This is a genomic window from Caballeronia sp. NCF2 (assembly GCF_023631205.1).
Classification (GTDB): Bacteria; Pseudomonadota; Gammaproteobacteria; order Burkholderiales; family Burkholderiaceae; genus Caballeronia; species Caballeronia zhejiangensis.
In genome coordinates this window covers 1-57671 of the sequence record NZ_JALQDN010000050.1, presented here as the reverse complement: position 1 = coordinate 57671, position 57671 = coordinate 1, and the positions used below count along the sequence as shown (strand labels likewise).

Sequence of the window (57671 nt, the reverse complement as noted above, 5' to 3'; positions counted from 1 at the left end):
CGACGACGCCGCGCGCGCATCGTCGTCGAGGCGGCTGGCGAGCAGCGCGCGCTGATCGGGCGTAAGCCAGCGGGCTTTCGCGGGATCGTCGTCGAGATACCAGAACGCCCACACGCCGACGATCGACGCGAGCAGTCCTTCGACCAGAAAGAGCCATTGCCACCCTTTCAGGCCGAACGCGCCGTGCAGATCGAGCAGCAGACCGGACAGCGGCGCGCCGAAGATGAACGCGAGCGGCGCGCCGAAATAGAACACGCCGAGCGCACGCGCGCGCGACGATTGCGGAAACCAGCGCGTGAGGTAATAGACGATGCCGGGAAAGAAGCCCGCCTCCGCCACGCCGAGCAGGAAGCGCAGGGTATAGAACGTCGTGGCGTTATGCGCGAAGGCCATCGCCGCGGAGACGAGGCCCCACGTCACCATGATCCGGCACATCCACAGCTTTGCGCCAACGCGATGCAACAGCAGATTGCTCGGCACTTCGAAAATCGCATAGCCGACGAAAAACACGCCCGCGCCGAAGGCGAACGCGGCGTTCGTGAGGCCGGTGTCCTGCTGCAGCGCCTTTTGAGCAAAGCCGATATTCGCGCGGTCCAGAAACGCGAGCACGTACATGAGCAGCAGAAACGGCAGCAGCCGGCGCATGACACGCGACGTGACCGCGCCTTCCGCCTGTGCGGAATGGTTCATGTGAGTCTCCCGATGATGCGTTTCAGTACGTCGCGCGTCCGCCCGACAGATCGAACACCGCGCCGGTGCTGAACGCGCAGTCCTCGGACGCGAGCCACAGAATCAGCGACGCAGCTTCTTCCGGCATCAGGAAGCGGTTCATCGGAATTTTGGAGAGCATGTAGTCGATGTGCTGCTGCGACATCGAATCGAAGATTTCGGTCTTGGCAGCGGCGGGCGTGACGGCGTTCACGAGGATGTTCTTGCCCGCGAGTTCCTTGCCGAGCGATTTCGTGAGCCCGATCAACCCGGCCTTCGACGCGCTGTAGTGCGACGCGTTCGGATTGCCCTCCTTGCCCGCGATCGACGCGACATTGACGATGCGCCCGTAGCCCGACTTCAGCATGTGAGGCACGACGGCGCGGCACGTCAGGTACGGCCCGATCAGATTGACATCGATCACGCGCCGCCATACGTCGGGCGCGAGTTCCCAGGTCGTGCCGTTGCCACCGGTGATGCCCGCGTTGTTGACGAGCACGTCGATCTTGCCGTGCGCCGCCAGCGCCTTGTTCACGGCTGCATCGACGGAGGATTCTTCGGTCAGTTCGACGACCGCGTCGCTGACTTTGCGCTCCCTGTACTTTGCCGCGAGCTCGGCGCTCGTGCGGGCGAGGCGCTCGCCGTCGACATCCCAGAGCGATACCTCGGCGCCGGACTGCAGCGCGCGTTCCGCCACAGCGAGGCCGATGCCACGCGCGCCGCCCGTGACGATCACGACGCGGTTCGCCAGGTCGATACGGTTCATGGATGTGTCTCCTTTCGTTGTTCGTTGCTTTGGATGGTCATGCCGTGAGAGGCACTATAGTCCGGCGGCAATAGCGCAACAATTCGAAAGGGCGATCGTTCGATAGCAAAAGCGGATCGGTGGCGGAGTCGAAGCGGGCGGGGGTTAAGATTTCTCGATACGAATCGCGGAAACGCGCCTAAAGTTATAATTTCTCGATAAACGTTAAGAAATCTCGATGACACCGATCGGTTATTCCCGACTCATCGCCATTGGCGAACTGCGCGTAACGCCGCCGCGGAGGCTGGCGTACGCCAGTTCGTCGGTAAACCGGCGCGTCGACAGCGAGAGCCATATCCTGTTTCCAAACAGCGTGGCGTTCGACGATACGCCCGTCGGTCATCTGGAGTTCGCGCTACGCCACGAAGGCGTGAATCTCGAGATTATCGATGCCGCGTTCGAGCATATCGAGCCGGAAGAACTCATCGCCCGTCTGCGCGCGACGCCTTCCGGCGAGCAGATTCGCCGCGCCTGTTTCCTGTGGGAATGGCTGACCGGCAAGGCACTGGATGCGGGCGTGAGCGTCCGCGGCGGTTACGTCGACCTCTTTGCGCCCGATGTCTATTACACGGCGCCGCAGCCCGTGAATTCGCCTCGCTACCGCGTGCGCAATAACGCGCCGGGCACGCCGTGGTTTTGTCCGGTCGTGCACCGCGCCGCGATTCCGGACGATCCGCCCTTGAGAGACCTGCTTCAGGAAGCGCAAAGCGCGCTCGACGCGATGCAGGACCCCGATCTGTACAAGCGCGCGCTCGCTTTTCTGTATTTATCGGAGACGCGCGGCAGCTACGCGATCGAATCCGAAACCCCCAGCTCCGACAAGCAAGAGCGTTTTGTGCAGCTTCTGAAGCGCGCGGGCGAGCCTGCGAAGATCGACGAAGAATGGCTGGTGCAGTTGCAAAACGTGATCGTGCGGGACGTGTATAGCCAGGAAGCGTCGTATCGGACGAGACAAAACTGGCTGGAGGACGCTGCGGGCCGGATCGACTTCTTTCCCGCGCCGGTTGACGATCTTCGACGCGTGATGACCGATTGGGAAGCCTTCGTCAACGATCGGAAACGGTGCCCCGATGTGCTCGTGAAGGCCGCCTGCGCGGCCTTCGGCTTCGTTTATCTGCATCCGTTCTTCGATGGCAACGGCCGGCTGCATCGATTTCTCATCCAGCACGTGCTTGCGCGCTCGGGCGTGCTAGGCGCGGATACCGTGATTCCGGTGTCGGCTGTGATGGAGCGAAACATTCCGGCTTACCACGCCGTGCTGACGGCGTTCTCGCGCCCGGTCACGCGACTATGGAATTACCGTCGCGTCGATACGGAGCCGCTCGTACTGAGTGCGCCTTCGAGCCGCGCGTACCGGTTCTTCAACGCCGATCGTGAAGTCGCGTTTTTGCACGCGATGATCAAGGAGGCCGTGCGCGAGGAAATTCCGCGCGAGATCGCGTGGCTTCAGGGCTACGACGCCGCTTTTGCGCAACTGAACGACGAGTTCGACTTGCCGCGAAAGGATCTTTCAGCGCTCATTCGGATGGTTCAGTCGAACAAGGGGGTCCTGTCGGCGCATCGCAGGAAGCAGTATCAGCACCTTCCTCGCCCCGTACTCGACCGAATCGAGGAAGTGGTGCACGGTGCGTTCGCAAGCAGGGCGGCAGACCCGGAAAGTTAAGATTTCTCGAGTCAAACGCCAAAAATCCATCGAAAATCAAAATATCTCGTTGGGCGTGTAGAAATCTCGATTCCCTCGCCCCTCAGTGCGTTTGCCGGCGCTCGGGCCTTTCCATCCCGGAAACGTGGCCGCGCGGCATGGCGACCGAATCCTTGAAATGCTTATCGGCAAAAAGCGCGAATCCGAAAAGCGCGGCCACGCCGAGCGGGCAAATGACGAAAGCAGCAACGAGCACGGCAACCTCCATTCGATGATGCTCGCAGTGTATCCCGCGTAAAGCCGCCAATTGTCGTGAAAATCGACAATACTCCGTTCAATGTTCGCGAACTTTCACCCTGTTTGATTTGATGAGCGTGCGTATTCGCACCGGATCGTGGTGCCAGGCACGGCCGTTGCTATATGCACCAGCCGTCGATCCCGACACCGAATCAACCTGGAAAAGCATGTTCACACCGAAAGCCTGCACCGCTACCTGCGTACTGGACGGAATGCCCGTCACGCTGACCTACTTCCCCGACACCACGCTGCTGCGGATCACCGACGCGAATGGCCGCTGCGTGCGCGAAACCCGCTGGCCCGCGCCGTGGCGGACGTTGCTCGCGACCTTGCGCGAATTCAGCGGACGCGATGCCGAAAGCCAGCTTTCGACCTTGCTCGACGAGATTCCCGCCATGTCGAAGCCGACGCGCGAGCTAGCATCGGCGCTCGCGTAGCGGAATGTTTCATCACTAGAATCAATGAGTTCCATCGAGACAATTTTGAGCGCGCGGACCTGCGCCATTTACAATGTCGGATCGGCCGCGCATGGGCTGCCCGGCCCGCGCCGATTCACGCCCCTCGCGGTCCCACTCTCACGCATCCGACTGGCTGTATGGTCACTGAAACGTCTTCATCGGAATCCCTCGCCGTCGCTGAACGCGTGCGCGAACTCATGGGCCGTCACGGCATCGGAAAGCGACAGCAGACAGCGGAGCTGTGCCGCATTCTCGACCTGAGCTTTTCGCAGGGCCACCGGAAGCTGCGCGGGAACAGTCCGTGGACGCTCGCGCAGATTCGCCGCGTCGCCGATGCCTTCGACGAACCCGCGCTCAAGCTCTTCGATTCGATCAACACGCGCCCCGACGAAACCGAAGGCACCGCGCACGACGCCGTGCTCAAGCTCGGTTCGGTGGAAATTCCCTGCATGGCGTGGGTCGGCAACGCGCTCGATGCGGGCAGCCGTCCGGATTTCATCGCGCAGAAACTCAACAATCGCTGGATCGTCACCAAGCACGAAGGCGTGCTGCTGCACGAAGCCAGCGACGTCCACAAGATCGAAATCCAGCCGCGCCGGCCGGATACCGACAAACCCATCATCGCCGTGGTCGACGACGATCACGCCTCGGCCGACAATCTGCACGACTATCTCGAAGCCACCGGATTCGCGGCGATGGCCTTCTACGGCCTCGACGCGTTCCTCGAAGCGCTGCAGACGCAAGTGTTCGATGCCGTCGTGATCGACTGGCTGTTCGGCGTGCATACGTCGGCGGATGCGATCCGCGCGGTGCGCGAGTCGGACAATCCGGACGCGCCGGTTTTCGTGCTGACGGGCGAGCTCACCACGGGCAAGGCGAGCGAATCGGAAATCAGCCAGGTCATCCGCGACTACAACGCGACGTGTTTCGAGAAGCCCGCGAGGCTCGGCATTCTCGTCGCCGATCTCTCCAAGCGGCTGATGCGCAATTAGCTGACGCGCCGGCGCACCGTCACCGCGCGATGCACCGCGCCCTTCAGCACCTCGTAGCGCACCGGCTTCAGCAGATAGTCGAAGAACAGCACGGCCGCGCTCGGATCCACCAGTTCGGGCGCGTACGCGCTCACCGCGATGATCGGCACGCTCGCGCCGGGCGCACTGCGCGCACGATACTCGTTCGCGAACGAATAGCCGTCCTTGCCCGGCATATGCAGGTCCGCGAGGATCACGTCGGCGTCGTTCGCGCGCAGCCACGCGAGCGCGCTGTCGACATCCGGCAGCGCGACCGCGTAATAGCCGAGATGCGTGAGCATTTCGATCAGAGAATCGCGGATCGACTCGTGGTCGTCGATCACGAGCACGCGCGACTTGCGCAACTCGGGCGCATCGGCTTCCGGCTCACGCCGGGGCACATGACGCGCCGCGACCGCCGGCAGGCTCACGCGAAACGCCGCGCCCTGCCCGACTTCGCTCGAAACCTCGATCTTCCCGCCAAGCAGCTCGACCAGCCCGCGCACGACCGCGAGGCCCATTCCCGCGCCGTCGAAACGCCGCGTGCTCGATGAATCGAGCTGCGTGAATTCCTGGAAGATGAGCGGCAACTGCTCGCGGGAAATGCCCGGCCCCGTATCGATCACGGAGATGTCGAGGCGCTTCTCCGTGCGCGCGAAATGCACGTCGATGGAACCCGCTTCGGTGTACTTGATCGCGTTGGTCACGAGATTCGTCACGATCTGCCGCACCCGATGCGGATCGGATTCGATCGGGCCGCGCTCGCCCGCATAATCGCCGCGCAACGCCAGGCCCTTCGCGCTCGCGGCGGGTGTGTTCGCATCGACGATGGATTCGAGCAATTCGACCGGATCGAAAACGGCCATGCGCAGTTCGAGCTTGCCCGCGCCGAGACGCGCGTAATCGGTCAGATCGCGCATCTGCGCTTCGAGATGACGCGCGCCCGCTTCCAGACGCTGCATGATCTTGCGGTCGGCGTCGCCGCGCGCGTTCAGCCCGAGCAATTCGACCGACGAGACGATCGCATGCAGCGGCGTGCGCAGCTCGTGGCTGATCATGCCGAGGAACGTGTCTTTCGCGACGCCCGCCTCGCGCGCCGCGCGCGTCGCCTGATGCTCCGCCGCCAGCGCCGCGCGCTGCTGTTCGATAAGGCGCGTGCGCCGATAGCCGTTCAAGAGCAGCAGGATCGTCGCCGCCGCCGAGAGCAGGCCGAGCAGCACGCCGCCGTAAATCAGATAGCGGCGCTTCGCCTCGAAATCGCGCACGATCGCCTCGCGCTCCGCGACATCCATCAGCCGACGCCCGCCCGCCAGTTCCGCGACGACGGGCGCGTTCTGCCGCAATACGCCGATCACACGCAGGGTGCGCTGGTGCTCGCTCTGCAATCCGTCGATATCGCCTTGAATGGAATCGAGCGCCGTTTGCAACTGACGCAGAATCTCGCGCTGCCGGTTCAGCAGCGCCTGATGATCGTCCGACACACCCGCCGATTCCGACACCTGCCTGAGCCGCGCCCGCAGCAGCCGATAGCTCGCGCGCACGCCCCCCGCGTCCTCGTCGATGCCATTGCGATACAGCAGAACGTGATTTTCGAAGCGCGCGTACGCGATCTGAAACTGCGCCGCGTCCCAGTACACGTCGTAAGGCAGAACGAGCCGATGCGTCTCGCGCGCGACCAGACCCGAATACAGCATGTAGCCGACCGCGCCGATCGGCGGCGCGACCGCGAGCGCGATCAGCGCCGCATACCAGAGCCGGCGAAACCAGGGTCGCGCGGCGTGTGCGCGCAACGGGGATTCGGTGCGGATGACGGCCATCCGCTATTGCAAGGCTTCGATCGCCCGGGCCGCGCGCTCGGACGCGACGACGATCAGCTTCATCGTCGCCCGCGTCGCGCCGACGAAGATCTTGCGCGCGGCCTGCTCGTCGAGCGCGTCGAAATCGACTTCGGTGAGAATCACGCAGGGCGCCGATTGCCCCTTGAAGCGATAGATCGATTCGAGCAGTACGTCTCCCTCGCGATACTCCGGGTTGCCGAACAGATCGTACGTTCCGGTGAAGGCGCGCAGCCGATGCGGGCCGAGGTGATCGACGGCAGTGAGCGCCGAACCCTCGCGGCCCCGGAACGACAGCACCGCGATGTCCTGCTTGCGAAAGCCGAGCGACAACGCGTGGGTGATCGCGCGCTTGGTCGCCTCGATGATTTCCTCGGGATGCCCGTCGGCGTAGGTCGAAACGCTCACGTCGGAGCCGTCGAAGGGACTGCCCGCATCGAGCCGCACATCTGGCCCGACGACCTTGCGGATGAAACCGAGCAGATCGCGCGGGCTGCGATAGTTCGTCGTTTCGCGCAGGATCGTCCAGCCCGGCAGCGGCACCGGCTCGCGCAAATACAGGTTCTGCATCGGATCTTCGAGCCACCACCACGCGCCTTCAGGATTCAGCAGACGTTCGAGCGCCTCGACCCACGCCGCCTGAAAATCCTGGCCTTCATCGACGATGAGCACATCGGTCTTCCATTGCTCGGGCACGGGCACGGCGGCGAAGCGATCTTCGAGCGTCGCGAAGACATTCGGCTGACTGAAGTCGGGCGGACTGCCCGCATCGCGCGCGACGGCCGCGCTCAACTGATGGTAATTCGCGATCTTCGCCTCTTTCGGTGCGATCGCACGGATATGGTCGGCGAGCGGCCGGTTGAAGCACACGTAGAGCACGCTCTTGCCCTGCGCGAGCGCGTCGCGCATCACGCGCACGGCGAGTTGCGTCTTGCCCGCGCCCGCGGTCGCGATCACGCGAAGACGGAACGGTTCGAATTCGAGCCGCCGCGCCCACGTCGCGAGCCCGCCCGACAGACGCGTGACGAGCGTGTTCGCCGCACCGACGAGCGCGTTGGTATCGGGCGTGAGCGAAAGTTCGTCGGCGAGAAAATGATGGATGCGCGCCGCCGATTCGAAGCGCGGCTCGTCCGGCGGCAGGATTTCGAGCACGACGCGCGCAAGCTGCGACTTGCGGCTCGCATCGACGATGCGCGCCGGCGACACGCCCGCGATGGCCGTGTTCTTGACGGTGTAATCGGGGCAGTAAAGCAGTTCCTCGATCCGGTACGTGCCCGCGCCGAACGCCGCCGTGAACCGCCGATGCAGGTTCTCCAGCGTGCGCGCGAGCTGAATGGCGACGTTGCGCTCTTTCTGCAAATAGACCTTGACGAGACCTTGCCCCGTCTCGCGCAGAAAACCGGCCTTCTGCTCGATCATCAGCACGCGGCCGGACGGCGCGACGACTACGAAATCCGCTTCGCCGAAGACCGAAAATCCTTCGTTGACGCGAGTCCAGTGCACGCCGTGATAGACCGTGTAGTCGTCGGGCAGCTTTTCGAGGCGCGCGAGCGTTTCGAGTTCGCGCGCCGCCGCGCCGGTCGCTTCGAGGTTCTTCCAGTCGTCGGGAACGATTCGGGCCATGCGTCGCCTTTGGGCTGAGTGATTGCGTCCGAGTCATTGTACGCAACGCGCTTACCGTTCCCGCAATAGGCCGGATGGCTAGCTTGCGTAATCGTATCGGCCGCCTTTTTCGAGCGCGCGCTGATATGCCGGACGCGCGTGAATGCGTTCGAGAAAGGCGCGGATATGCGGCATCGACTTCGCGCCCGCGCGGGCGCTGCCGGCTTCGAGGGGAAAGCTCATTTGAACGTCGGCGGCGGTGAACGAATCGCCGGCGAACCACGGCGACTTTGCCAGTTCGGCATCGATATAGCCGAAATGCAGACGCAGTTGCGGATCGATGAAACTGCTCTGCATCGTCTGCGCGATGCGCCTTGCGATCGGCTTAGCGAAGAACGGCATTTTCGCGCTCTCCAGCCGCCGCGCGACGAGCTTGAGCAGGAGCGGCGGCATCGCGGAGCCTTCGGCGTAATGCATCCAGTAGTTGTAGCGCACGCGTTCGGGCGTCGTGCCGGGCGGCGGCGCGAAACGGCCTTCGCCGTACCGTTCGACGAGATATTCGATGACCGCGCCCGACTCGGCGAGCGTGAGGCCATCGACGGTCACGACGGGCGATTTGCCGAGCGGATGCACCGCGCGCAACTCGGCAGGCGCGAGCATCGTGCGCGGGTCGCGCTGATAGCGCTTCAGCTCGTATTCGACGCCGAGTTCTTCGAGCATCCACAGCACGCGCTGCGAGCGGGAATTGTTGAGATGATGAACGGTCAGCATGCCTGGACTCTTCTTCATATTCGACGATGCCGCTCGCGGTACGCCACTTGCATCCAGCGAACTGATGCGCGGCCGGGCGTCGAAAGCATACGGCCCTTCGATGAAGGCCGCGCAACGATTTCTAACACACAACGAAAAAGGAGAAGTCGATGACGCTGATCATTTATCTCGTAGGCTGGCTGATTTTCATTGGCGGCGTGTCGTGGGCGCTCGTGGCGATGCACGTCTCGCAGCACACGATCATGATCGTGGCCGTCATCATGCTGGGCATCGCCGTCATCACGGGCGCGACGCGGGCGCGCAACCGCGACCGGTCCTAGGCGTTCCGGGCCGCCGTCGATGGCGGCCCGCGCGACTCACATCACATCACCACACGGGCCCGAGCCGCGTCCTGGATCAGCGTGACGAGTTCGTCGGGATGCACCGGCTTCGTCATGAAATGCTGAAAGCCTTCGCCGATGCTGCGTAATCGGTATTCCTCGCCGCCGTGCCCCGTCAGCGCGATCGCCACGGACGGCGGCAGATTTCCGCGTATTTCGTGATCCCGCAAACGTTGGACGAGGTAGAAACCGTCCATCTCGGGAAGGTCGAGATCGCAGATCACCGCATCCGGAAGATGCTCGATCGCCGCTTGCGCGCCGTCTTCGGCGTCGGCTACGGCGATGACTTCGGCACCCTCTTCTTCCAGCAACGTCTGCAGCGACGCTCTGCTCTCGGGATCGTCTTCGATGAGGACGATCCGCATATGCCCCAGTCTTGCCACTTCGTTCATGATGTTCTTTTCTACTGCCAAAAACGGAATTCTCGCGTCGGTCTCCAGCTCTTTCCGCCGCGCGCGCGGTAGCGCGCACTGATTGACACGAGAACGCGGCGGGAATTCCGAACGCACCGTTTTTTATGCCGCGCGTACGCCGGTGCGGAACGCCTCGCGGTTTGTGACTGCGCCGACGCGAAAAATCGCCCGGTTGCAGCGTGCCTAAAAGAGCAAAAACCGGACCGGTTTGCATCTTTCGCCGCAAGCGCCGCGTCGCGCGGGCCTCCCGGCCGATCCGCCTCGCCCAAACGCTCGTCACACGCGCACGATCGTGTAATTCCGGCATCGGCCGTGCCCTGTTTTCCCATCAGACGTTTGTCTCGCGGATGGAATCGGGGCGCGAGGCGCTCGACGTGCCCGCCTGCAGCAGCGCGCGATATTCGCTCGGCGTGAGGCCGACCGTCGCCTTGAACTGGCGCGTGAAGGCGCTGTGATCGGTGTACCCGCACAGCGCGGCGACATCGGTGACTTTCTCCTGCGAGACGAGGAGCGCAGTGGCCGCGTCGAGCCGCGTTTTCAACAGCACCTGGCGCGGCGTCAGATGAAAGACCTTGTGAAAGTAGCGCTCCAGTTGCGCGATGGACATGTTCGCCATCTGCGCGAGCTGCCGCATGTTGAGCGGCTGCACGTAATTTTCCTGAATGTGCTGCACGACCGCCGCGAGCCGGCTGTACGCGGGATGCGTGCCTTCGGCCGCTTGCAGATCCCGCGAAATGCCCGCGAGCCCGACGATATGTCCCTGCGTATCGTGCAGCGGCTGCTTGCACGTCATGCACCAGCCGGGCTCGCGCCCCGGATACAGATGCAGTTCGAGCTGATCGATCAGCTGATGTCCCTGCGCGATGATCGCCTGATCCTGCGCCGTGTAGATGCGCCCGAAGCGACGCGGGAATACGTCCTCGGCGGTCTTGCCGAGCAGCGCGGATTTGTCGTCCTTGTGACCGCAGCGGCGCGCGAGCGTGCGATTGACCATCGCATAGCGCGCCTCGCGATCCTTCACGAAGAACACGATGTCGGGCATCGCGTCGAAGACCGGCGCGAGCAGCGCGAAATGCGCGAGCATGTCGGCGAGCGTCGATGCCGGAGGTGGTGCGATCGTCATGCGTGCGGGTGTCGGTTGCGCTCGGTGGATTCTGGCGACCGATTATAGGAGCGCCAATACGCGGACAAAATTGGCGCTGGCCCCACTAGAAATGACGCGTTTCGGTCAGTTCGCCCGCAGCGATCAGCGTGTCGATGCAAACCGGCGCGAACGGCGGACGCGCCACCGCACGCGGCCATCCGAACAGGACCGACGCCGCCTCGCCGCAGATGCGCCCCTGACACGGCCCCATGCCGCAACGCGTCTGCAATTTGGCATCGCGCCAGCTCGCGTGCGCGGCGACTTCGCCGATTGAAACATCCTCGCAGCGGCACAGCAACGTATCCGGCGATGGCATCGCGCGGGCGTCGGCGCCGAGTTCGAACGTACGTGCGACGCGTCGCGCGAAGGCACGCCAGCGATCGCGTTCGCGCACCAAACGCGCATCGATGGCGACGCCGAGCGCCGCCTGCGCCGCGATCGCGCCTTCGACGCGCGCGAGTTCCATCCCGCCGATGCCCGCGCATTCGCCCGCCGCGAATACGTCTCGCTGAGAGGTTCGCTGGGCGCCGTCGACGTGGATCGCGCCGTCGCGTTCATCCGTCAAGCAGCCGAGTGCGAGCGCGAGCGTCGTGTTCGGCACGAGTCCGAAACCGCACGCGATGCGATCCGCTTCGAGCGTTTCATCGCGCCCGCGCGTGCGGATCGTGACCGCCTCCACGCGCGCGCTTCCATGCGCCTTCACGACGACGCTGCCCGTCCGGTAACACGCGACGCCGAGCGCGACGGCCTGCGCCAGCTTTCCCGGCGTCAGCGCCAGCGACGCGACGAATCGTGCGACCCGCGCGAACGGCGCCTGTTCGACGACCGCGACGACGCGCGCACCGTGACGACGCGCGGTATCGGCGGCGGCGAGCAACAGCGGCCCGCTGCCCGCCACGACGATGCGCTCGCCAGGCACCGGCATGCCGCCTTTGACGAGCGCCTGCAAGCCGCCTGCACCGGTCACGCCGGGCAAGGTCCAGCCGTCGAAAGGAAGCAGCCGCTCGCGCGCGCCGGTCGCGAGGATGAGCTTCGAATACGCGAGCACGAGCGGCGCGCCGTCGCGTTCGAGCAGCAGCCGTTTGTCGCCGGGCGCTGCCGCGACCTTCGTCGAGTTCATCACGATCAGCTTCGCGTGCGAGCGCGTTTCGTCGAGCCATTGGCGCAATGGCGCGGCGGGCGCTTGCGTCGGACCTTGCCGCCAGATCTGGCCGCCAGCGCGCGGATTGTCGTCGATGAGCGCGACGCGCCCGCCCGCTCGCGCCGCCATTCGCGCCGCGCTCAAGCCCGCCGGTCCCGCGCCGACGATCGCGATGTCCACTCGTTCGATGTTCATCGCGTCGTCTCGATCGACAGGCCGTCGCGGCAAAGCGTCTGACAGCCGAGCACATGCGCGCGGCCATCGACCGTCACGCGGCATTCGTGACACACGCCCATGCCGCACAGCGCGGCGCGCGGCTCGCCGGTGACAGAGCGCCGCGTGCCACGAATGCCCCGCATCGCGATCGCGGCCGCGACGGTCGCGAACGCGGGCACGTCGAGCGATTCGCCGTCGATGATGACGCGCACGCGCTCAGCCATCGGCGTGCTCCGGCGCGAATCGTTGCGGGCAGAAAGCGTTCATGTCGGGCATATCGAATGCAAGCGGCTCGCCGAGCATCTGCGCGACGAGGAGTTTCGCGGTGCCGAGCGACGTCGTCACGCCGAGCCCTTCGTGACCCGCCGCGAGCCACAGCCGGTCGCCGGGGAAACGCGCCGGTCCGATCAGCGGCAAGCCGTCGGGCGTGGCGGCGCGAAAACCGGTCCACGCCCGAATCGCATCGAGCCCGCCGATTCCCGGCAGATAGCGCGTCGCGCGCGCGAGCATCATCGTGAGCACGTTCATTTCGACGGCGGGATCGAGCGTGCCGAATTGACGCGACGACCCGATCAGCACTTGCCCGGTCGGACGCGGCTGCGCATTGAACGCGACCGACGTGCCGCGCGCGTGATGCGCGCTCTTGATATAGCCGAGCTCCAGCACCTGATGACGAACCGTGCCCGGATAACGATCGGTGATGAGCAGATGCCCCTTCTTCGCTTCGAGCGGCAGGCCCGCGATCAGATCCGGCGCGGCGAGCCCGTTGGCGATGACCACGTGCGCAGCCGTTCGTCGTTCACCATTCGCGAGCGTGACGCGCGCGTGCGCGCCGGCGGCATCGACGGAATGCACCGCGCAGCCGGTCGATACGCGAATGCGCGTCGAGCTCGCCAGCAGCCATTGCGCGGCGGCGGGCGCGTAGACGATCGCGTCGTCGTCGATGAGCAGGCCGCCTTGCATCGCGTGGCTCACCGACGGCTCGGATTCGCGCAGCGCGGCGCGGTCGACCATATGCGCGCGCACGCCCGCCGCGGCGAATGCGTCGCGCATCGCGCGCGCGGCGTCGAGTTCCTCGTCGTCTTCGGCGATCCAGAGCGTGCCGCAGCGCGAGAACGCATCGCGCTCGCGCAGTTGCGGGCCGAGCGCGAGCCACAGTTCGCGCGAAGCCCGCGCCAGCGCGAATTCGGCGGGCGAATCGTTCATCACGACGATATGGCCCATGCCCGCCGCCGTCGCGCCGCCGCCGATGCCGCCCGCGTCGAGCACATCGACCGTCATGCCGCGCGCGGCAAGCTCGGCTGCGCACGCCGCCCCGACAATCCCGCCGCCGACGACGATCACGTCCGCCGTCATATGCCTTTGATGAACGGATCGCGCGCGTCGAACACGAGCCGTCCTTCGCACATGACGTGCGCGTAACCGGTGATCGTCGGGATCAGCGCGTCGCCGTCGAGCGCGTAACTGCCCTCGAACACGCTGCCGATGATGCTCTCCTGGCGCCAGATGTCGCCCGGCGCGAGCGCGTCGTCCGCCGCGAGGCACGCGAGCTTGGCGCTCGTTCCGGTGCCGCACGGCGAACGGTCGTAGGCGCTGCCCGGACACAGCACGAAATTGCGGCTGTCGACGCCGGCGACGGGCGAATTCGCGAACAGTTCGATATGGTCGATGAACGCGCCGTCCGCGCCGGTGATGCCCTGCGCATGCAAGGCATCGCGGATCGCCTCGGTGAACGCGGTCAGCTCGGCGATGCGCGCGGGCACCAGTTCGCGACCGTGATCCGCGACGAGAAAGAACCAGTTGCCGCCCCACGCGACGTCGCCGGTGAGCGTGCCGTGGCCGGGCACATCGACCGATACCGCCCGCCGATGCCGATACGCCGGCACGTTGCGCACGCTGACGCTGCCGTTCTCGTGCAGCGTCGCATCGACGGGCCCGACGGGCGTATCGATCCGATGCCGCCCCGGCGCGATCCTGCCCGCATGGGCGAGCGACGCGACGAGCCCGATCGTGCCGTGCCCGCACATGCCGAGATAGCCGACGTTGTTGAAGAAGATGACGCCCGCCGCGGCAGCGGGATCGTCCGGTTCGCAGAGCAACGCGCCGACCATCACGTCCGAGCCGCGTGGCTCCGTGACGATGGCGCGGCGCCAGTCATCGAAGCGCGTGCGAAACGCGTCGAGCCGTTCCACGAGTGTGCCGTTGCCCAGATCGGGGCCGCCCGCGATCACGAGGCGCGTCGGTTCGCCGCCCGTATGCGAGTCGATGATGTCGATGGTTTTCATGCCGCTATCGTAGAAACGCGTACGCCGGGCGTCTTGACGCGGCTGGACGGTTTGGATGACGAAATCGGCATAATCGAAGATCGTCCGGTGGGGCTTTTCGCGGTGCGAAACGGCTATGCCGAAATCGGCACGCGGCGCGCGCGAATCACGCAAGACGCCTGATTTTTCGGTGCTTACACTGCGTACCGTCCAATCAATTTCGGAGAGCCGCCGTGACGCATATCTGGGAAGGCGTGATGCCCGCCGTGACCACCAAGTTCAACGCCGATTTCAGCATAGACCGTGCGTGGACCGCGAAGAACATCGACGCGCAGATCGAAGCGGGCGTGGACGGCATCATCGTGTGCGGCTCGCTCGGCGAAGCATCGACGTTATCGCTGGACGAAAAGCTCGACGTGCTCGACATCGCCGTGGACGCCGCACGCGGCCGCGTGCCGGTGCTCCTGACGATCGCCGAGAACAGCACGTTCGACGGCTGCCGCCAGGCCGAGCGCGCCGCGCGCCACGGTGCGGCGGGCTATATGGTGCTGCCGGGTTTGCGTTATCTGTCGGACCGGCGCGAGACGCTCAATCATTTCCGCACGGTCGCCGATGCCAGTCCGCTGCCGCTGATGGTCTACAACAATCCGCTCGCTTATGGCGTCGATGTCACGCCGAAGATGTTCGCCGAACTTGCCGAAGACAAGAAGTTCGCGGCGATCAAGGAATCGAGCGGCGACGTGCGCCGCATCACCGATCTCATCAACGAAACAGGCGACCGCTATGCGATTTTTTGCGGCGTCGACAATCTCGCGATGGAAGCGATGCTGATGGGCGCGCACGGCTGGGTCGCGGGTCTCGTGTGCGCGTTCCCGCGCGAAACGGTCGCGATCAGCAAGCTGATTCGCGCGGGGCGTGTCGAGGAAGCGCGCGCGATCTATCGCTGGTTCGCGCCGCTGCTCGCGCTCGACGTGTCGCACAAGCTCGTGCAGAACATCAAGCTCGCCGAGGCGATCGTCGGTCTGGGCACGGAGCCGGTGCGTCCGCCGCGCCTGCCGCTCGCCGGCGATGAGCGCAAGGAAGTCGAAACGCTGATTCGCCGGAGCATCGAGACGCGCCCCGCATTGCCGGCGCTTTAAGACGCGCGCGAAATGAAAAATGCCGCCGGTTTGTCAACCGGCGGCATTTGCTTTTTGATGGGCTTCAGGCCGCGATCTGCGCAGGCGCGGGATCGGTGAGACCGCCATCCGAATCCGCGCCTTCATCGTAGAGATGTAGCAGACGGTAACCGCTCTTGTACACCGGCTGCAGGCGGAAGTTGTTGACCGGCTCGATTTCCAGCGCGAGACGCAGGCGCGAAACGTGGCTGTCGATCGTGCGGGTCGTTTCGCGGAACTCGCGTCCCCAGACCATCGCGAAAATATGATCGCGCGACAGCACGCGGCCGATGTTCGAGAAGAAAAGCTGCGCGAGACGGAATTGCGTGCCGCTCAACTGCACCGGCTTGCCGCGCACGGTGACGGTTTGCTGGCGTGCGTCGAAACGATACGGCCCGACTTCGAGGCATGCGCTCGACGTCGCGGGATACGCGCGGCGCAAGAGCGCTTCGACGCGCGCGCCGAACTCGCCCGGGCGGATCGGATACACGACGAAATCGTCCGCGCCGGCGGTGAGCGCGCAGACAACGTTGTGTTCGGCGCCGTCCGGCGTCGCGAACATGACCGGCACGCGTTCGCCGAAGCTCGAGCGCACGGATTTCAGCAGATCGAGGCCGCAGAGGCCCGTGGAATTCCAGTCGAGAATCAGCAGATCGACCGTGGAGCGGGACAGCGCCTTCGACAGCACGAGGCCATCGCCGAAAGTCACGCAAGTGTGGCCGAGTCGTTTGACGACATCGCTGATGAGATTTCGATAACTGGGGTCGGTTTGCAAAACGGCGACGCGCATAGTGTCTTACCTGATGAGTCCAAGGGACATGAAGCGGAGGCCGTTTTGCGGCGCCCGCCGGGCGTCTCGTCGCGGGATGAGACGGGGATTTACAAGCTGCGAATTCTGGGCAGCGATGCGACCCTTTCCCATCGGACTCATCCGAATTGTCAACGCATGTGACTGCCTAGCGCCCGGAACGGGCGGCGTCTGATGCGCGCAACCATCTCGAAATTAGAACGGGTTTTCGCTTTTGCGAGCGCTTTCATCCTGTAACATGCCGTGTTTGGCTCAAAAGTTCCCGCTTCCGCCGTTTTACCGAGACGTCGCGTAGCAAGCTGCGCCGCGACTGTCCGTCGCATCGCGCAGCGCGGATGACGGGCAGCGGCTTTCGAATCCGCGCCCGCTGGCTTCCGGCCCGGATCGTTCGCGTTCCGCGCCCGGGCCTTCGCTTCGCGTCCACCCGGCGCGTTTAGTCACTCCCGCAGGGCAAAGCCTCGTTCTACCGCGCGTCATGCGTGGCTTTTCCACTTACGGGTTCTTTTCCGATGCAGGCAACACCTCTGTCCGACGCCCCGCGCGCGGCCGGCCGTGCGCTCACGCGCGGCGATTACAAGACGCTCACGCTCGCCGCGCTCGGCGGCGCGCTCGAGTTCTACGACTTCATCATCTTCGTGTTCTTCGCGCCGGTCATCGGCCAATTGTTCTTTCCGCCGTCGATTCCTGACTGGCTGCGTCAATTGCAGACTTTCGGCATCTTCGCGGCGGGTTATCTCGCGCGCCCGCTCGGCGGGATCATCATGGCGCACTTCGGCGATCTGCTCGGACGCAAGCGCATGTTCACGCTTTCCGTGCTGCTGATGTCCGTGCCGACGCTCCTGATGGGCCTCCTGCCCACGTACGCGTCGATCGGCCTGATGGCGCCCGTCCTGCTGCTCGTGTTCCGCGTGATGCAGGGCGCGGCGGTCGGCGGCGAAGTGCCGGGCGCGTGGGTGTTCGTGTCGGAGCATGTGCCGGGGCGTCATATCGGCTATGCGTGCGGCACGCTCACGGCCGGCCTGACGGCGGGCATTCTGCTCGGCTCGCTGATCGCCACGGGCATCAACAAGGCGTTCGCGCCGGCCGAAGTCGCCGATTTCGCGTGGCGCCTGCCGTTCCTGCTCGGCGGCATCTTCGGTCTGTGCTCGGTGTATCTGCGTCGCTGGCTGCATGAAACGCCGGTGTTCGCCGAGTTGCAGAAGCGCAAGTCGCTCGCCGCGGAACTTCCGCTCAAGGCCGTGCTGCGCGATCACGGCCGCGCCGTCATCGTGTCGATGCTGCTGACGTGGATGCTTTCCGCCGCGATCGTCGTCGTGATCCTGATGACGCCGACGCTGCTGCAGAAGCAGTTCCACATCGCGCCGGCGACGGTGCTCGTCGCGAACTGCGCGGCGACGCTGTGTCTCACGATCGGCTGCGTGCTGGCGGGCGCGATCGCGGGCCGCATCGGCGCGGGCAAGACGATCTTCGTCGGCGGCGTGGCGCTCGCCGTCACGTACTGGATGATGTTCCAGCAGGTCGCGGCCGATGCCTCCGCGCTTTTGCCGTGGTACGCGCTCGCGGGCTTTTTCGTCGGCGTGATCGGCGCGATTCCGTTCGTGATGGTCAAGTCGTTCCCCGCGGCCGTGCGTTTCTCCGGCATCTCGTTTTCGTACAACGTCGCGTATGCGGTGTTCGGCGGACTCACGCCGATCGTCGTCTCGCTGATGATGAAATCGAGCCCGATGGCGCCCGCGATCTACGTCGGCGCACTGTGCGCGGTCGGCGCGCTGACGACGTTGTTCATCAAGCAGGCGCGCTGATCCGGCGTTAGCGTTCCACACGCGAAGTGGCGCACCGTTCACGCGGTGCGCCATTTTTCATTGCGCTTTCACGTTTCGGCCCACGCCGAAACATCGGCCGCGCCGCGCGCCTACGATGGCCGGCATGAACTCGAATCTTTCTTCATCCGAAACGCGTCTGTCCGCACGGCAGACGCTCACCGTGACCGCGACCAGCGTCGGCTTCGTCGTCTCGCAACTCGATGTCTCGATCGTGAATGTCGCGCTCGCGCGCATCGGCCACGATCTGGGTGCGAGCGTCGCGAGCCTGCAATGGACCATCGACAGCTACGCGCTCGCCTTCGCCGCGCTCATGCTCTCGGCCGGTTCGCTCGGCGACCGCTTCGGCGCGCGGCGCATGTTCGTCGGCGGACTTGCGCTTTTCGCGCTGGCGTCGCTCGCGTGCGCCTTTTCCGGCGACGCGACGCAACTCATCGCCGCGCGCGCCTTGCAGGGCGTCGGCGCGGCGGCGATGCTGCCGAACTCGCTCGCGCTGCTGAACGCGGCGTGCGGCCACGACCGGCGTCTGCGCGCGCGAGCCGTCGGCTTGTGGACGGCGGCGGGCGCGGTGTCGATCGCGGCGGGGCCGATCGTCGGCGGCGTGCTGATCGCGGCGTTCGGCTGGCGCAGCATTTTCTGGGTCAATCTGCCGATCTGCGCGGCGGGCATCGTCGCGACGCTCGCGTGGATAGAAAACGCGCGACCCAAAGATGCCGGTCATGCGCGCGGCATCGACCTGCCCGGCCAGGCGCTGGCGATCGTCGCGCTCGCCTCGTTCGTCGGCGCGGTGATCGAACTGCGCCCGCTCGGACCGATGCATCCGCTCGTCATCGGCGCTTTGCTGCTCGCGCTGGCGGCGGGCGGCGCGTTCATCGCGATCGAGCGCGAAAGCCGCACGCCGATGCTGCCGCTGTCGCTCTTCGCCGAGCGCACGTTCAGCGCGGCCGTGGCCTTCGGTATCGGCGTGAATCTCACCTACTATGGAATGGTCTTCGTGCTGAGCCTGTATTTGCAGCGCGTGCTCGGTCACACGCCCTTGCAGACCGGCCTCGCGTTCCTGCCGCTGACGGGCGGATTCCTGATCTCGAACCTGGCGAGCGGCCCTGTCGTCGCGCGCTTCGGCTCGCGCGGCCCGATGATCTTCGGCGCGCTGCTCGACGCCGCCGGTTTCGCCGCGCTCGCCTTCGTCGATGCGACGACGCCCACGGCCGCGCTGCTCGTGCCGTTCCTGCTGATTCCATCGGGGATGGGACTCGCGGTCCCGGCGATGACGACCGCGCTGCTCGGCACCGTCGGCCAGCCGCGTGCGGGCACGGCGTCGGCGGTGCTCAACACGGCGCGGCAGGCGGCGGGCGCGATCGGCGTCGCGGCGTTCGGCGCGCTCGCGGCTCATGGCGACGGCGCGGCGAGCGCGCACCAGATCGTCGATGCGGTGCGCTGGTCGGCGGCGATCTCCGTCGCGCTTCTGTTGTGCGCCGCGTTGATCGCGCGTCATGTGAACAATCCGGCGAGCGCGAACGCCGAAGAACGTGTTACTTAGAGACGGACGTCGGGAACGGCCGTTGCAACGCCCAGGTAAAGCCGCGAATCTTTTGAGGACAACACCATGTCGACAATGCCCCGCTCCCCCGAGGAGCCGCTCGAACCGGACCCGGACAAGCTGCTCGATCCCGACGCCGCGCCGAACCCCGAAGATCCGGACATGCCTGACGGCCCGGATTCCGCGACGCCGATGGTGCCCGCCGATCCGAAAAACGGCGAACCGCGCATGTAGAACGCCGGGCGGCCATCGCGCGCATAAAGCAATGCCCGCGCGGCCTTGAAAGCGGCGCGGGCATTCTTACTGATGCTCGTGGACGAAGAGCGTTACAGGCTAGTGGTCTGCACCGCGCCGGTTTCCAGCGCACGCTCGATGAGCGCTTCCTGCTGCGCCTTGCGAACGGCATCGGCGACGAGCGTATCGGGCGCTTCCACTTCGGCCTTGATCGCGCCGATGATGCCGTCCGCTTCGACGATCACGAGCGATTCCGCCGAATCCGCACGGCTGATGATGACGCGCAGCGGCCCGCCGCCCTCCGCGATGCTGGCGCAAAACTGCATCGTTTGCCCGCCGATCACTTGTTCGAATGTTTGAATCATCGCTGCCTTCCGCGTTGGTTGGACAAAAGCTGACACAGGCTGCGCGCCAAGCGGCGCGCAGCCTGCTTTCTCATTGATCCGCGCATGTCGACTAGGTTCAATTCTGTAAGCATGCGCGGCGCGACGCAAGCTCAACGTCTTGCGTCGGCGAGTTCGCGAAGGATGGCGGCGGTCGAATCGTCGGCGGGAAAGAAGGCTTCGATCGCAAGCTCCGACAACGTGATGTCGACGGGCGTGCCGAAAACCGTCGTCGTGCTCAAGAACGACAGCACGCCGTGCTGCGTGCGCAAACGCAAGGGCACGACGACGGGATCGGTCTCGCCGCGCGGCTCGTGGGTCGCGTGACGCGGCGCGGGATACGCCTCCAGTTCGGCCAAGAGCGCGACGAGCGTCGCATCGCCGGACACGTCGATTTGCCGGCGCAGGCGCGCGAGCAGATGCGCGCGCCACTCGTGCCAGTTGTCGATGGCATCGGCGAGACCTTGCGGATGCATCGACAGCCGCAGCACGTTGACGGGCGGCACGAGCAATTGCGCATCCGCCGATGCGACGAGCGGCGCGAAAGCCGCGTTGGCCGCGATCATCGTCCAGTGACGATCGACCGCGAGCGCGGGATACGGCTCATGCCCTTTGAGCACGAGATCGACAGCACGCCTGGCAGCGGAAAGTTGCGGATCGGCCAGCGCGCGCTCGCGATAAAGCGGCGCATAACCGGCCGCGACGAGCAGCGTGTTGCGCTCGCGCAGCGGCACGTCCAGTTGCTCGGCGAGGCGCATCAGCATGTCCCGGCTCGGCAGCGAGCGGCCCGATTCGACGAAGCTCAGGTGACGCGTGGACACGTCCGCAACGCCTGCGAGATCGAGCTGGCTCATGCGCCTGCGCTGACGCCATTCGCGCAATAGCGCGCCGACGTCCGATCGAACGGCTGGATGTACGAGGGTCGAGTTCATGCAACCGATGTTAGACGAAACATGATCACGCGATCCATTACCTGCGAAGTAAGCGGCGCCACGAACGTAACATTTACGCCGCAAACATTTGCGAAGAAAAACTTGCGCGCGACACCCTAAATCTCCGGCACTTTCGCGCCGATAAGTCCAACAACAAGCGAACAATGCGTCGCGAGCCGTGCGCGTCTCAATCCCGAGCACGCACGGCCCGCGGCGCCCGGACTTTTGCGGAGAAATCATGTTTGTCATCATCGGATGGTTGTTGGTCATCGGCTCGGTGATCGGAAGCTTCGTCGGCGTCGGCGGCCACCTCGCGGCCCTCGTGCAACCGTTCGAGCTGCTGTGTATTTTCGGCGCGGCGATCGGCGCGTTCGTCGTGTCGAATCCGACCGCGACGCTCAAGAAAACGTTGCAATCGATTCCGAAGGCGTTCAAGGGCGGCGGCTACACGAAAGAGAAATATCTCGCGCTGATCGCATTGCTCTACGAACTGCTTCAGAAGGCGCGCAAGGAAGGCATGATGGCGCTCGAAGCCGATGTCGATGCGCCCGAGTCCAGCCCGGTCTTTCAGAAGTACGAGCACGTCATGGCCGATCATCATCTGCTCGACTTCATCGTCGACTATCTGCGCATGATGTCTGCGGGCAATGTCAACGCGCTCGAAATGCAGGATCTGATGGACGAAGAGCTCGACACGCACCACACCGAAAGCTCGATCGCCGCGAACGCCATTCAGAAAATGGCCGATGGCCTGCCTGCATTCGGTATCGTCGCCGCGGTGATGGGCGTCGTGCACACGATGGGCTCGGTCGGCGCCGCGCCCGCCGTGCTCGGCGAGATGATCGCGGGTGCGCTCGTCGGCACGTTCCTCGGCATTCTGCTGGCGTACGGCTTCATCGGCCCGCTCGCGGACCTGCTCAACGCGAAGGGCGCGGCCGAAGCGAAGCCGTTCCAGTGCGTGAAGTCCGTGCTGCTCGCATCGATGAACGGTTATGCGCCGACGATCGCGGTCGAGTTCGGCCGCAAGGTGCTCTTCACCGCCGATCGTCCGAGCTTCAAGGAACTCGACGACGCGGTTCGTGCCACCAAGATGCCGAAGGCGGCTTCGTGATGACATCGGGTACGCAAAGGACCAACGCACATGGCTGAGAAACCGTCACGCGATCCGCTGCAGTCCGTGCTTGCGCCGACTGTCGTCGTCAAGCGCAAGAAGAAGGCGCACGGACACGGCCATCATGGCGGCGCATGGAAGATCGCCTACGCCGACTTCGTCACCGCGATGATGGCGTTCTTTCTGTTGATGTGGCTGCTCGGATCGACATCGAAGTACGACAAGGAAGGCATCGAGCAATACTTCAATACGCCGCTTTCCGCATTGTTCGGCAACGATGGCGGCGCGTCGGCGCATACGAGCGTCATCGCGGGCGGCGGCAGGGATCTGTCGAGCACGCGTCCGGGTGAAGGCAACAAGACCCAGACGCAACCGGTGCCGCAATCGATCGCGCGCGCTGCCGTTGCGATGGACGACTTGCGCAAGCTGCAGCAGCTCAAGCAGAAGCTGATGGCGCTCATCGAGCAGACGCCTGCGCTGCGCGCGTATAAGGACCAGATTCGCATCGCGATCACGAGTGAAGGCTTGCGTATCGAGATCGTCGATTCGCTCAAGCGGCCGATGTTCGCATCGGGCAGTTCGAGACTCGAAAGCTATGTGACGACGATTCTGACGAACATCGGCGCATCGCTGAACGATGTCGATAACCGCGTGTCGATCGCGGGGCATACGGATGCAGTGCCCTATTCCGGCGGTCAGGCGGGCTATTCGAACTGGGAGCTTTCGAGCGAGCGGGCGAATGCCGCGCGGCGCGCGCTCGTCGCGGGCGGCATGAAGGAAAGCAAGGTGCTGCAAGTGCGCGGACTGTCCGACGTGCTGCCGCTCAACAAGGATGTCGTCGACGAGCCGACGAATCGGCGGATCAGTATTCTCGTGCTGAACAAGGCCGCGGAACAGGCGTTCTTCCGCGATGGCGGCAGAACCACGGTCGATGAAACGCGGCCTGTCGAAGCGGCGCTTCCCGCGCCGGTCTCGGTCAAGTCGGATGCGCCGGCGGCGGTAGTGAAGTAGACAACGCTCGCGGCTTGACGAAGCGCCATGCACATCGAATCGTGCATGGCGCTTTTCATTTCAGCCGAGCCACTCCGCGACCGTCTGCACCACGAGCCAGACGTTCGCCGCGCTGATGACCACGAACAGCGCCCACGCGACGAGCTTCATGAACGGTTTGTTCGAGAACGCTCCCATGAGGCCGCGATCGCTCGTCATCCGGATCAGCGGATAAAGCGCGAACGGCAGTTGCAGGCTCAGCACGACCTGACTCGCGACCAGCAGCTTGCCGACCGCGCCGTTGCCCATCACGTACACGCCGATCAACGCTGGCACGAGCGCAAGCGCCCGCGTGATGAATCGGCGCTGATAGCACGGGATTTTCAGTTGCAGGAACCCTTCCATGATGACCTGCCCTGCAATGGTCCCGGTGAACGTCGAACTCTGGCCCGATGCAAAGAGCGTCACCGCGAAGAGAATCGCCGCAAGCCCGGTTCCCACGATAGGCGCAAGCAGCTTGTACGCATCTTCGATCTCGGTCACTTGCGTGTGTCCCGTCGCGTGAAATGCCGATGCCGCGAGAATCAGGATCGCCGCATTGATCAGCAGCGCGAGAACGAGCGACACGATCGTATCGAGCCGCGAGAGATTGATCGCCGATGCAAGGCTCTTCGCATCGCGATTCACCACGCGCGTCTGCACGATCGAGGAATGCAGATACAGGTTATGCGGCATCACGGTCGCGCCGAGAATGCCTATCGCGAGATAAAGCGGCTCGCGATCGCTCAACGCGTGAATCGATGGCACGAGCCCGGCAGCAACCGAAGGCCAATGCGGTTTGACGAGCACGAGCTCGACGATATAACCGACGCCGATCGTCGCGATGAGCCCGAGCATGATGGCTTCGAGGTCGCGAAAGTTCTTGCCTTTCAGGCCCAGCACGATGAGCGTATCGAATGCGGTGAGCACCACGCCCCACATCAGCGAAACGCCGAACAGCAAATGAAACGCGAGCGCGCCGCCGAGCACTTCCGCGAGATCGCACGCGATGATCGATAACTCCGCGAGCATCCATTGCACGCTCGCGACCGGTTTCGCGTAACGCTCACGCGATAGCTGCGCGAGATCCTTTCCCGTGACGATGCCAAGGCGCATCGAAAGACATTGCAGCACCATCGCCGCAAGACTCGACAACACGACGACAAAGAGCAGGCTATAGCCGTAGCGTGAGCCGGCTTCGATATCCGTCGCCCAGTTGCCCGGGTCCATATAGCCGATGGAAATGAGCAAGCCCGGCCCCGCGAATTGCAGAAGCTTCTTCCATAGCGGCGCGCCCGGCGAAACGGCGATGGAGCCTTTGACTTCCGATGGGCAAAACGGCGCGGTGGCCGTGGTCGGCAGATTGAACGGCAATTTATCGAGTCCTGATGGGATATCGGGGACAACATCCGCGAACGATGTTGTTCAGGTAGCTTACAAGGCGCGTCTCGCGGGCGAGTCTATCACCGGCTGCGCGCATTCACAGACAGCCCCAATCTGACCAAAGCGTCATCTCATCGCCAGCATCTCGTCACGGTACGACAAATAGAATTCAGTGGTGGCTGTAGCGAGCGTGCCGACGCTGCATATCGCGCAACCGCACGTCCCGTTCATTTTTACCCGCATGAGGAGTGCGCCATGAAACTAGTCACACGCATCGCTGTAATCGCCCTTGCTGCCGCGCCGCTCGCCGCGCTCGCACAATCCGAAGGTCTCACGCGCGCGCAGGTGAAAGCGGATCTGCAACGCGTCGAACAAGCCGGCTATAACCCGTCCGAGCGCGATGCGTTCTATCCGAACGACATCCAGGCAGCCGAAGCCAAGGTCAGCGCGCAAAGCGCATATGGTTCGTCCAGCGACGGTTCGTCGTCTTCGGGACGCACGATGTCGACGACGCCGCTCGGTCAAACCCCGCAGTAACGCACGCTCATCGAACGAGACACGCGCGGCCTTCCGCGCCGTCTCGCTCGCGTCCCTTCGAAGCGCGTAACCCGCGCTCGCGCTTCGCTATTCCCCGCTGTCCGATGCGAATGCTCCGCCCTACCATGGGCTTTCGCAAGCTTGCTTTCAAACCGCCTTATCTGACATCGGCGCCATATTCACGTCATATTGTCGTTGGCACCCGGCCACTACCATAACGACACTGATGGCGAACCGCACGCCCCGCTCCGTCATTGCGTCCCGCGCGTTGCATTCGCCTCATTCGCAGCGCCCTCTCCCAGCTTCTTCCGAACGACTCAATGTGGATAGTCAACGTTGCGCTTAAGCGGCCATACACGTTCATCGTGATGGCCATCATGATCCTGCTGGCGACGCCGTTCGTCCTCATGACGACGCCTGTGGACGTGCTTCCCGAAATCGACATTCCGGTTGTCAGCATCATCTGGAATTACACAGGCCTTTCCGCGCAGGACATGGCCAATCGCATCACGTCGGTCAACGAGCGCAGCCTCACGACCACGGTGAACAATATCGAGCACATCGAGTCGCAATCGCTGCAAGGCATCGCGATCATCAAGCTCTTTCTGCAGCCCACCGCGAACATCCAGACCGCGATCGCGCAAACAGTGGCCGTCGAACAGGCGCAAGTGAAGCAGATGCCGCCGGGCGCGACGCCGCCCCTCGTCATCAGCTATTCGGCGTCGAGCATTCCGGTGATTCAGCTCGGGCTTTCGAGTCCGAAGCAATCCGAGCAGGACCTGAACGATACCGCGCTCAATTTCTTGCGCCCTCAACTCGTGACGATTCCGGGCGCGGCCGTGCCTTATCCGTATGGCGGCAAGACGCGCCTCATCTCCGTCGATCTCGACACGCGCGCGCTGCTCGCGAAAGGACTCACGCCGACCGATGTCGTCCAGGCCGTCAACGCGCAAAACCTGATCCTTCCGACCGGCACCGCAAAGATCGGCCCGCGCGAATATACGGTCGACATGAACGGTTCGCCCGCGACCGTCGCGGGCCTGAACGACATTCCGGTTCGCACGATCAACGGCGCGACGACCTATCTGCGCGAAGTCGCGCACGTCCGCGACGGCTTCTCGCCGCAGACCAACATCGTGCGTCAGGACGGGCATCGCGGCGTGTTGATCTCGGTGCTGAAGAACGGCAACGCGTCGACGCTGTCCATCGTCAATACGTTGCATGATCTCTTGCCGCAAGCGCGGGCGTCGCTGCCTTCCGATCTGAAGATCAGCGCGCTCTTCGATCAGTCGGTGTTCGTGAAGGCCGCCGTGCAAGGCGTCGTGCGCGAAGCGCTCATCGCCGCCGCGCTCACCGCCGCGATGATCCTGCTCTTTCTCGGCAACTGGCGCAGCACCTGCATCATCGCGATCTCGATACCGCTCTCGATTCTCTCGTCGCTGATCGTGCTGCATGCGCTCGGGCAGACGATCAACATCATGACGCTCGGCGGCCTCGCGCTCGCAGTCGGCATTCTCGTCGACGATGCCACCGTCACGATCGAGAACATCGAGCGTCATCTGCACATGGGCACGAATCTGCACGACGCGATCCTCGAAGGCGCAGGTGAAATCGCGGTGCCCGCGCTCGTCTCGACGCTGTGCATCTGCATCGTGTTCGTGCCGATGTTCTTTCTCACCGGCGTCGCCAAGTTCCTGTTCGTGCCGCTTGCGGAAGCCGTCGTGTTCGCAATGCTCGCGTCGTACATCCTTTCGCGCACGCTCGTGCCGACGCTCGCGATGCTGTTGATGGGCCACGCGCACGCACCCGATGGGAAGGCAAAGCCGAATCTCTTCGTGCGTCTGCATCAGCGCTTCGATCGCGGCTTCGAGCGCATGCGCGGCGCGTATATCGTGATTCTGTCGAGCCTGCTCGTGAAGCGGCGTCTGTTCGCGACGCTCTTTCTCGGCTTCTGCCTGTTGTCGGCGGGCCTCGTGTTCGTGCTCGGCGAAGACTTCTTCCCGAGCGTCGATGCGGGCGATATTCGCCTGCACATGCGCGCGCCGACCGGCACGCGCATCGAGGAGACCGCGCGACTCGCGGATGAAGTCGAAAAGGTCGTGCGCCAGATCGTGCCGCAAGACGAACTCGCGACGATACTGGATAACCTCGGTCTGCCTTATAGCGGCATCAACCTGTCGTACAGCAATGCCGGAACGATCGGCACGCTCGACGGCGAAATTCAGGTCGCGCTCAACGCGGATCATTCGCCGACGCAAAAGTACATCGACGAATTGCGTGCGCTCCTGCCGCGCCGCTTTCCCGGCGTCGAATTCTTCTTTCAACCTGCGGACATCGTCACGCAGATTCTCAACTTCGGCTTGCCCGCCGCCATCGACGTGCAGATTCAAGGACAGAACGGCCAGGCGAATTTCGAAGTCGCGAGCAAGCTGATGAAGCAGATCCGCATGATTCCCGGCAATGTCGATACGCACATCCAGCAGAAGCTAGACGAACCGGCCATCGATTTGCAGATGGATCGCACGCGCCTGCAGCAACTCAATCTGTCCGCAAGCAACGTCGCGCAGAACGTGCTGGTTTCGCTTTCGGGAAGCTCGCAAACCGCGCCGGGATTCTGGTTCAACCCGCGCAACGGCGTCGAATACAACCTCGCGGTGCAGACGCCGCAGTATCAGATTTCATCGATCGACGAACTGCTGCGAACGCCCGTGTCCGCATCGCTCAACGGTCCCACGCAACTGCTCGGCAACCTCGTGCGCCTCTCGCCGAAGAATCAGTTCGCGGTGGTCACGCACTACAACATCCGGCCCGTGATCGATCTCTTCGTGAGCGTCGAAGGCCGCGATCTCGGCAGCGTCGCGCGCCAGGTTAATCAACTCGTCGATGAAGCGCAGAAGACGCTTCCGCGCGGCAGCCAGATCGTCGTGCGCGGTCAGGTCGAGACGATGCGGACGTCGTTCGTCGGCCTCGGATTGGGCGTCGCGATGGCGATCGTGCTCGTGTATCTGCTGATCGTCGTGAACTTCCAGTCGTGGATCGATCCGCTCATCATCGTAAGCGCATTGCCCGCCGCGCTCGCGGGCATCATCTGGATGCTCTTTCTCACCGGCACGCACCTGAGCGTGCCCGCGCTGACCGGCGCGATCATGACGATGGGCGTCGCCACCGCGAACAGCATCCTGATGGTCTCGTTCGCGCGACAGCGTCTGAACGCGGGCATGCCGCCGCTCACCGCCGCGCTCGAGGCGGGCGCGAGCCGCATACGCCCCGTGTTGATGACCGCGTTCGCGATGATCATCGGCATGATTCCGATGGCGCTCGGCCTCGGCGAAGGCGCCGAGCAAAACGCGCCGCTCGGCCGCGCGGTGATCGGTGGCCTGCTGTTCGCAACGGTTTCCACGCTCTTTTTCGTGCCGCTCGTCTTCGCAGGCATTCACGCACGTCTTGCACGGCGCGCCGCGCGAAGAGGTAACACGCAACATGAAGACGGCAGCGGCCAACACTGACATCAAAGCATCCCGACGAACATGACTGAAAAGAACCACGCATCGCTTGCGATTCCCGCTCGCGACCCGAACGAAGGGCCCGCGCTGCCGCCGCGCAACGTCGAATGGAAACGCGCGAAGATCGCGCTCGTGATCGTGCTCGCGTTGCTCGCGATAGGCGCGGCGCGCACGGTCGTCACCGATGTGCTGCATGGCCATTCCATCGCCGCGCGCACGCAGCAGAACGCGCAGCAATACGTGAACGTCGTCATGCCTAAAGAGACCGATGGCGGCGGCGAAACGACGTTGCCGGGGACCTTGCGCGGCTTCGTCGAATCGCCGATCTATGCGCGTGCGACGGGTTATCTGCTGCACTGGTACGTCGATATCGGATCGCGCGTGAAGCAAGGCCAGTTGCTCGCCGATCTCGACACGCCCGAGATCGATCAGGAGCTTGCGCAAGCGGTCGCGCAACGCGATCAGACGGCATCGAGCCTCGGACTCGCGAAGAGCTCGCTCGAACGCTGGCAGCAATTGCGTCAGCGCGATGCCGTGTCGCAACAGGAACTCGACGAGCGTCAGAGCACGTACAACCAGGACGTCGCGAATCTCGCGGCCGCCGATGCCAACGTGAAGCGTCTGCGTCAGCTCGAATCGTTCAAGCGCATCGTCGCGCCTTTTGCGGGCGTCGTCACGCAGCGCAATGTGGATGTCGGCGATCTGATCGATGCGGGCAGCGGCACGAGCCGCGCGCTCTTCGCGCTCGCCCAGTCGGACCCGTTGCGCGTGTTCGTGCAGTTGCCGCAGGCTTACGCGCAGAACGTATCGGTCGGACAGGACGTGACGGTCACGCAGGCGGAGCTGCCCGGCGAACAGTTCCACGGCAAGATCACGCACATCTCCGGCGCGATCGACGTGCCCACGCGCTCGTTGCAAGTCGAAGTGACGCTGCCGAATCCCGATGGGCGGCTACGGCCCGGCGCGTATGTGCAGGTCGCCGTGCCCGCGACCGCGCACGCGCGTCTGCTCGTGCCAGGCAACGCGCTGCTCTTCCGTTCCGAAGGTCCACGTCTCGCGGTCGTCGATGGCAACGGTCATGTGAGCCTGCGCAAGATCGTGATCGCGCAGGATCTCGGACAATCGCTCGAAATCGAGAGCGGAATCGACGCGACCGACAAGGTCATCATCAACCCGAGCGATTCGATCGCCGATGGCGATCACGTCGTGATCGCGCCGCAGCAAACGCAACGACAGCCCGCGTCGGGCAGCAAGGCCGCATCATGAAGACCGCGCTTGGCATCACGCTCGTCTCGCTGCTTGCCGCGTGTACGGTCGGGCCCGACTATCATCGGCCCGTCGCCGCAACGCCGCCTACGTGGAAGACGGATTCGTACTGGCGCGTGGGCGAGCCGTCGCATGCGCCGCTCGCGCTCGACTGGTGGCAAGGCTTCGGCGATGTGACGTTGAACGGTCTCGAAACGCTGGCGCTCGCACAGAATCAGACGCTCGCCGCGGCGAGCGCGCACTACGCACAGGCTCGCGCGACGCTCGCGCAAACATCCGCGCTGACGCTGCCTGAAGTCGATCTCGGTGCAAACGCGTCGCGCTCGCGCATTTCGAAGAACCGGCCCGTCACCAACTACGCGACGCCGAGCAACGCTACCGTTCAAAGCGATCTGAAGCTCGCGCCGACGGTCAACTACGACGTCGATCTGTTCGGCCGCATCCGTCGCGAAGTGGAGGCCGCGCATGCATCGGCGGATCAGTCGCGCGACGATCTCGCGAATGCGCGCCTCGTGCTGACCACCGATCTCGCCAGCGACTACTTCTCGATGCGCGAGCTCGATGCGGAGATCGACGTGCTGAATCGTTCTGTCGTGCTGCAAAAGAAAGCGCTCGATTACGTGCAGGCGCAACACGATCTCGGCGCGGTGTCAGGCCTCGATGTATTGCAGCAGCAAGCGCAACTCGATCAGACGCGCGTGCAGGCGCAACTGCTGCTCAATCAGCGCGCGCAATTCGAACATGCGATCGCCGCGCTCGTCGGGACGCCCGCGCCGCAATTCTCGATCGCGCCTGAATTGAACGAACGCCCGCTTCCGCCGATTCCACTCGGCGTGCCGAGCGATGTACTGCAACGCCGGCCCGATGTCGCATCCGCCGAGCGTGCGATGGCCGCGGCCAATGCGCAGATCGGCGTCGCGAAAGCGGCGTTCTTTCCGAGCCTCACGTTGAACGGCACGGTCGGCTGGGAAAGCACGGCGTTCTCAAGTCTGATTTCCGCGCCGAGCCTTTTGTGGACCATCGGGACGATGGCAAGCCAGGTCATCTTCGATGGCGGACGGCGCTCGGCAGCCGTCGATTTCGCGAACGAAGGCTATGTCGCGGCCGTCGCGAATTATCGGCAGACGGTGCTCGGCGCGTTTCAGCAAGTGCAGGACGGCATCGTCGGATTGTCGGTGCTGGACGGCGCGGCGAAACAGTCGCACGCCGCGGTCGTCGATGCGCAACGCTTGCTGTCGCTCGCGAACGATCGTTATTCGGGCGGGCTCGTCGCCTATCTCGACGTCATCACCGCACAGCAGCAATTGCTCACGAGCGAACGACAGGACGTGCAGATTCGCGGACAGCAGCGCACCGTATCGGTGGCGCTCGTGAAGGCATTGGGCGGCGGATGGGACACTGCATCGAACGACGATCAGAAGCTTGCGAACGCAACTACTTTGGGCGAGTAGAAAGAAAACGTAAGCACGATGCCCGCGAGGCTCGTATAGTTAGCAGTTGAACAATGCGGTAAACACACACTGAACGCGCACAGGTGCCAGGCATGAAAGTCCTGATAGTCGAAGACGAACACAAAGTGGTGGATTACCTGCGCTCGGGGTTGACCGAGCAAGGCTGGGTCGTCGATGTCGCGATGGACGGCGAGGAAGGCACGCATCTCGCCATCGAATACGACTACGACGTGATCGTGCTCGACGTGATGCTGCCAAGACGCGACGGCTTCGCGGTATTGAAGGCGCTGCGCCTCCAGAAGTCGACGCCGGTCATCATGCTGACCGCGCGCGATCACATCAACGATCGTGTGCGCGGCCTGCGCGAAGGCGCGGACGATTACCTCACGAAGCCGTTCTCGTTTCTCGAACTCGTCGAGCGTCTGCATGCGCTCGCCCGCCGCACGCGCGCGCAGGAATCGACATTGATATCGGTCGGCGATCTGTATGTCGATCTGATCGGCCGCCGCGCAACACGCGACGGCGTGCGGCTCGACCTCACCGCGAAGGAATTTCAGTTGCTCTCGGTGCTCGCGCGCCGTCACGGCGACATTCTCTCGAAGACCGCGATCACCGAGCTCGTCTGGGAAGTCGATTTCGAAAGTCACACGAACGTCGTCGAAACGGCGATCAAGCGGCTGCGCGCGAAACTGGACGGACCGTTCCGCACCAAACTGCTTCATACCGTGCGTGGCATGGGCTATGTGCTCGAAGTGCGCGAAGTTCGCGACACGCGCGAAGCAAGGGAAGACGCGAGACCATCATGAACACGCAGTGGATATCGTCGACGCCACGCGAGGCACGCGACGCGCGCGAGCCGCGCACGCAACGCTCCATTTCGCGGCGGCTCGCCGTCATGTTCGCGCTCGTCGCGCTGTTCGTGTTTGCGCTCGTCGGCTCGGGACTCTTTCTCGTGCTGCGCGTGCAACTGGAGCAGCATTTGCGCGACTCGCTCGACAATCGCGCGGAGATTGCGCGGCTCATCGTCACGCATGTATCGACGCCGGAGAAATGGAAGATCGCGAAGGAGAAGCTCGCCGACATCACCCCGCGCGACGGCTCCACGCTCTTTGCCGTGTCCAGCAACGATCCGCGCTATGAATACGGCTCGCCGCCCGCGGGCCGCGTCGTCAAGCGCGTGATGGGCGGTTACGTTCACTTCCGTCCGGAAGATCGCGCCTACGACATGCTGATGACCACGCTCACGATTCCGCCCAACGGGGATCGTCCGCCGCTGCAGCTCTTCGTCGCGATCGATTGCTCGCCGAACGTTCATACGATGCGCGCGTTCGGTCTCGCGCTCGCCGCGCTGATGGCGCTCGCCACGGTCGCGGTCCTGCTGCTGAGTTATTCGGTCGCGCGGCTCGGCCTCGCACCGCTCACGCGCCTCACGCGCGATGCATCGAAGCTGAGTCCGACCAATCGATCGCAACGCCTGAACACGCGCGCGCTGCCGATGGAACTCGAAGATCTCGCGAAGTCCTTCAATGGCGCGCTCGAACGGCTCGATCACGCATATGGCCGGCTCGAATCCTTCAACGCCGATGTCGCGCACGAATTGCGCACGCCGGTCACGATTCTCATCGGTCAGACGGAAGTCGCCTTGACGCGCGATCGTTCGATCGACGAGCTGCGTCACACGCTGCAATCGAATCTCGAGGAGTTCGAACGCGTGCGCGCGATCATCAACGACATGCTGTTTCTCGCGCGCGCCGATCAGGGCGAACGCGCGACGGGACTCGTCGAAGTGTCGCTCGCGGCGGAGGTCAATCGCACACTGGAGTTTCTCGAGATTCCGCTGGAAGAAGCGCGAGTGCGCGCCGTCGCGAACGGCGATGCGCGCGCGTTCGTCAATACGTCGCTATTCGGCCGTGCGCTGTCCAATCTCGTGATGAACGCAATTCAGCATTGCGCGCCCGGCGCGACGATTTCCGTGGCCATCACGCGGGAACATGGGCGCATTCGCATCGCCGTGGCCAATCCCGGCGAATCGATCCAGCCGCATGTGATGGCGCATCTCTTCGACCGCTTCTATCGCGCGGAAAGTTCGCGCACGAATAGCCGCGAGAATCACGGCCTCGGGCTTGCCATCGTGAAGGCGGTGGCCGAGATGCATCGCGGCACCGTGTCGGCGACGAGCGAGAACGGCGTCAACACGTTCTCGTTCTCGGTCGCGCGTTTCGGCACTGAATCGCGACCCGTCGAAGACGTCGCCTTGCCCGTGCCGCCGGTCGTGGAACGGAAGTCCGCCACGACATGAAGCGCGTGCATCACTGACAGAAGTATTCATCCGATGCGGCCATCGGCGCTTCGGCTGTCGCCGGCCTGAAGTGGCTGTACTTGCGATACGTCTTGCCGTTCACCGTCACCGATTCGGCGGCTTCGGTCTCGCCCGTTGCCGACGCGATCGCGCTGCTATGCGCTTCGACGTTGCCATTGCCCCAACTGCTCGCGCGCGCATACGATCCGCCTTTCGACGTATCCGTCTTGTTCGCTTCCGATATCGTGCTCGTGACGGGATTGCCGAAGCTCTTCGTATCGATCGACGATTGCGGCGGCACGTAGCCCCACTTCGACGTGACCGTGCTCATGTCGATCTGCTGCGGCTTCCAGCCGATCACCTTCGCGCCGATCGCGAGCGGCGACAACTCCACTGCGACGATCTGCGTTCCGCGCCGCGCGACGAGCAGGCACTTGCCGCCCGACGTCTGCAAGGGCACGTAGCCGCTCGAAGGCAAGAGCGCGAGCGCCTGCGCATCGGGCATCGACTGCACGCCGGCCGGGTTCGCGGCCCAGATCACGCCGGCGCTTGCATCGGCGCGCGCGCTCATCGGCATCATCGAGACCGTCGCACTCGCCGCGAGCGCGATGGCCGCCATTTTCTTGTGACTCTTCATCGCATGCCTCAGCGGGAAAACGAGGGTTGACTCTCCGGGACCAGTCTTTCAAAAGCCAACCCTTCAAAGGTAGAGACGGCCCGATTGCTCAGGCGCGTCTCTCTCGCTCCATGGCGTCACCCTGCCATTGGACCTGTTGCTTCCTCACTTCACCAGCGAGACTTCGATCTTTTCGCCGATGGGCGTGCTCGCCACTTCGACGCCATTCGTATCAGCCTGATCGTACACGCGAGCGGCGACCGGCGTCGGCTGCGCGACCTGCTTCGCGGGCGCCGGCTGAGCCTGCTTGGCCTCGTTCTGCGTCTTCATGCTGACTTCCGGATTGTTGGCGGCGGTCACCGGCAGGCCGAGGCGCGCGCGCACCAGCGGATCGCGATACTTCTCGTCATCCGACAGCACCGCGTCCTCGCCCGATTTCGCGAGCGGCGTGGTCGTGCCCGGGCACAGATGACCCGTCGCCTCGACGGCGCGGCGGTTCGCTTCGCTCTGGCAGAGGAGCGCGAGCGCGACATCGGTCAGGCCCATCGCGCGGAATTCGCGTGCATCGAGGCGGCGTACGCAAGCCTGATCGACGAGCGTCGTGCCGCCGGTCGCGCCGAAGCCGGTGATCGACAGGCCGAAGCTGGCCGAGCCCATGCAGGTGTCGGAGAGCGTCGTGGTGAGCGACGGTGCGGCGATCGACGGCGTCGTGCGGACCGAGTACGAGCTCTGGTTGTAGTCGACCGTCGTGCGCGTGTCGAAGGCGCTCGTGCCGGGGCCGCTCGTGGCCGCCTTGCCGGTCGCATCGGCGCCGCTTGCATCCGTGCCGGATGTCGTCAGTTGCGGCATCGTCAGCGAGATGTTCACATTCGATGAGCCGCCCTGCGCGGTCGAACGGCCGCCGCTCGCCGTCGCGACGCCGAGGCCGCCGACCGACGACGAATTGGAACTGGTGTTGGCCGTCGAATTCGCCGACGTGCCGATGTTGTTGAGGCTCGATCCGCCGCCCTGGCCGATGCCCGTCGACGTCGAACCCGAAACCGAGCCCGACGAGGAATTGGCGGTGGTGTCGGCGTGGGCGAGTTGCGCGGCGCAAAACAGCACCGCGCATGCCAATTGCAGAGTGGTCTTGTTCATTTTGGTTCTCCGGAAGAAAAGGGGAACGCCACAGCGCATGACGGTCCCGGACGACTTAGAGTTTTTTTATGAGTTCGGCAAAGGCGGTATCCCGCAAGCGCACGCTCGTCATGACGCCGCCCCTGCCTTGAGTCGCCGACCAGCTTAGCGCCAGCCGCCGCCCAGCTTGCTCCATGCATTGGCCGCTGCGTCCGCGCCCGAGGTGCCGCCCGCTTGTGCGTTGCCGTGGCCGAAGCCGCTCACCGTCGACGTATTCGTGTGGCTCGTCGTTGCGTTGGTGGCGTTGCCCGTCACGCCGAACTTGTTGCCGGCGATCGATTGCGCATTGCCATTGGCCGTGCCCGAGTTCGTCGCCGTGAAGCGGCCGAAGCCCGAGACCGAAGCGGACGTCGTGCCGCCCGAGGTCGAGGACGAGCTGGAGTTCGTGGTCGTGGCCATCGCGGCGACGGAGACGAACGAGAGCAGTGCAGCAGCGATCAGAGTGCGTTTCATGATTTGCATTCCTTATCGAATCGGTAAGATTGGATTTCGTTTTTTGTTGTTCGAACCGGGATCACATCGGTTGCGGGAAAGCGAACCCCGTTGCGGCGAAGTTCGCCGTCCGTCGCCGTGTGCTTAGCGCCAGCCGCCGCCCAGCTTGCTCCAGGCATTCGCGGCAGCGTCGGCGCCCGAGACGCCCGTCGCCGTCGAGCCGCCGAAGCCCTTGCCGCCCACCGACGACGTGTTGATGTGGCTCGTCGTCGCGTTGGTCGCGTTGCCCGTCACGCCGTAGCCCTGGCCGGCGATCGACGAAGCGTGGCCGTTGGCGGCGCCCGCGTTGGTTGCGGTGAACGAGCCGAAGCCGAACACGGCTGCGCTGGTCGTGCCGCCCGAGGTCGAGCTCGAGCTGGAGTTCGTGCCCGTTGCGAAGGCAGCGGCGGAAACGAGCGAGAGGACGGCGGCTGCTGCGATCAGTTTGCGTTGCATGGTGAGGTCTCCAAGTGTAGGCGCACAGTCAATTCCAGCTACATCGACGCCGGTATGTAGCGGATACAGCAAATATCGTTTCGTTAGTATTCCTATCTCCGACGTCTGATCGAATCTGGCTTCGATGGATCAGCGAGCGTTTGAGAAAGGACGCCCCTTTGGGGCGGCTTGACGAATCAGACTGGGAATGAGGCTCGCACGTCGATCAGAAGTCGTCGTTCGTGCAACAGGTCGATGCTGGCCTGGGATGAGCGGATCGTGGCGCGCTGGCCTCCCGCTTGTTCGAATAGTTTTGCGTTCTTCATCGCAATCCCCGTATTACCTTTTGGTGTTGTTTTCAGGCATCCGTTTGTTTAGTGCCTGTGTTTTGAGGTGACTGTACGGAAGATGAACCGGCGAATGCGTTGGCAATCCAACACACCATTTCACGTCGTAATAAATCGTAAGGAGTTTGGTTGGCGAGCGCTCATTCGAGCATACCAATAGCCCGGAAACGCCCTGTTTTCGAGGGTTTTTCCGGAGATCTCCGCAGGAATCGGAAGGCTTGAAAACGCGAAACGCGGGCGACATGCGCCCGCGTTCGTTCGTTAGACCACGGACGAATCAGACAGTGGAGAGACGCGCCATTTCCGTCTCAACGATGAGCTTCTTCAACTCCGGCACGCACGATCCGCAGTTGCCGCCCGCCTTCACGCACGAGGTGATTTCGGCGGCTGTCTTCAATCCCTTGTCGCGGATCGCGTTGCAGATCGTATTGCGTCCGACGCCGAAGCACGAGCACACGGTCGGCCCGGTGTCCTCGCCCTTGCCTATCGGCTGACCGAGCAGGAGGCTCGCGCGGTCCTCGTCGTCGAGGCGTCCCTTTTCGAACAGCGTCGCGAGCCACGCACGCGCGGGCAGATTGGGCCGCTCGGAGATGAACACGCAACTCTCGATACGCTCATTGACCACATGCGCCGCGCGATACACGCCCGCGCTCTTGTCCTCGTATTCGATCCAGTCAGCGTGCTCATCGTCGATATGAAAGAGCGCACGCGCCCAATCGTGATGATCGCCATGGGATGCATCGAAACGATTACGGCCCGCCATTTCGTAACGGACGAAGCCTGTGCCGTGCACGCGCGTCCAGTGCGTGACCATGTCGAGGTCCGGCGCGGCGCGAGAGAGCGAAAAGCCGTGCCATGTCACGTGAAACTTCTCGATTGCGACAGGCGTGTGCTTGAACTCCGGTTCACCCGAAACCGGATCGACGACGGGATTCACCACCGCACCGACGCGCGCGTCGGAGGCGGTCTGATCGTTCCAGTGGATCGGCACGAACACGCTGCCGCGCGGCATGCCACCGCCATGCTGCACGCGCGCGATCATCGAGCCCCAGCGACTCGACACGCGCGCGAGTTCGCCTTCGCGCACGCCGCATGCGAGCGCGTCTTGCGGATGCATGTCGATGAACGATTCGCTGATATGGCCCGCGAGTTTCGAGGAGCGGCCCGTTCGCGTCATCGTGTGCCATTGGTCGCGCACGCGCCCGGTGTTGAGCACGAGCGGATAGTCGTCATCGGGCGCGTTCACGGGCGCGCGTGCAACGGTTGCTACGAAGCGCGCACGGCCATCTGCATGACTGAAGCGGTGATCTTCGAAGAGCCGCTCCGTTCCTCCCTCTGCCGAGTCGCGCAACGGCCATTGTGTCGGCTGCAGCGCATCGTATTGCGCGCGATCGAGCCCGGCCAGTCCACCGATATGAAACGCGCGATGCACGCCCGCCGACGCATCGTTGCGATACGCGCTCAACCGTGCGTGCTCGTCGAAAATCTCATGCGGACCCGCAAAATCGAAGCCTTCGAAGCCCATGCGCCGCGCGACATCGCAGATGATGCGCCAGTCCGCGCGCGCCTTGCCCGGCGTCGGAATGAACGCGCGTTGACGCGAGATGCGCCGCTCCGAGTTCGTCACGGTGCCATCCTTCTCGCCCCAGCCGAGCGCGGGCAGCAGCACATCGGCGAACGCGTTCGTATCCGTCTTTTCGATGATGTCCGATGCAACCACGAGCTCGCATTTCTCGAGCGCGCGCTTCACGCGATCGCCATCGGGCAGGCTGACGACAGGATTGGTGCCCATCACCCATACGGCTTTCACGCGGCCCGCTTCGATTGCATCGAACAACTCGACGGCCTTCAATCCGGCGCGCTCTGCAATCGCAGGCGAATTCCAGAACGTCCGCACCATCTCGCCATGCAGCGGATCGCCGAACTCGAGATGCGCGGCAAGCGTATTCGCGAGGCCGCCGACTTCGCGTCCGCCCATCGCGTTGGGCTGGCCGGTGAACGAGAACGGTCCCATGCCAGGCTTGCCGATTCGCCCCGTCAGCAGATGGCAATTGATGATGCAGTTGACCTTGTCCGTGCCGGCGCTCGACTGATTCACGCCTTGCGAATAGACCGTCACCACGCGCTCCGTGCGCGCGAAAAGACGATAAAACTCCATCAGATCGTGTTGATCGAGCTTGCAGTCTTTCGCGGTTTGCGCGAGATCCGAAGAACCCGCCGCTGCGAGCGCGTCGTCGGAACCGCTGGTATGTGCATCGACGAAAGCCGCATCGATTGCGCCGTGCTCCGCGAGGAACGCGAGCAGGCCGTTGAACAGCGCCACATCGCTGCCAGGCTTGAGCGGCAGATGCAGATCGGCCATTTCGCAAGTCGCGGTATAGCGCGGATCGATGACGACGATCTTCATCTCCGGTCGCTTCTCCTTCATCTTCACGATGCGCTGAAAGAGAATCGGATGACACCATGCCGTGTTCGATCCCACGAGCACGACGAGGTCCGCGAGTTCGAGGTCCTCATAACTCATCGGCACGAGGTCTTCGCCGAACGCGCGCTTGTGTCCCGCCACCGACGACGACATGCACAGCCGCGAGTTCGTATCGATGTTTGCGCTGCCGATGTAGCCCTTCATCAGCTTGTTGGCGACGTAGTAGTCCTCGGTGAGCAACTGACCCGATACATAGAACGCGACCGCGTCGGGACCATGCTCCGCGATGATGCGCGAAAAGCCGCTCGCAACCGTGCCGATGGCATCGGCCCACGATGCATCGGTAAGCGCGCCGCTGCGGCGGTCGCGCAGTTTCGGATTGAGCAGACGCCCTTCGAGTCCAATCGTTTCGCCGAGCGCCGAGCCCTTCACGCACAGACGGCCGAAGTTCGATGGATGCGTTTCATCGCCGGCGATCGACACTTCGGTCGCGCTCTTCGGCGATGCGTTCACACCGCAGCCGACGCCGCAATACGGGCAAGTCGTTTTAACAGAAGCCGTTTGAATGGGGATGATGGACATGCTCACGTTTCTCTATCCTTGGCCGTATTCAGGCTTCACAAAGCGTCTTGCCGAAAAGAAGCTTGCCGCGCAGATGCGATACGTCCGCGCGGCTCTGAATCAGATCGAAATACCAGCCGCCGTCCTTCACGTCGCCGTACAGCACCGCGCCGATCACGCGTCCCGCCTGCAGCACGACACGCTTGTACACGCCGCGGCGCGGATCGCGCAGCACGAGATCCTCGCTGTCCTCGCCGCCGATGAAATCGCCCGCCGAATACAGATCGACGCCCGTCACCTTGAGCTTCGTCGCCGTCGCGCGCTGCACGTAACGGCGATGCCCCGCGCCCGCGAGATGCGCGCCCGCCACGCGCGCCTGATCCCAGATCGGCGCGACGAGACCGAAGGTCGCCGAGCGATGCTGCACGCATTCGCCCACCGCATACACGCGCGGATCGAAAGTCTGCAGCGTGTCGTCGACGACGATGGCGCGCTCGCAGTGCAGCCCCGCCTCTTTCGCGAGCGCGATGTTGGGCCGCACGCCCGCCGTCATCACGACGAGATCAGCGTCGATCTGCGTGCCGTCCGCGAAACGCACGGCGCGCACGCGGTCGTCGCCGACGATCTCCGTGGTCTGCGCGGCCATCGCGAAGTTGAGGCCTTTCGCTTCGAGCGAACGCTTGAGCAACGCGGACGCGGTAGCGTCGAGCTGACGATCCATCAGGCTGCCGCTCGCATGCACGACCGTTACCGACATGCCCTGCCGCTGCAAGCCGTTGGCCGCTTCGAGCCCGAGCAGACCGCCGCCGATGATCACCGCGTGCCGATGATCGCGTGCCGCTTCGAGCATCGTTTCGACATCCTGAATGTCGCGAAATGCGATCACACCGGAAAGCTCGCAACCCGGCACCGGAATGATGAATGGCTTCGAGCCGGTCGCGATCAGCAGACGGTCGTAGTGCGCTTCCACGCCCTTCTCCGAACGCACGACGCGCCGCGCACGATCGATTTCGATCACGGCATCGCCCGCATGCAGCGTGATGCCGTTCGCGTCGTACCATTCGCGCGTGTTGAGAATGATGTCGTCGACGCTCTTCTCGCCCGCGAGCACCGGCGACAACAGAATGCGGTTGTAGTTGCCGTACGGCTCGGCGCCGAATACGGTGATGTCGTACAGCTCGGGCGCGATCTTCAGCAGTTCTTCGACCGTACGCATACCGGCCATGCCGTTGCCGATCACCACGAGCCGCTGGCGCGATGCGGCGTGCTTCAACGCCGCCATGCCCGCAACCGCATATTCGGTCTTCATGCCGCGACCCACACCTTGCCGCCCGCGACCTTCACGCGATACGCGCTCACCGAAAGCTCCGGCGCTTCCAGGCATTCGCCCGTGCGCAGATCGAAGTGCTGCTTGTAGATCGGCGATGCAACGACGATACGCTCGCCCAGACTTCCCACGATGCCGCGCGAGAGCACCGCGGCTTGCGAATGGGGGTCGTAGTTGTCGATCGCGTACACGGCTGCCTCTTCGCCCGCGACATGAAACACCGCGACTTGCGTGCCCTTCACGAGCGCGCACACGCCCGTATCCGGCACGATATCGTCGAGTTCACAAACGGCGGTCCAGTCCTGTTCGATACGGTCGTTCATGATGTTTTTCCTCACGCGTTAAACGGTTTCGGCAAGCTTCGACTTGCGCTCTTCGAGCGTGGCGGGGCGAATCTGGCCGCGCTCTTCCACGAAGGTCACGTTCGCATCGCCCTGTTCGCTGTTGACGAAGTGACGGAAGCGCTTGCGCGTATGCGGATCGGTGACGGCCTTCTTCCATTCGTCCTCGTAGGTATCGACGACGAGTTGCATCTCCGCTTCGAGCTCGGCGGCGATGTCGAGCTTGTCCTTGATGACGACGTCGATCAGATACTCGAGTCCGCCTTCGAGGTTGTCGCGCCATACGCTCGTGCGTTGCAGGCGATCCGCCGTACGCACGTAGAACATCAGGAAGCGGTCGATGTACCGCACGAGCGTGTCGTGATCGAGATCGGACGCAATAAGCTCGGCGTGACGCGGCTTCATGCCGCCGTTGCCGCATACGTAGAGATTCCAGCCCTTCTCCGTCGCGATCACGCCGACGTCCTTGCCTTGCGCTTCGGCGCACTCGCGCGTGCAGCCCGACACGCCGAACTTGATCTTGTGCGGCGTGCGCAGACCCTTGTAGCGATTCTCCAGTTCGATCGCGAGTCCGACCGAATCGCCGACGCCATAACGGCACCACGTCGAGCCGACGCACGACTTCACGGTGCGCAGGGCCTTGCCATACGCATGACCCGATTCGAAGCCCGCCGCGATGAGCTCTTCCCAGATGAACGGCAATTGCTCTACGCGCGCGCCGAACATGTCGACACGCTGGCCGCCCGTAATCTTCGTATAGAGGCCGTACTTCTTCGCGACCTGGCCGACCGCGATCAAGCCATCGGGCGTCACTTCGCCGCCCGGCATGCGCGGCACGACGCTGTACGTGCCATCGCGCTGGATGTTCGCGAGGTAGTAATCGTTCGAATCCTGCAGGCTCGCGTGCTCTTTCTTCAGCACGAACTCGTTCCAGCACGAAGCAAGAATGCTCGCGACGGCAGGCTTGCAGATATCGCAGCCGCGTCCCTTGCCGTGCTTCGCGAGCAGCGTGCCGAACGTGCGATGTCCTTCCACGCGCGCGATGTGATAAAGCTCCTGACGCGAATACGGGAAGTGCTCGCACAGATGATTGTTCACCGCGAGACCCTGCCGCTTCATCTCCGACTTCATCACTTGCGTGACGAGCGGCACGCAGCCGCCGCACGATGCGCCCGCCTTGCACGACGACTTGATCGCGCCAATGCTCGTTGCGCCCGCGCAGACAGCCGCGCAGATTTCAGCCTTGCTTACGTTGTTGCACGAACAGATCTGCGCCGCATCGGGCAAGGCTTCGACGCCGAGCGCGGGCTTCGCTTTTCCATCGCTCGACGGCAGGATCAGGAATTCGGGCGCTTCGGGCAACTCGATCTTGTTCAACATCATCTGCAGCAGCGTGCCGTATTCCGCTGCATCGCCGACCATCACGCCGCCGAGAAGAAACTTGCCGCAGTCGGACACGACGATCTTCTTGTAGACCTGCTTGCGCTCGTCGCTGTACTGATACGTCCGGCTGCCGGGCGTCTTGCCGTGTGCATCGCCGATGCTCGCCACATCGACGCCCATCAGCTTGAGTTTGGTGCTCATGTCCGCGCCCGCGAACGCCGCTTCCTCGCCGATGATCTGCTTCGCGACGATGCGCGCCATGTCGTAACCCGGCGCGACGAGGCCGAACAACTGGCCCTTCCACAACGCACATTCGCCGATGGCATAGATCGCTTCGTCGCTCGTGCGGCAGGCGTCGTCGATCACGATGCCGCCGCGCGCGCCGATGTCGAGACCCGCTGCACGCGCGATGTCGTCGCGCGGACGAATGCCTGCCGAGAACACGATCATGTCGGTGTCGAGATGCGTCTCATCGGCGAAATTCATGCGGTTGGCCGCGCCTTCGCCATCGACGATCGCAAGCGTGTTCTTACCCGTATGAACCGTGACGCCGAGCTCCTCGATCTTCGCGCGCAGCACGCGTCCGCCGCCGTCATCGACCTGCACGGCCATCAGGCGCGGCGCGAATTCGATCACATGCGTTTCGAGTCCCATGTCGCGCAGCGCCTTCGCTGCTTCGAGACCGAGCAGACCGCCGCCGACGACCGTGCCCGTCTTCGAGCGCGCGCCGCATGCCTGCATCGCTTCGAGATCTTCGATCGTGCGATACACGAAGCAGCCGTCGCGATCACGGCCTTCGATGGGCGGCACGAACGGATAGGAGCCGGTCGCGAGCACGAGCTTGTCGTACGCGAGCACTTCGCCCGTCGAAGCCGTCACCGTGCGCGCCGCGCGATCGATCGACACCGCGCGCGCATTCAGTTTCAGCGCATAACCCGAACGTTCGAAGAAGCCCTCTTCGACGAGCGAGAGATCATCCGCGCTCTTGCCCGTGAAGAATTCGGTCAGATGCACGCGGTCGTACGCGGCGCGCGGTTCTTCGCACAGGACCGTCACGTCGAGCGCTTCGTTGCCGCTCTCGGCGAGACATTCGAGGAACTTGTGGCCGACCATGCCGTGGCCGATGACGACGATTTTCATGACGGGGCCTTCTCAGTTTGCAATGACGTTATTGGCTGCGAGCGCGCTTTCGCGCAGTGCCGCTTCGCGTGCCTTGTGTTCGGGGGAGAAGCGCACGGCGAGCGCGCAGAGCGCCGTCGTCGCGACGATCACGCCGAGCATCGAGAGCGTGGCTTGCGCGTTGCCGAGGCCTTTCATCAGGAAGCCCGCTGCGACCGCGCCGACGTTGCCGCCGGCGCCGATCACGCCAGCCACGCCGCCGAGCGCCTTGCGATCGATGAACGGCACGAGCGCGTAAGTCGCGCCGCATGCCATGTGCGTGAAGAGGCCGAACGCAAGCATCGCGACGATGGCGAGCACGACGCTCGGCGCATGCGCGAACGCATAGAGGCCGATGCCTTCGCCCGCGATCAGCGCGAACAACAAGGTCGCGCGGATATCGAGGCCTTTCTTCGCGGCGGCTTTATCGGAGAGCCAGCCGCCGAGCGCGCGGGCGAAGAGCGCGAGCAGACCGAAGCTGCCCGCCGCCATGCCGGCTTGCGCGAGCGAGAGGCCGAAGTGATCGACGTAATAGATCGCCGCCATGTTGTGGATGAACACTTCGACGCCGAAGCACGCGCCGTACGTGACGAAGAGCATCCACACGCGATAGTTCGAGCACGCGGTCAGGAAGCTCTGCCAGCCGCCCTTCTTGCCGCCGTCGATCGCGACGCCGGCACGGCGCAGCGCGACGAAGTCGCCTTGCGGGCAATCCTGCGTATAGCGCCAGTAGAAGAAGGCCATCACCGGCATCGCGATGCCCGGCACGATCAAAGCGACGCGCCATGCCGATGCTTCGCCCACGCCGAGCGCGATCGCTGCCGCGACGAGAAGCGGAATGATCGCCTGCGCCGCGCCCGCGCCCGCGTTGCCCCAGCCGGCAGTCGTTGCGTTCGCGGTGCCGACGACGTTCGGCGCGAACATCACCGACGTGTGGTACTGCGTGATGACGAAGCTCGCGCCGATCGCGCCGATCGCGAGACGGCACCACAGGAAGCTGTCGTAGCCCGTAGAGAGCGCCGCGCCGATGACAGGCACCGAACCCGCGAGCAGCAGCGCGCCATACACGCGGCGCGGGCCGAAGCGATCGCACATCGGTCCGACGACGAGGCGCACCAGAATCGTCACGGCGACGGCCGCGATATTGATGTTCGCAACTTGATCCGCCGTGAGTCCGTATTCGCGCTTGATGAGCGGCATCAGCGGCGCGCAGGCGAACCACGCGAAGAAGCATACGAAGAAGGCCATCCACGTGAGATGGAAGGCGCGCATCGGCGCGCTGCGCATGCTGAAGAGATCGATCCGGGTGGCTTTGTCCATCGTCTTTCCGCAAAAAAAGAAAGGCGTCCCGCGCATGGGCCGGGAAGCCGATGCGGGGGACGCCGTTGTCCGATGCCCGCATGTTCTTCACTTGCCGGGCGCTGTATTCAGGACGGATCGCCGTTGATCCGATGGCGAGACATAAGGCAAGGCCTATGCCATGCGCGCCGCATCGACTTCGGACGCTTGTCGCGCAAGGCTTTGCGCGTTATATGCACGGACTGCGCGCATGAGCTTCACGTCATGTTTCGATGCAGGCGGGCACAGGGATGGTGCGACGCAGCACTGATGCCGTGCGAACGTGCAAGCGATCGCTTCGTACGCTCCTCGACTTTGTACTGCACGGTTAACGCACGCAATCACATCGAGCAAGCGCCCATGCGCCCTCGCGGTGCCGCCCGCGCACAACGACAGTGCGGATAACGTGCTCGAAGCCTTATTCGACCAATGGCCCGCTTATTGCATTGTCGAAAGCGCTGCGAGCAACGGCGTTCGCGGCGCCCCGATACATGAAAGCAAGGACAAAGGCGTCCCCATCGTGCAGCGACACGAGCGGACGCTATCTGCGTTTGCCGCGCCGATGCCTCACATACGAAGCACGCAGACTCAGGAAGCAACGATGAGCACCATCAAAGGCAAAGTCACTCTGTTGAGCGCGGGCCCCGGCGATCTGGACTTGCTGACCTTGCGCGCCGCGAAGGCGCTCGCCGCCGCCGACGTCCTTCTCGTCGACGATCTCGCCAACGCCGACATCGTCACGCTTGCGCCGAACGCGCGCGTGATTCGCGTCGGCAAGCGCGGCGGATGCAAGTCCACGCCGCAAGCCTTCATTCAGCGCCTCATGCAGCGATACGCGAAGAAAGGACTGCATGTGGTGCGCGTGAAAGGCGGCGACGCGTTGCTCTTCGGACGCGCGGGCGAAGAGATCGCCGCATTGCGCGGGGCGGATATTCCGGTCGATATCGTCAATGGCGTGTCATCGGGATTCGCGGCGGCGGCTGGACTCGGCATCTCGCTCACGCATCGCGATCATTGTCAGGGCGTGACGTTCGTCACCGCGCACATGCAGGATCACAGTCAGCCGGATTGGGCCGCGCTCGCCGCAACGGGCACCACGCTCGCGATCTATATGGGCATGAGCCGCATCGCGAGTCTGACGGCATCGTTGCTCGATACGTTGCCCGCGAGCACCCCTGCGGCCGTCGTGCAGCACGCGGGATCGTCGCAGGAAAAGCGGCTCGTGACGACGCTCGATCGTCTTGCCGATGATGCCAACGCTGCCGGCCTCGGCAGTCCGGCGGTGATTCTGATCGGCGGTGCGATCGGCGAAGCGGCGGAATTCGCGGCGCATATGCAAAGCGCCAAAGGCTTCGCTCATGCCGCGTAAAGCGGGTTCTCAAAGCGCGGACGGCGCGTTAAAGTCTCAAGCGTCCCTCGCATGACCGCTTCCGCTTCCCGCATGCTTCGCGTTCTTCTCGTCACCGACACCGACAAGCCCATAGGCGATTTGCGCGAGCAACTCGCGCGCATGGGCTATGACATGCTCGCCGAAGCGGCCGCGCCTTCGGCGCTGCACAAGGCCGTCGAGAGCCAGAAGCCCGATGTCGTCATCATCGATACCGAGTCGCCCTCGCGCGACACGCTCGAACAGCTCGCGGTGATGAACAAGGCCGCGCCGCGTCCCGTGCTGATGTTCAGCAACGACGCGGATCAGCAGTTCATTCGCGCGGCAGTGGGCGCGGGCGTCACCGCGTATTCCGTCGAAGGACTCGCGCCCGAGCGTCTCGCGCCGATCATCGAAGTCGCGCTCGCGCGTTTCGCGCATGAAGCGCAGTTGCGTCAGCGGCTCGCGAAGGTCGAGGACGAACTGGAGCAGCGCAAGGTCATCGACCGCGCGAAACGTCTTCTGATGGACAGGCGCGGCATGTCCGAAAACGAAGCCTATGCGGCGCTTCGCAAGCGCGCGATGGATCAGGGCGTGAAGGTCGCCGAGATCGCGCGCCAATTGCTTTCGATGGCCGATCTGCTCTAGCTTTATCGACATCTCATGAACATCACTTCCTCCCAACCCGAACGCACGCATTTGCGGCTCGGCTTCGTCGCCCTTTCCGATGCCGCGCCGCTCGCCGTCGCCGCGTTGCGCGATCTCGGCGCGCGTCATGGCATCTCGATCGAGCTGTGCCGTCAGCCGTCGTGGGCGGCCGTGCGCGACAAGCTGCTGTCCGGCGAGATCGACGCGGCGCACGCGCTCTATGGCCTCGTGTACGGCGTGCAACTGGGTATCGGCGGGCCGCAGGCGGACATGGCCGTGCTGATGGTCCTCAATCGCAACGGTCAGGCGATCACGCTGTCGCGTCCGTTGGCCGATGCGATCCGAAACGGCGCCAGCGTGAAGGAAGCGTTGCATTCGCTCGGGCGGCCGCCGGTCATCGCGCAGACTTTTCCGACCGGCACGCACGCGATGTGGCTGTATTACTGGCTCGCGGCGCACGGCGTGCATCCGTTGCGCGATGTGCAGAGCATCGTGATTCCGCCGCCGCGCATGGCCGATGCGCTCGTCGAGGGCGCGCTCGACGGCTTCTGCGCGGGCGAGCCGTGGCACGCCGTCGCCGAGGCGCGCGACGCGGGCAGGACGGTCGCGTACACGAGCGAGATCTGGCCGGATCATCCGGAGAAGGTGCTCGCGTGCCGGCGCGATTTCGCGGCGCTCTATCCCGCGACGGCGCGCGCGCTCGTTCGCACGATGCTCGATGCGTGCGCCTGGCTCGATACGCGGGCGCATCGCGAGGAGATCGCCGAGGCGCTGTCGTCGTCCGCGCTGCTCGGCGTGCCGCGCGCGCTGATCGAGCCGCGCCTCGCCACATCCGATGGCGGCGATGCGCGCGCGCTGCCCGTGCGTTTCTTCGATGAAGGCGCGGTGAACTATCCGCGCGTATCGGACGGCGTCTGGTTCATTACGCAATACCGGCGCTGGGGCATGCTCGGCGCCGATATCGACGATGCGGCCATCGCGGCGAGCGTGAATCAGACCGCGCTTTATCGCGAGGCGGCGCAGGCGGCGGGCATTGCGATTCCCGGCGAACGGCGCGCGGCGACGTTCTGCGATGGCCGCGTCTGGGACGGCGGCGATGCGGCGGCGTATCTCGCGGGGTTCGAAATACGCGCGTAGAAAAGCGCCTACCATGGAATTTCCAGCGCGCACCGGAGATCCGCCATGGAACTGCTCGCCATCGCCATCGACAAGCCCGAAGACACCAACTTCATCCTCGGTCAGTCGCATTTCATCAAGACGGTCGAGGATCTGCACGAGGCGCTCGTCGGCGCGGTGCCCGGCATCCGCTTCGGACTCGCGTTCTGCGAGGCGTCGGGCAAGCGGCTCGTACGCACGTCGGGCACGGACGAGCATGGCGTCGAGCTGGCCGCGCGCAACGCGCAGAACATCGGCGCGGGACACAGCTTCATCATCGTGCTCGGCGACGGCTTCTTTCCCGTCAACGTGCTCAATACCGTGAAGGCGGTGCCGGAGGTGTGCCGTATCTTCTGCGCGACCGCCAATCCGACGCAGGTGCTTGTCGCGCAGACGGATCAGGGACGCGGGATCGTCGGCGTGGTGGACGGGTTCCCGCCGCTTGGCGTCGAAAGCGAAGACGACGTGAAGTGGCGCCACGACCTGCTGCGCAAGATCGGCTACAAGGCCTGAAACGCGCCGCGAAGCCTGCCGCGCCTTGACTTGACGGCGCAAATCGCGAGAATGAGGCCCGCCGCCGCGCGCCCATCCGGAGCGATTTTCCCGGCCGGGGCGCGACATCATGGAAAATATCGGGATACGGTATAAAGGCCGTTGGCGTTTTTCGTGCCTTTTCTGAAAAGCCGCACGGGCAGACATTCCCGGCATCACCCCGCCGATACGGCACCGAACACCGGCCACCCGCGCCGCCCGAGGATAGGGTCGTCCTCGCGCGGCCTACAGGAGCATCACATGACCGACATGAATCCAGGCTTTTTCGGCAGGATAGGCATTGCCTTCGGCGCCTTCTTCGGCATTCTCGGCAATGCATCGTTCGCGGGCCGCGTGCAGCGCCTGCGCGAAGCGCCCGAAGCGCCTGAAGCCCCCGCAGCCGCGCCCGATTTCAAAGCCGAAGCGCCGAAGCCTGCCGCCGCGCCGGTTCAACCCGCGCCGTCCGCGCTGAAGGAGGCGAGCCCGGTCGCCGCGTTGCAACTGCTCGGCCTTTTGCAGCGCGACGCGCGTTTCATCGATTTCGTGGAAGAAGACATCGTCAATTACAGCGACGCCGATATCGGCGCGGCCGCCCGCCTCGTGCACGACGGCTGCCGTAACGTGCTGCGCGAGCATTTCACGGTCAAGCCCGTGCGCACCGAAGCGGAAGGCACGCGCATCACGCTGCAGGAGGGTTTCGATGCCGCCGCCATCCGGCTGACGGGCAACGTAGTCGGCAAGCCGCCCTTTTCGGGCAGCATCAGCCATCGTGGATGGAAGGTCGAGGACACGCGCCTGCCGAAGCTCGCGCCGTCCCATGATGCGAGCATCGTCGCGCCCGCGGAGGTGGAACTGTGAGCGACATTCAAGCGAACGATAACCCGGTGCGCTACTCGATCGGCGTCGATCTCGGCACGACGCATTGCGCGCTCTCCTACGTCGACATGAGCGCGAGCGACGGCGAAAAGACCGCGCAAGGCGTGCTGCCCATCTCGCAACTGACCGCGCCCGGCGCCGCCGAAGAACGCGATCTTTTGCCCTCGTTTCTCTATCTGCCGCACGAGAACGAGCTCGCGCCCGGCGATCTCACGCTGCCGTGGACGCAGGAGCGCAGGTTCATCGTCGGCGAACTCGCGCGCAGCCGGGGCGCGGGCACGCCGATCCGCCTCGTTTCCAGCGCGAAAAGCTGGTTGTGCCATCCGGGCGTCGATCGCCGCGCGTCAATCCTGCCGTCCGATGCGCCCGAGGAAGTCGAGCGCGTGTCGCCGCTGGAAAGCTCGGTGCGCTATCTGACGCATTTGCGCGAAGCGTGGAACCACGCGCATCCCGATGCGCCTTTCGATCAGCAGGACGTCACCGTGACGATTCCCGCGTCCTTCGATCCCGCCGCGCGCGAACTCACCGCCGAAGCCGCCGCCGCAGCCGGCTACACGCGCATGACGCTGCTCGAAGAGCCGCAGGCCGCGCTCTATAGCTGGATTCAAAAATCGTCGGGCGGCTGGCGCAAGCAGGTCAAAGTGGGCGATGTGATTCTCGTCGTCGATGTCGGCGGCGGCACGACCGACTTGTCGCTGATCGCGGTCGTCGAGCGCGAAGGCAATCTGGAACTGCATCGCGTGGCCGTTGGCGAGCACATCCTGCTCGGCGGCGACAACATGGACCTCGCGCTCGCGCATACCGTCGCGCGCAAGCTCGCGCAATCGGGCACGCAGCCCGATCCGTGGCAGTTGCGCGCCCTCACCTACGCGTGCCGCTCGGCGAAGGAAACGCTGCTTTCCGATCCGTCCGTCGATGCGGTGCCGCTCGTTGTCCCGAGCCGCGGCTCGAAGCTGATCGGCGGGTCGCTGCGCACCGAACTCACGCGCGCCGAACTCACGCAGATCCTGCTCGAAGGCTTTTTCCCGCAAGTCGATGCCGCAGCTCGCCCCGTTTCGCGCGCGCGCGTCGGTCTCACGCAACTCGGTCTGCCGTACGCGCAGGACGCCGCCGTCACGCGCCATCTCGCCGCGTTCCTCGGCCGTCAGGTCAACGCGCTCGCGGAAGTCGAAGGCTTGCAGCATCAGGCGCCGCAGGGCGCGACGCTGCTGCATCCGACCGTCGTGCTGTTCAACGGCGGCGTGTTCAAGTCGCCGCTGCTCGTCGAGCGCGTGATGACGACGCTGAATTCATGGCTCGCCTCCGAAAACGCGCCCGCCGCGCGTCTGCTCGAAGGCGCGGACCTCGATCTCGCGGTGGCGCGCGGCGCGGCCTATTACGGCTACGTGCGGCGCGGCAAGGGCGTGCGCATCCGTGGCGGCACGGCGCGCGCGTACTACGTCGCGGTCGAATCGGCGATGCCGGCCGTTCCCGGACTGGAGCCGCCCGTGCAGGCGCTGTGCGTCGCGCCGTTCGGCATGGAGGAAGGCACGGACGCCGAATTGCCCGCGCAGGAATTCGGGCTCGTCGTCGGCGAGCCGGTGCATTTCCGCTTCTTCGGCTCCTCGGTGCGTCGTCAGGATCAGGTCGGCACGCTGCTCGATTACTGGCAACCGGACGAATTGCAGGAACTCGAAGAGATCGAAGCGTCGCTGCCGCCCGAAGGCCGCACGCCGGGCGAGGTCGTGCCCGTCAAGCTGCACGCGCGCGTGACCGAAGCGGGCACGCTCGAACTCGAAGCGATTCCGCGCGGCTCGTCCGAGCGCTGGAAGGTCGAGTTCGACGTGCGCGGCGGCGCGAACGCGGGCGCGGATCAGGGCATGGGCCTGTAAGTGTCCGGGCGCAAGAAAAAGGTGTCCGGCGCGCGGTACAGCGTCGGCATCGATCTCGGGACGAGCAATACGGTCGTCGCGTACGCGGAAATCGGCTCGAACGATATCCGCGTGTTCGACATCGACCAGCTCGTCGGCGCGGGGGAAGTCGCGGCGCTGCCGCTTCTGCCGTCGCTGCGCTATCACTTCGCGCCAGGCGAACTCAAGTCCGAGGATCTGCAATTGCCGTGGGGCGAGATGGAAGCGCCCGCCCTCATCGGCAGATTCGCTCGGATGCTCGGCGCGCAGGTGCCGGGACGGCTCGTGTCGAGCGCGAAAAGCTGGCTGTCGCACGCGGCGGTCGATCGCCTCGCGGCCATCTTGCCGTGGGGCGCGGGCGACGACGTCGAAAAAATCTCGCCGGTGATGGCGAGCGCGAGCTATCTCGCGCACGTCCACGCGGCGTGGAACGAGCGCTTTCCGGATGCACCGCTCGACACGCAGGACGTCGTGCTGACCGTGCCCGCCTCGTTCGATGAAGGCGCCCGCGCGCTGACGCTCGAAGCCGCGCGCATGGCGGGACTCGAAACACTGCGGCTGCTGGAAGAGCCGCAGGCCGCGTTTTACGACTGGCTGTTTCATCATCGCGCGACGCTCGCGGATGATCTGAAGGCGACGCGGCTCGTGATGATCGTCGACGTCGGCGGCGGCACGACCGACCTCACGCTCATCCAGGTCGCGATGGAGAACGGCGAGCCGGTGTTGACGCGCATCGGCGTGGGCAACCATCTGATGCTCGGCGGCGACAACATGGATCTCGCGCTCGCGCATCTCGTCGAGAAGCGTCTCGCGGGCAGCGATGCGCGTCTCTCCGCCGGACGCCTGTCGCAACTCGTCGAGCGCTGCCGCGCGGCGAAAGAGCAATTGCTAGGCGACAACGCGCCCGCATCCACGTCGATCACGCTGCTCGGCGCGGGCTCGAAGCTGATCGGCGGCGCGCGTTCGGCCGATGTCACGCGCGACGAGATCGAGCGGATCATCGTCGAAGGATTCTTTCCGATGGTCGCCCCGAGCGATCGCCCCGGCCGTTCGCGCGGCGGCATCGTCGAATTCGGGCTGCCGTATGCGAGCGACGCGGCCATCACGCGGCATATCGCGGCGTTTCTCGGCCAGCATGCCGGCGAGGCGAAGAAAGCGCTCGGCCTCGTCGATGCGCCCGCCGAAACGCTCGCCATTCCGGACACCTTGCTGTTGAACGGCGGCGTGTTTCGCGCCGCTCCGCTCGCGCGCCGCATCGCCGATACGCTTTCCGGCTGGCGCGGCGAAGCCGTCAACGTGCTCGCGAACGGCAATCCCGATGTCGCGGTCGCGCGCGGCGCGGTCGCCTACGCGCTCGCGCGCGCGGGCAATGCGCCGAAGATCGGCGGTGGCTCGGCGCGCAGCTTCTTCCTGCTGCTCGAAGACGATGCCAACGCGATGCGTGGCGTCTGCGTCCTGCCGCGAGGCACCGAAGAAGGCCAGGCGATCCATCTCGCCGATCGCACCTTCTCGCTCACGCTCGGCGCGCCGGTGCGCTTTCACCTGGCGTCGTCGGTGTCGGAGACGGCTTACGAAGCGGGCGCGCTCGCAGACCTCGCGGCCGCATCGGGCGATTTCATCCGTCTGCCGCCGATCGCGACCGTCGTCGATCCGCATGCCGCCGGCAAGGGCCGAGCGCGCGAAACGGCGGTTCAGCTGACGACCTCGCTTACCGAAGTCGGCACGCTGGAGATGCACTGCATCGCCGTCGACGATCCCGCGCAACGCTGGCTGCTCGAATTCCAGTTGCGCCGCGAGGCGTCGCAGACCGACGAGACCGTGAGCGAATCGCATCCGGCGCTGCCGAAAGCCATCGAACTGATAGACCGCACGTTCGGCGCGAAGTCGCACGATGTCGGGCCGAAGGAAGTCAAACGCCTGCGCGCGCAGCTCGAACAGACGCTCGGCCCGCGCGACACCTGGGACATCGCACTCTTGCGCGAGGTCTTCGGCGCGCTGTTCGAGCGCGCGAAAAAGCGCCGCCGCACCGCCGATCACGAGCGTCTGTGGCTCAATCTCGCGGGCTACTGCATGCGTCCGGGCTTCGGGCATCCGCTCGACGAATGGCGTGTCGAGCAACTCTGGACGCTTTTCGATCAGGGCATTCAGTACAGCAACGAAAGCCAGATCTGGTCCGAATGGTGGACGCTCTGGCGCCGCGCGGCCGGTGGCCTGCCCGAAGCGGCGCAACTCAAGCTGCTCGACGACATGGCCTTCGTGCTGCAACCGCCCGGCACGAGCCGCTATCGCAAGGCGGCGGGCGCGGCGCGCGCGGGCTACGAGGACATGGTGCGGCTCGCGGCGTCGCTGGAACGCGTGCCGGTCGAGCGCAAGATCGAGGTCGGCGAATGGCTGCTCACGCGCCTGAAAAAGCCTTCGGAGAGCGTGCAAAGCTGGTGGGCGCTGGGCCGCATCGGCGCCCGCGCGCCCTTTTACGGCAGCGCGCACGGTGTCGTGCCGCCCGAGGTCGCCGTCGTCTGGCTCGATGCGATCCTCGCGCTCGACTGGAAGAAGGTCGATCCCGCCGCGTTCGCCGCCGTGCAGATCGCGCGCATGACCGGCGACCGCTCGCGCGATCTGCCCGACGATGCGCGCGCGGCTGTCGTGCAGCGCCTCGAAACGATGGGCGCGGCGCAGGCGTGGATCGCGATGGTCCGCGAGACCGTCGAGCTCGATCGCGCCGACGTCGGACGCGTGTTCGGCGAAACGCTGCCGGCGGGGCTGAAGCTCATCCACTGATCGCGCTCGCCGCCCTCGTTGCGGGCATCGGGCGAAATGCTTCGCTCTCAGAAGTTTTTTGGCCGATGCGCCGCGCGAGAAGCCCGCCGAGTCTTGAATACCGGCTGACCGCATCCTATGGTTATCAATGTGTCGATATGGACACATACTGAAGGAGGTCAACATGCCATCCCCACGCAAGGCTCAAGCGAGCCAACCCGCAGAAACGGAAATGTCGAGCCGCAAGAAAACGGCCGGCAGCAAGGCATCGCCCGCGAAGGCCGCAGGCGCGAAGGAAACGCAGGTCACGAAGCGCACCACCAAGGCCAAACCGAAAAGCTGAACGGTTCTCCTCGAGACCGCCCTCGTCATCGTGCGGGGGGCATTCGTTGTGGCTGTCCTTCGAATCGGCGGGCAAACGATCAAACGCCCGCCGATCGGCTCCCTTCCTCCTTCCTTCCGTCTCGCCGCGTGCCCTCGCAACTCGCCAAAAAAGCGCAATAATTGCCGGAGATAATGGCCGATTCTAAAAAAAGGCGTATTTGTCTGACCGCGTTGGCCTAAAGTAGATATCCCGATTCCCTGAGCGAGCATGAAGATGGCCGTACCGCAACGCGCCGCCGGCGTGCGCAATCCAGGCATTCTTCTCTCGGCGGCCCGCGAGGCCGGCGCGAGCCTGGTGCGCAATCTCTCGATTCCGGCGCCGTTTTCCGATCCCGTCCTCGAAGCGCAGTTTCTCGAAGACCACAGCCAGCGCTTCTGCGCATTCCGGCGCGCGTCGACGCTGCTCGCGCTTGCCATCTGGACGTGCTTCCTCTGGTGGGACTTCAGCTTCGCGCGGGGCAACCGCGCGCTCGATTCGCGCCTGCCCGACATCCTCGCGCTGCGCTCCGCGGGCATCGCGCTGCTGTTTTTTGTCGGCGTGCTGGTGCTGCGGCCGTCGTTCCGCTCGCACGCCACCGCGCAACGCATCATTCTGACGGGCATTTACGGGCTCTTGTGCCTGATCCTCGCAATGGTCGCGATCACGCCCGCGCCCTATAACTACACGCAGCATTTCATCGGGCTGTGCCTTGCGCTGTTCTTCCAGTTCAGTTTCTTTTATCTGCGCTCTCGCGTCGCGCTGACAGCGGGCATCATCACGCTGGCGTCGATCGTGGTGCTGCAGGTGACGATTCATCTGCTCAACCCCGAGGATTTCTTCGCGGGGCTCTTCTATATGTTCAACGTCGTGGTCGTGGGGCACGGCGTCTGCACGCACGCCGAGCGCGTCTCGCGCGAGCGCTATAGTTCGGAGCGCGCGCTGGCTTCCCTCAACGACGAATTGCGCACCGCGAATGTTTCGCTCGGCCGCAAGAATCGCGAGCTCGAAGTCTCCAAGAAGGATCAGGAGAACAAGACCAACGCGCTGCTCGCGCTGCGCGAACAGCAGATGATCGCCGCGCAGACCGCGAGCCGCGAGAAATCCAACTTTCTCGCCGCGGCGACGCACGATCTGCGTCAGCCGATGCACGCGCTCAATTTGTTCCTGCAGGCGGCGGCCGAGGCCATCCGCAATGGCGAATTCGATCAGGCCGAACGGCTCATCAACGAGTGCGGGCGTTCGTCCGTTATCCTCGCGCGGCTGCTGAACGCGGTGCTCGATCTCTCGCGGCTGGAATCGGGGCGCGTCGTGCCGCGCTATCACGTATTCGACGTGCGACAGATCGTCGAGGAAGCCGCCGAGCAGTTGCGTCCGTTCGCGATGAGCCGCGGCGTCGAATTGCGCCTGCGGCTGCCGAAGGACGATGTCGTCTGCGTGCGCAGCGACGCGCACTGGCTCGGGCGCGCCGTGGCCAATCTGGTGTCCAACGGGATCAAGTATGCAGATCAGAGCAAGACTTCGAAGCCGACCGTGATCGTCGGCGTGGTGCGTTCGCCGACGCGCGCGCGTATCGACGTGCTGGATAACGGCATCGGCATTCCGGCCGATTATTTCGATGCGATTTTTCAGCCGTTCTTTCAGGTCGACAATCCCGAGCAGGATCGCGACAAGGGGCTGGGGCTCGGGCTGTCGATCGTCAATGCGGTGATGTCGATGCTCGATCAGCATCGCATCGAACTGAAGTCCACCGAAGGGCGCGGCTCGCGCTTTTCGCTCGAAATGCCGCTGTGCGGACCGTCGCCCGACACGCCGTCGGCGCGTGCGCCGGCGCGTTCCGAGGCGGCGGAAATGGCGCAGCTCAAGGGGCGTTATGTGTTGCTCGTCGAGGACGATGGGCTCGTGCGGGCGTCGACCGAAGCGCTGCTGTCGCAATGGGGCGTGCTTTATGACTCGGCGGCGAGCTTCGAGGAGTTCGAGACGATTCTCGGCGATATCGAGCGGTTTCCGGATCTCATCATTACCGACTTTCGACTGCGTGATGCCAAGACCGCGCGGGAAGTGGCGATGCTCGGTGCGACGCGGCTTGGGCGGCCTTGTCCTTGTCTCGTCGTTACCGGTGAACCGGCCGCGTGTATCGTGCCGCTCGCGTGTGAGCAGGACGTGCTTTCCAAGCCCGTTAGTCCTGGGGAATTGCGGCGTGGGATGCTTGCTTTGATTGCTGGTTTTTGTGACTCGGGTGCGTGAGTCTTTTTTTCGCCGGATCCCGGTTTCGCGGGGGGGGCGGTGTTCGAGGCCCCCCCCCCGGGGGGCCCCCGGGTCGGGCGCCCCCCCCGGCGCGCCGGCCCGCCACCCCCCCCCCCCCCCCCCC

The 57671-nt window shown here is 64.5% G+C and carries 50 protein-coding genes (1 of these 50 running past the window's edge); 25 read left to right on the top strand and 25 right to left on the bottom strand.

Annotated elements, in window-relative coordinates:
* Both NCS02_RS16680 and NCS02_RS16675 read right to left on the bottom strand, forming a co-directional pair.
* Window positions 1–690, bottom strand: the 5' portion of a protein-coding gene (locus NCS02_RS16680) for an MFS transporter (protein WP_008353546.1). It extends 630 nt beyond the left edge of the window; only the first 690 of its 1320 coding nucleotides appear in the window; it begins with the start codon at window positions 688–690; the stop codon falls past the left edge of the window.
* A gap of 22 nt (window positions 691–712) precedes the next feature.
* On the bottom strand, window positions 713–1474 hold the full coding sequence (locus tag NCS02_RS16675; RefSeq protein ID WP_250435683.1) for an SDR family oxidoreductase: 762 nt from the start codon (window positions 1472–1474) through the stop codon (window positions 713–715).
* 217 nt (window positions 1475–1691) lie between these two features.
* Between NCS02_RS16675 and NCS02_RS16670 the strand changes: the two genes are divergently transcribed.
* Window positions 1692–3176 carry a Fic family protein gene (locus NCS02_RS16670; RefSeq protein ID WP_250523238.1) on the top strand — a complete coding sequence of 495 codons (1485 nt, stop codon included), beginning with the start codon at window positions 1692–1694 and terminating at the stop codon, window positions 3174–3176.
* A gap of 82 nt (window positions 3177–3258) precedes the next feature.
* Here NCS02_RS16670 and NCS02_RS16665 read toward each other — a convergent pair whose 3' ends face one another.
* Window positions 3259–3423: a hypothetical protein gene (locus NCS02_RS16665; protein WP_160172889.1), complete on the bottom strand. Its 165-nt coding sequence runs from the start codon at window positions 3421–3423 to the stop codon at window positions 3259–3261.
* A gap of 196 nt (window positions 3424–3619) precedes the next feature.
* Between NCS02_RS16665 and NCS02_RS16660 the strand changes: the two genes are divergently transcribed.
* A complete protein-coding gene (locus tag NCS02_RS16660; protein ID WP_033536125.1) occupies window positions 3620–3889 on the top strand; it encodes a hypothetical protein in 270 nt (89 codons plus the stop codon).
* Window positions 3890–4047: 158 nt separating this feature from the next.
* Window positions 4048–4902 (top strand): helix-turn-helix domain-containing protein, encoded by an 855-nt coding sequence (locus NCS02_RS16655; protein ID WP_008353552.1) that lies wholly within the window; start codon window positions 4048–4050, stop codon window positions 4900–4902.
* Here NCS02_RS16655 and NCS02_RS16650 read toward each other — a convergent pair.
* The 3 genes from NCS02_RS16650 to NCS02_RS16640 form a co-directional block, all read right to left on the bottom strand.
* Complete coding sequence (locus NCS02_RS16650; protein ID WP_008353554.1) at window positions 4899–6737, bottom strand: ATP-binding response regulator; 1839 nt, start codon at window positions 6735–6737, stop codon at window positions 4899–4901. The two genes, NCS02_RS16655 and NCS02_RS16650, sit on opposite strands and share 4 nt — an antisense overlap.
* Window positions 6738–6740: 3 nt before the next feature.
* Entirely contained in the window at window positions 6741–8378 is a 1638-nt protein-coding gene (locus NCS02_RS16645; protein WP_008353556.1) for an ATP-binding domain-containing protein, read from the bottom strand.
* 78 nt (window positions 8379–8456) lie between these two features.
* Window positions 8457–9128, bottom strand: coding sequence for a glutathione S-transferase (locus NCS02_RS16640; RefSeq protein ID WP_250440545.1), 672 nt, complete (start codon window positions 9126–9128; stop codon window positions 8457–8459).
* 149 nt (window positions 9129–9277) lie between these two features.
* On the opposite strand from NCS02_RS16640, the gene NCS02_RS16635 reads away from it, so the two are divergent.
* Complete coding sequence (locus tag NCS02_RS16635) at window positions 9278–9448, top strand: hypothetical protein (RefSeq protein WP_008353559.1); 171 nt, start codon at window positions 9278–9280, stop codon at window positions 9446–9448.
* 41 nt (window positions 9449–9489) lie between these two features.
* On the opposite strand, the gene NCS02_RS16630 is transcribed toward NCS02_RS16635, so the two are convergent.
* From NCS02_RS16630 to NCS02_RS16605, 6 genes are all read right to left on the bottom strand, one after another.
* Window positions 9490–9900 carry a response regulator gene (locus NCS02_RS16630; RefSeq protein WP_051079069.1) on the bottom strand — a complete coding sequence of 137 codons (411 nt, stop codon included), beginning with the start codon at window positions 9898–9900 and terminating at the stop codon, window positions 9490–9492.
* A 349-nt stretch (window positions 9901–10249) separates the two neighbouring features.
* Window positions 10250–11044, bottom strand: a complete 795-nt coding sequence (locus NCS02_RS16625) for an AraC family transcriptional regulator (protein ID WP_008353561.1) — start codon at window positions 11042–11044, stop codon at window positions 10250–10252.
* A gap of 85 nt (window positions 11045–11129) precedes the next feature.
* On the bottom strand, window positions 11130–12401 hold the full coding sequence (locus tag NCS02_RS16620; protein WP_250502918.1) for an NAD(P)/FAD-dependent oxidoreductase: 1272 nt from the start codon (window positions 12399–12401) through the stop codon (window positions 11130–11132).
* On the bottom strand, window positions 12398–12646 hold the full coding sequence (locus NCS02_RS16615) for a 2Fe-2S iron-sulfur cluster-binding protein (protein WP_008353563.1): 249 nt from the start codon (window positions 12644–12646) through the stop codon (window positions 12398–12400). The genes NCS02_RS16620 and NCS02_RS16615 overlap by 4 nt, the downstream gene beginning before the upstream one ends.
* Entirely contained in the window at window positions 12639–13778 is a 1140-nt protein-coding gene (locus NCS02_RS16610; RefSeq protein WP_250502917.1) for an NAD(P)/FAD-dependent oxidoreductase, read from the bottom strand. The genes NCS02_RS16615 and NCS02_RS16610 overlap by 8 nt, the downstream gene beginning before the upstream one ends.
* Window positions 13775–14707: a 4-hydroxyproline epimerase gene (locus tag NCS02_RS16605; protein ID WP_250519894.1), complete on the bottom strand. Its 933-nt coding sequence runs from the start codon at window positions 14705–14707 to the stop codon at window positions 13775–13777. The genes NCS02_RS16610 and NCS02_RS16605 overlap by 4 nt, the downstream gene beginning before the upstream one ends.
* A 212-nt stretch (window positions 14708–14919) precedes the next feature.
* On the opposite strand from NCS02_RS16605, the gene NCS02_RS16600 reads away from it, so the two are divergent.
* Window positions 14920–15825, top strand: a complete 906-nt coding sequence (locus NCS02_RS16600; RefSeq protein WP_250519893.1) for a dihydrodipicolinate synthase family protein — start codon at window positions 14920–14922, stop codon at window positions 15823–15825.
* A gap of 64 nt (window positions 15826–15889) precedes the next feature.
* On the opposite strand, the gene NCS02_RS16595 is transcribed toward NCS02_RS16600, so the two are convergent.
* Complete coding sequence (locus NCS02_RS16595) at window positions 15890–16633, bottom strand: response regulator transcription factor (RefSeq protein WP_008353569.1); 744 nt, start codon at window positions 16631–16633, stop codon at window positions 15890–15892.
* A gap of 527 nt (window positions 16634–17160) precedes the next feature.
* Here NCS02_RS16595 and NCS02_RS16590 point away from each other — a divergent pair.
* From NCS02_RS16590 to NCS02_RS16580, 3 genes are all read left to right on the top strand, one after another.
* A complete protein-coding gene (locus NCS02_RS16590; RefSeq protein ID WP_033536124.1) occupies window positions 17161–18453 on the top strand; it encodes an MFS transporter in 1293 nt (430 codons plus the stop codon).
* A 115-nt stretch (window positions 18454–18568) separates the two neighbouring features.
* On the top strand, window positions 18569–20011 hold the full coding sequence (locus tag NCS02_RS16585; protein WP_250502915.1) for an MFS transporter: 1443 nt from the start codon (window positions 18569–18571) through the stop codon (window positions 20009–20011).
* Window positions 20012–20077: 66 nt separating this feature from the next.
* Window positions 20078–20245, top strand: coding sequence for a hypothetical protein (locus tag NCS02_RS16580; RefSeq protein WP_008353574.1), 168 nt, complete (start codon window positions 20078–20080; stop codon window positions 20243–20245).
* A 92-nt stretch (window positions 20246–20337) separates the two neighbouring features.
* On the opposite strand, the gene NCS02_RS16575 is transcribed toward NCS02_RS16580, so the two are convergent.
* Window positions 20338–20610: a hypothetical protein gene (locus tag NCS02_RS16575; protein WP_008353575.1), complete on the bottom strand. Its 273-nt coding sequence runs from the start codon at window positions 20608–20610 to the stop codon at window positions 20338–20340.
* Window positions 20611–20741: 131 nt separating this feature from the next.
* Window positions 20742–21560 (bottom strand): helix-turn-helix domain-containing protein, encoded by an 819-nt coding sequence (locus NCS02_RS16570; protein ID WP_175979224.1) that lies wholly within the window; start codon window positions 21558–21560, stop codon window positions 20742–20744.
* Between the two features lie 238 nt (window positions 21561–21798).
* On the opposite strand from NCS02_RS16570, the gene motA reads away from it, so the two are divergent.
* Window positions 21799–22671, top strand: coding sequence for a flagellar motor stator protein MotA (gene motA, locus NCS02_RS16565; RefSeq protein WP_008353577.1), 873 nt, complete (start codon window positions 21799–21801; stop codon window positions 22669–22671).
* A gap of 30 nt (window positions 22672–22701) precedes the next feature.
* Window positions 22702–23682 carry a flagellar motor protein MotB gene (motB, locus tag NCS02_RS16560; RefSeq protein ID WP_008353578.1) on the top strand — a complete coding sequence of 327 codons (981 nt, stop codon included), beginning with the start codon at window positions 22702–22704 and terminating at the stop codon, window positions 23680–23682.
* Between the two features lie 60 nt (window positions 23683–23742).
* On the opposite strand, the gene NCS02_RS16555 is transcribed toward motB, so the two are convergent.
* On the bottom strand, window positions 23743–25074 hold the full coding sequence (locus tag NCS02_RS16555) for an Nramp family divalent metal transporter (RefSeq protein WP_250502914.1): 1332 nt from the start codon (window positions 25072–25074) through the stop codon (window positions 23743–23745).
* A 264-nt stretch (window positions 25075–25338) separates the two neighbouring features.
* Between NCS02_RS16555 and NCS02_RS16550 the strand changes: the two genes are divergently transcribed.
* The 6 genes from NCS02_RS16550 to NCS02_RS16525 all read left to right on the top strand — a co-directional run bounded on the left by NCS02_RS16550 (window position 25339) and on the right by NCS02_RS16525 (window position 34139).
* A complete protein-coding gene (locus NCS02_RS16550; protein WP_008353580.1) occupies window positions 25339–25620 on the top strand; it encodes a DUF4148 domain-containing protein in 282 nt (93 codons plus the stop codon).
* A 320-nt stretch (window positions 25621–25940) separates the two neighbouring features.
* The gene (locus NCS02_RS16545) at window positions 25941–29126 is read left to right on the top strand and encodes an efflux RND transporter permease subunit (RefSeq protein ID WP_250502913.1); all 3186 of its coding nucleotides are present in this window, start codon (window positions 25941–25943) and stop codon (window positions 29124–29126) included.
* A gap of 21 nt (window positions 29127–29147) precedes the next feature.
* Window positions 29148–30389 (top strand): efflux RND transporter periplasmic adaptor subunit, encoded by a 1242-nt coding sequence (locus NCS02_RS16540; RefSeq protein ID WP_250440537.1) that lies wholly within the window; start codon window positions 29148–29150, stop codon window positions 30387–30389.
* The gene (locus NCS02_RS16535; RefSeq protein ID WP_250523237.1) at window positions 30386–31840 is read left to right on the top strand and encodes an efflux transporter outer membrane subunit; all 1455 of its coding nucleotides are present in this window, start codon (window positions 30386–30388) and stop codon (window positions 31838–31840) included. The genes NCS02_RS16540 and NCS02_RS16535 overlap by 4 nt, the downstream gene beginning before the upstream one ends.
* A 92-nt stretch (window positions 31841–31932) precedes the next feature.
* Window positions 31933–32646 carry a heavy metal response regulator transcription factor gene (locus NCS02_RS16530; protein ID WP_008353587.1) on the top strand — a complete coding sequence of 238 codons (714 nt, stop codon included), beginning with the start codon at window positions 31933–31935 and terminating at the stop codon, window positions 32644–32646.
* Window positions 32643–34139, top strand: a complete 1497-nt coding sequence (locus NCS02_RS16525; RefSeq protein ID WP_008353588.1) for a heavy metal sensor histidine kinase — start codon at window positions 32643–32645, stop codon at window positions 34137–34139. The genes NCS02_RS16530 and NCS02_RS16525 overlap by 4 nt, the downstream gene beginning before the upstream one ends.
* 10 nt (window positions 34140–34149) lie before the next feature.
* Here NCS02_RS16525 and NCS02_RS16520 read toward each other — a convergent pair whose 3' ends face one another.
* The 9 genes from NCS02_RS16520 to NCS02_RS16480 form a co-directional block, all read right to left on the bottom strand.
* Window positions 34150–34776, bottom strand: a complete 627-nt coding sequence (locus NCS02_RS16520) for a hypothetical protein (protein ID WP_250519892.1) — start codon at window positions 34774–34776, stop codon at window positions 34150–34152.
* 144 nt (window positions 34777–34920) lie between these two features.
* On the bottom strand, window positions 34921–35892 hold the full coding sequence (locus NCS02_RS16515) for a hypothetical protein (protein WP_008353590.1): 972 nt from the start codon (window positions 35890–35892) through the stop codon (window positions 34921–34923).
* A 144-nt stretch (window positions 35893–36036) separates the two neighbouring features.
* The gene (locus tag NCS02_RS16510; RefSeq protein ID WP_175979218.1) at window positions 36037–36384 is read right to left on the bottom strand and encodes a hypothetical protein; all 348 of its coding nucleotides are present in this window, start codon (window positions 36382–36384) and stop codon (window positions 36037–36039) included.
* Between the two features lie 123 nt (window positions 36385–36507).
* Window positions 36508–36858 (bottom strand): hypothetical protein, encoded by a 351-nt coding sequence (locus NCS02_RS16505; RefSeq protein WP_175979217.1) that lies wholly within the window; start codon window positions 36856–36858, stop codon window positions 36508–36510.
* Between the two features lie 603 nt (window positions 36859–37461).
* Window positions 37462–40191, bottom strand: a complete 2730-nt coding sequence (locus NCS02_RS16500; protein ID WP_250523236.1) for a nitrate reductase — start codon at window positions 40189–40191, stop codon at window positions 37462–37464.
* Window positions 40192–40219: 28 nt separating this feature from the next.
* Window positions 40220–41479: an NAD(P)/FAD-dependent oxidoreductase gene (locus tag NCS02_RS16495; RefSeq protein ID WP_008353594.1), complete on the bottom strand. Its 1260-nt coding sequence runs from the start codon at window positions 41477–41479 to the stop codon at window positions 40220–40222.
* Complete coding sequence (gene nirD / locus NCS02_RS16490; protein WP_008353596.1) at window positions 41476–41820, bottom strand: nitrite reductase small subunit NirD; 345 nt, start codon at window positions 41818–41820, stop codon at window positions 41476–41478. Before nirD ends, NCS02_RS16495 begins: the two co-directional genes overlap by 4 nt.
* 18 nt (window positions 41821–41838) lie before the next feature.
* Window positions 41839–44361 carry a nitrite reductase large subunit NirB gene (nirB, locus tag NCS02_RS16485; protein ID WP_250519890.1) on the bottom strand — a complete coding sequence of 841 codons (2523 nt, stop codon included), beginning with the start codon at window positions 44359–44361 and terminating at the stop codon, window positions 41839–41841.
* 12 nt (window positions 44362–44373) lie between these two features.
* Complete coding sequence (locus tag NCS02_RS16480) at window positions 44374–45699, bottom strand: MFS transporter (RefSeq protein WP_008353599.1); 1326 nt, start codon at window positions 45697–45699, stop codon at window positions 44374–44376.
* A 619-nt stretch (window positions 45700–46318) separates the two neighbouring features.
* On the opposite strand from NCS02_RS16480, the gene cobA reads away from it, so the two are divergent.
* From cobA to NCS02_RS16435, 9 genes are all read left to right on the top strand, one after another.
* The gene (gene cobA, locus NCS02_RS16475; RefSeq protein ID WP_239295021.1) at window positions 46319–47086 is read left to right on the top strand and encodes a uroporphyrinogen-III C-methyltransferase; all 768 of its coding nucleotides are present in this window, start codon (window positions 46319–46321) and stop codon (window positions 47084–47086) included.
* Between the two features lie 72 nt (window positions 47087–47158).
* Window positions 47159–47731, top strand: coding sequence for an ANTAR domain-containing response regulator (locus NCS02_RS16470; protein ID WP_034471835.1), 573 nt, complete (start codon window positions 47159–47161; stop codon window positions 47729–47731).
* A 15-nt stretch (window positions 47732–47746) separates the two neighbouring features.
* The gene (locus NCS02_RS16465; RefSeq protein WP_008353602.1) at window positions 47747–48868 is read left to right on the top strand and encodes a CmpA/NrtA family ABC transporter substrate-binding protein; all 1122 of its coding nucleotides are present in this window, start codon (window positions 47747–47749) and stop codon (window positions 48866–48868) included.
* A 45-nt stretch (window positions 48869–48913) separates the two neighbouring features.
* Window positions 48914–49399, top strand: a complete 486-nt coding sequence (locus tag NCS02_RS16460) for an adenosine-specific kinase (RefSeq protein WP_008353603.1) — start codon at window positions 48914–48916, stop codon at window positions 49397–49399.
* A 279-nt stretch (window positions 49400–49678) separates the two neighbouring features.
* On the top strand, window positions 49679–50275 hold the full coding sequence (locus tag NCS02_RS16455) for a DUF2760 domain-containing protein (protein WP_250435658.1): 597 nt from the start codon (window positions 49679–49681) through the stop codon (window positions 50273–50275).
* Entirely contained in the window at window positions 50272–52164 is a 1893-nt protein-coding gene (locus tag NCS02_RS16450; RefSeq protein WP_250502908.1) for an Hsp70 family protein, read from the top strand. Before NCS02_RS16455 ends, NCS02_RS16450 begins: the two co-directional genes overlap by 4 nt.
* Complete coding sequence (locus tag NCS02_RS16445; protein ID WP_250502907.1) at window positions 52165–54960, top strand: Hsp70 family protein; 2796 nt, start codon at window positions 52165–52167, stop codon at window positions 54958–54960.
* A 163-nt stretch (window positions 54961–55123) separates the two neighbouring features.
* Window positions 55124–55282, top strand: a complete 159-nt coding sequence (locus tag NCS02_RS16440) for a hypothetical protein (protein ID WP_160172890.1) — start codon at window positions 55124–55126, stop codon at window positions 55280–55282.
* 249 nt (window positions 55283–55531) lie between these two features.
* Window positions 55532–57547, top strand: a complete 2016-nt coding sequence (locus tag NCS02_RS16435; RefSeq protein ID WP_250523235.1) for a hybrid sensor histidine kinase/response regulator — start codon at window positions 55532–55534, stop codon at window positions 57545–57547.
* The last annotated feature ends 124 nt before the right edge of the window (window positions 57548–57671 follow it).

Coding starts and splice junctions, on each gene's coding strand:
- NCS02_RS16675 (WP_250435683.1), bottom strand. CDS start 1,474: ATGAACCGTATCGACCTGGCGAACCGCGTCGTGATCGTCACGGGCGGC.
- NCS02_RS16670 (WP_250523238.1), top strand. CDS start 1,692: ATGACACCGATCGGTTATTCCCGACTCATCGCCATTGGCGAACTGCGC.
- NCS02_RS16665 (WP_160172889.1), bottom strand. CDS start 3,423: ATGGAGGTTGCCGTGCTCGTTGCTGCTTTCGTCATTTGCCCGCTCGGC.
- NCS02_RS16660 (WP_033536125.1), top strand. CDS start 3,620: ATGTTCACACCGAAAGCCTGCACCGCTACCTGCGTACTGGACGGAATG.
- NCS02_RS16655 (WP_008353552.1), top strand. CDS start 4,048: ATGGTCACTGAAACGTCTTCATCGGAATCCCTCGCCGTCGCTGAACGC.
- NCS02_RS16650 (WP_008353554.1), bottom strand. CDS start 6,737: ATGGCCGTCATCCGCACCGAATCCCCGTTGCGCGCACACGCCGCGCGA.
- NCS02_RS16645 (WP_008353556.1), bottom strand. CDS start 8,378: ATGGCCCGAATCGTTCCCGACGACTGGAAGAACCTCGAAGCGACCGGC.
- NCS02_RS16640 (WP_250440545.1), bottom strand. CDS start 9,128: ATGCTGACCGTTCATCATCTCAACAATTCCCGCTCGCAGCGCGTGCTG.
- NCS02_RS16635 (WP_008353559.1), top strand. CDS start 9,278: ATGACGCTGATCATTTATCTCGTAGGCTGGCTGATTTTCATTGGCGGC.
- NCS02_RS16630 (WP_051079069.1), bottom strand. CDS start 9,900: ATGAACGAAGTGGCAAGACTGGGGCATATGCGGATCGTCCTCATCGAA.
- NCS02_RS16625 (WP_008353561.1), bottom strand. CDS start 11,044: ATGACGATCGCACCACCTCCGGCATCGACGCTCGCCGACATGCTCGCG.
- NCS02_RS16620 (WP_250502918.1), bottom strand. CDS start 12,401: ATGAACATCGAACGAGTGGACATCGCGATCGTCGGCGCGGGACCGGCG.
- NCS02_RS16615 (WP_008353563.1), bottom strand. CDS start 12,646: ATGGCTGAGCGCGTGCGCGTCATCATCGACGGCGAATCGCTCGACGTG.
- NCS02_RS16610 (WP_250502917.1), bottom strand. CDS start 13,778: ATGACGGCGGACGTGATCGTCGTCGGCGGCGGGATTGTCGGGGCGGCG.
- NCS02_RS16605 (WP_250519894.1), bottom strand. CDS start 14,707: ATGAAAACCATCGACATCATCGACTCGCATACGGGCGGCGAACCGACG.
- NCS02_RS16595 (WP_008353569.1), bottom strand. CDS start 16,633: ATGCGCGTCGCCGTTTTGCAAACCGACCCCAGTTATCGAAATCTCATC.
- NCS02_RS16590 (WP_033536124.1), top strand. CDS start 17,161: ATGCAGGCAACACCTCTGTCCGACGCCCCGCGCGCGGCCGGCCGTGCG.
- NCS02_RS16585 (WP_250502915.1), top strand. CDS start 18,569: ATGGCCGGCATGAACTCGAATCTTTCTTCATCCGAAACGCGTCTGTCC.
- NCS02_RS16580 (WP_008353574.1), top strand. CDS start 20,078: ATGTCGACAATGCCCCGCTCCCCCGAGGAGCCGCTCGAACCGGACCCG.
- NCS02_RS16575 (WP_008353575.1), bottom strand. CDS start 20,610: ATGATTCAAACATTCGAACAAGTGATCGGCGGGCAAACGATGCAGTTT.
- NCS02_RS16570 (WP_175979224.1), bottom strand. CDS start 21,560: ATGAACTCGACCCTCGTACATCCAGCCGTTCGATCGGACGTCGGCGCG.
- motA (WP_008353577.1), top strand. CDS start 21,799: ATGTTTGTCATCATCGGATGGTTGTTGGTCATCGGCTCGGTGATCGGA.
- motB (WP_008353578.1), top strand. CDS start 22,702: ATGGCTGAGAAACCGTCACGCGATCCGCTGCAGTCCGTGCTTGCGCCG.
- NCS02_RS16550 (WP_008353580.1), top strand. CDS start 25,339: ATGAAACTAGTCACACGCATCGCTGTAATCGCCCTTGCTGCCGCGCCG.
- NCS02_RS16545 (WP_250502913.1), top strand. CDS start 25,941: ATGTGGATAGTCAACGTTGCGCTTAAGCGGCCATACACGTTCATCGTG.
- NCS02_RS16540 (WP_250440537.1), top strand. CDS start 29,148: ATGACTGAAAAGAACCACGCATCGCTTGCGATTCCCGCTCGCGACCCG.
- NCS02_RS16535 (WP_250523237.1), top strand. CDS start 30,386: ATGAAGACCGCGCTTGGCATCACGCTCGTCTCGCTGCTTGCCGCGTGT.
- NCS02_RS16530 (WP_008353587.1), top strand. CDS start 31,933: ATGAAAGTCCTGATAGTCGAAGACGAACACAAAGTGGTGGATTACCTG.
- NCS02_RS16525 (WP_008353588.1), top strand. CDS start 32,643: ATGAACACGCAGTGGATATCGTCGACGCCACGCGAGGCACGCGACGCG.
- NCS02_RS16520 (WP_250519892.1), bottom strand. CDS start 34,776: ATGAAGAGTCACAAGAAAATGGCGGCCATCGCGCTCGCGGCGAGTGCG.
- NCS02_RS16515 (WP_008353590.1), bottom strand. CDS start 35,892: ATGAACAAGACCACTCTGCAATTGGCATGCGCGGTGCTGTTTTGCGCC.
- NCS02_RS16510 (WP_175979218.1), bottom strand. CDS start 36,384: ATGAAACGCACTCTGATCGCTGCTGCACTGCTCTCGTTCGTCTCCGTC.
- NCS02_RS16505 (WP_175979217.1), bottom strand. CDS start 36,858: ATGCAACGCAAACTGATCGCAGCAGCCGCCGTCCTCTCGCTCGTTTCC.
- NCS02_RS16500 (WP_250523236.1), bottom strand. CDS start 40,191: ATGTCCATCATCCCCATTCAAACGGCTTCTGTTAAAACGACTTGCCCG.
- NCS02_RS16495 (WP_008353594.1), bottom strand. CDS start 41,479: ATGAAGACCGAATATGCGGTTGCGGGCATGGCGGCGTTGAAGCACGCC.
- nirD (WP_008353596.1), bottom strand. CDS start 41,820: ATGAACGACCGTATCGAACAGGACTGGACCGCCGTTTGTGAACTCGAC.
- nirB (WP_250519890.1), bottom strand. CDS start 44,361: ATGAAAATCGTCGTCATCGGCCACGGCATGGTCGGCCACAAGTTCCTC.
- NCS02_RS16480 (WP_008353599.1), bottom strand. CDS start 45,699: ATGGACAAAGCCACCCGGATCGATCTCTTCAGCATGCGCAGCGCGCCG.
- cobA (WP_239295021.1), top strand. CDS start 46,319: ATGAGCACCATCAAAGGCAAAGTCACTCTGTTGAGCGCGGGCCCCGGC.
- NCS02_RS16470 (WP_034471835.1), top strand. CDS start 47,159: ATGCTTCGCGTTCTTCTCGTCACCGACACCGACAAGCCCATAGGCGAT.
- NCS02_RS16465 (WP_008353602.1), top strand. CDS start 47,747: ATGAACATCACTTCCTCCCAACCCGAACGCACGCATTTGCGGCTCGGC.
- NCS02_RS16460 (WP_008353603.1), top strand. CDS start 48,914: ATGGAACTGCTCGCCATCGCCATCGACAAGCCCGAAGACACCAACTTC.
- NCS02_RS16455 (WP_250435658.1), top strand. CDS start 49,679: ATGACCGACATGAATCCAGGCTTTTTCGGCAGGATAGGCATTGCCTTC.
- NCS02_RS16440 (WP_160172890.1), top strand. CDS start 55,124: ATGCCATCCCCACGCAAGGCTCAAGCGAGCCAACCCGCAGAAACGGAA.
- NCS02_RS16435 (WP_250523235.1), top strand. CDS start 55,532: ATGAAGATGGCCGTACCGCAACGCGCCGCCGGCGTGCGCAATCCAGGC.